This window comes from Bradyrhizobium sp. F1.13.3 (assembly GCF_040548265.1).
Classification (GTDB): domain Bacteria; phylum Pseudomonadota; class Alphaproteobacteria; order Rhizobiales; family Xanthobacteraceae; genus Bradyrhizobium.
Genome location: NZ_JBEPRI010000001.1, coordinates 340,752 through 397,430 on the forward strand (window position 1 = coordinate 340,752; position 56,679 = coordinate 397,430).

General features: G+C 64.4%; 49 protein-coding genes (2 of these 49 running past the window's edge). 28 read left to right on the plus strand and 21 right to left on the minus strand.

The genetic code is table 11. The features are described from left to right. Positions 1–564 carry the start of an amidase gene (locus tag ABIB66_RS01620; RefSeq protein ID WP_354254051.1) on the minus strand. It extends 855 nt beyond the left edge of the window, so 564 of the gene's 1,419 nt are visible here — the first part of the coding sequence; it begins with the start codon at positions 562–564; its stop codon lies beyond the left edge, outside the window. Positions 565–680: 116 nt separating this feature from the next. Further along, positions 681–1,457: an SDR family oxidoreductase gene (locus ABIB66_RS01625; protein WP_354207058.1), complete on the minus strand. Its 777-nt coding sequence runs from the start codon at positions 1,455–1,457 to the stop codon at positions 681–683. Positions 1,458–1,615: 158 nt separating this feature from the next. Here ABIB66_RS01625 and ABIB66_RS01630 point away from each other — a divergent pair, with 158 nt between their 5' ends. Further along, the gene (locus ABIB66_RS01630) at positions 1,616–2,689 is read left to right on the plus strand and encodes a tartrate dehydrogenase (RefSeq protein WP_354207056.1); all 1,074 of its coding nucleotides are present in this window, start codon (positions 1,616–1,618) and stop codon (positions 2,687–2,689) included. 186 nt (positions 2,690–2,875) lie between these two features. Here the strand turns inward: ABIB66_RS01630 and ABIB66_RS01635 are convergent, their stop codons facing one another. The 4 genes from ABIB66_RS01635 to ABIB66_RS01650 form a co-directional block, all read right to left on the minus strand. After that, a complete protein-coding gene (locus ABIB66_RS01635; RefSeq protein ID WP_354254053.1) occupies positions 2,876–3,949 on the minus strand; it encodes a malate/lactate/ureidoglycolate dehydrogenase in 1,074 nt (357 codons plus the stop codon). 11 nt (positions 3,950–3,960) lie between these two features. After that, positions 3,961–4,872: an NAD(P)-dependent oxidoreductase gene (locus tag ABIB66_RS01640; RefSeq protein WP_354207052.1), complete on the minus strand. Its 912-nt coding sequence runs from the start codon at positions 4,870–4,872 to the stop codon at positions 3,961–3,963. 12 nt (positions 4,873–4,884) lie between these two features. Beyond that, entirely contained in the window at positions 4,885–6,135 is a 1,251-nt protein-coding gene (locus ABIB66_RS01645; protein ID WP_354056442.1) for a Zn-dependent hydrolase, read from the minus strand. A 79-nt stretch (positions 6,136–6,214) separates the two neighbouring features. Continuing rightward, complete coding sequence (locus tag ABIB66_RS01650; RefSeq protein WP_275170535.1) at positions 6,215–7,132, minus strand: LysR family transcriptional regulator; 918 nt, start codon at positions 7,130–7,132, stop codon at positions 6,215–6,217. 119 nt (positions 7,133–7,251) lie between these two features. Here ABIB66_RS01650 and ABIB66_RS01655 point away from each other — a divergent pair, with 119 nt between their 5' ends. The 6 genes from ABIB66_RS01655 (at position 7,252) to ABIB66_RS01680 (ending at position 12,841) form a co-directional block, all read left to right on the plus strand. Further along, positions 7,252–8,067, plus strand: a complete 816-nt coding sequence (locus tag ABIB66_RS01655) for a putative hydro-lyase (protein WP_354207049.1) — start codon at positions 7,252–7,254, stop codon at positions 8,065–8,067. Positions 8,068–8,156: 89 nt separating this feature from the next. Beyond that, positions 8,157–9,401: an ABC transporter substrate-binding protein gene (locus ABIB66_RS01660; RefSeq protein WP_354056439.1), complete on the plus strand. Its 1,245-nt coding sequence runs from the start codon at positions 8,157–8,159 to the stop codon at positions 9,399–9,401. Between the two features lie 162 nt (positions 9,402–9,563). Next, entirely contained in the window at positions 9,564–10,442 is an 879-nt protein-coding gene (locus ABIB66_RS01665; protein WP_026233279.1) for a branched-chain amino acid ABC transporter permease, read from the plus strand. Beyond that, complete coding sequence (locus tag ABIB66_RS01670; protein WP_275170537.1) at positions 10,442–11,425, plus strand: branched-chain amino acid ABC transporter permease; 984 nt, start codon at positions 10,442–10,444, stop codon at positions 11,423–11,425. The genes ABIB66_RS01665 and ABIB66_RS01670 overlap by 1 nt, the downstream gene beginning before the upstream one ends. Beyond that, positions 11,422–12,153 carry an ABC transporter ATP-binding protein gene (locus tag ABIB66_RS01675; protein WP_007593737.1) on the plus strand — a complete coding sequence of 244 codons (732 nt, stop codon included), beginning with the start codon at positions 11,422–11,424 and terminating at the stop codon, positions 12,151–12,153. The genes ABIB66_RS01670 and ABIB66_RS01675 overlap by 4 nt, the downstream gene beginning before the upstream one ends. After that, positions 12,137–12,841: an ABC transporter ATP-binding protein gene (locus ABIB66_RS01680; protein ID WP_007607963.1), complete on the plus strand. Its 705-nt coding sequence runs from the start codon at positions 12,137–12,139 to the stop codon at positions 12,839–12,841. Before ABIB66_RS01675 ends, ABIB66_RS01680 begins: the two co-directional genes overlap by 17 nt. 159 nt (positions 12,842–13,000) lie before the next feature. Here ABIB66_RS01680 and otnC read toward each other — a convergent pair whose 3' ends face one another. After that, positions 13,001–13,669 carry a 3-oxo-tetronate 4-phosphate decarboxylase gene (otnC, locus tag ABIB66_RS01685; protein ID WP_354207045.1) on the minus strand — a complete coding sequence of 223 codons (669 nt, stop codon included), beginning with the start codon at positions 13,667–13,669 and terminating at the stop codon, positions 13,001–13,003. Positions 13,670–13,772: 103 nt separating this feature from the next. Here otnC and ltnD point away from each other — a divergent pair, with 103 nt between their 5' ends. From ltnD to ABIB66_RS01715, 6 genes are all read left to right on the plus strand, one after another. Continuing rightward, positions 13,773–14,690 carry an L-threonate dehydrogenase gene (gene ltnD, locus ABIB66_RS01690; protein ID WP_354207043.1) on the plus strand — a complete coding sequence of 306 codons (918 nt, stop codon included), beginning with the start codon at positions 13,773–13,775 and terminating at the stop codon, positions 14,688–14,690. Between the two features lie 14 nt (positions 14,691–14,704). Then, complete coding sequence (otnI, locus tag ABIB66_RS01695; RefSeq protein ID WP_275170541.1) at positions 14,705–15,487, plus strand: 2-oxo-tetronate isomerase; 783 nt, start codon at positions 14,705–14,707, stop codon at positions 15,485–15,487. Further along, positions 15,484–16,773, plus strand: a complete 1,290-nt coding sequence (otnK, locus tag ABIB66_RS01700) for a 3-oxo-tetronate kinase (RefSeq protein ID WP_354207040.1) — start codon at positions 15,484–15,486, stop codon at positions 16,771–16,773. The genes otnI and otnK overlap by 4 nt, the downstream gene beginning before the upstream one ends. A gap of 167 nt (positions 16,774–16,940) precedes the next feature. Then, positions 16,941–18,632: a methyl-accepting chemotaxis protein gene (locus ABIB66_RS01705; RefSeq protein ID WP_354207038.1), complete on the plus strand. Its 1,692-nt coding sequence runs from the start codon at positions 16,941–16,943 to the stop codon at positions 18,630–18,632. A 246-nt stretch (positions 18,633–18,878) separates the two neighbouring features. After that, on the plus strand, positions 18,879–22,058 hold the full coding sequence (locus ABIB66_RS01710) for an efflux RND transporter permease subunit (protein ID WP_354207036.1): 3,180 nt from the start codon (positions 18,879–18,881) through the stop codon (positions 22,056–22,058). Next, on the plus strand, positions 22,045–23,247 hold the full coding sequence (locus tag ABIB66_RS01715) for an efflux RND transporter periplasmic adaptor subunit (protein ID WP_354056421.1): 1,203 nt from the start codon (positions 22,045–22,047) through the stop codon (positions 23,245–23,247). Before ABIB66_RS01710 ends, ABIB66_RS01715 begins: the two co-directional genes overlap by 14 nt. A 103-nt stretch (positions 23,248–23,350) precedes the next feature. Here ABIB66_RS01715 and ABIB66_RS01720 read toward each other — a convergent pair whose 3' ends face one another. Next, the gene (locus ABIB66_RS01720) at positions 23,351–24,868 is read right to left on the minus strand and encodes an acetyl-CoA acetyltransferase (RefSeq protein WP_354207034.1); all 1,518 of its coding nucleotides are present in this window, start codon (positions 24,866–24,868) and stop codon (positions 23,351–23,353) included. Positions 24,869–24,985: 117 nt separating this feature from the next. Next, positions 24,986–26,119: a nitronate monooxygenase gene (locus ABIB66_RS01725; RefSeq protein WP_354207032.1), complete on the minus strand. Its 1,134-nt coding sequence runs from the start codon at positions 26,117–26,119 to the stop codon at positions 24,986–24,988. A gap of 305 nt (positions 26,120–26,424) precedes the next feature. Here ABIB66_RS01725 and yghU point away from each other — a divergent pair, with 305 nt between their 5' ends. Continuing rightward, a complete protein-coding gene (gene yghU, locus ABIB66_RS01730; RefSeq protein WP_354207030.1) occupies positions 26,425–27,306 on the plus strand; it encodes a glutathione-dependent disulfide-bond oxidoreductase in 882 nt (293 codons plus the stop codon). 136 nt (positions 27,307–27,442) lie between these two features. Here yghU and ABIB66_RS01735 read toward each other — a convergent pair whose 3' ends face one another. The 3 genes from ABIB66_RS01735 to ABIB66_RS01745 form a co-directional block, all read right to left on the minus strand. Next, entirely contained in the window at positions 27,443–28,720 is a 1,278-nt protein-coding gene (locus ABIB66_RS01735; RefSeq protein ID WP_275170548.1) for an acyl-CoA dehydrogenase family protein, read from the minus strand. Between the two features lie 303 nt (positions 28,721–29,023). Then, positions 29,024–29,404, minus strand: a complete 381-nt coding sequence (locus tag ABIB66_RS01740; RefSeq protein ID WP_354207028.1) for a VOC family protein — start codon at positions 29,402–29,404, stop codon at positions 29,024–29,026. 111 nt (positions 29,405–29,515) lie between these two features. After that, a complete protein-coding gene (locus ABIB66_RS01745; RefSeq protein ID WP_354207025.1) occupies positions 29,516–30,295 on the minus strand; it encodes an SDR family NAD(P)-dependent oxidoreductase in 780 nt (259 codons plus the stop codon). 165 nt (positions 30,296–30,460) lie between these two features. On the opposite strand from ABIB66_RS01745, the gene ABIB66_RS01750 reads away from it, so the two are divergent. From ABIB66_RS01750 to ABIB66_RS01760, 3 genes are read left to right on the plus strand one after another with little or no spacing between them, the layout of a single operon-like run. Then, positions 30,461–31,249, plus strand: coding sequence for an enoyl-CoA hydratase/isomerase (locus ABIB66_RS01750; protein WP_354207023.1), 789 nt, complete (start codon positions 30,461–30,463; stop codon positions 31,247–31,249). After that, on the plus strand, positions 31,246–32,232 hold the full coding sequence (locus ABIB66_RS01755) for a phosphotransferase family protein (protein ID WP_354207021.1): 987 nt from the start codon (positions 31,246–31,248) through the stop codon (positions 32,230–32,232). Before ABIB66_RS01750 ends, ABIB66_RS01755 begins: the two co-directional genes overlap by 4 nt. Positions 32,233–32,234: 2 nt before the next feature. Beyond that, a complete protein-coding gene (locus ABIB66_RS01760) occupies positions 32,235–32,612 on the plus strand; it encodes a DUF6285 domain-containing protein (protein WP_354254056.1) in 378 nt (125 codons plus the stop codon). Positions 32,613–32,833: 221 nt separating this feature from the next. On the opposite strand, the gene ABIB66_RS01765 is transcribed toward ABIB66_RS01760, so the two are convergent. Further along, positions 32,834–33,613, minus strand: coding sequence for an enoyl-CoA hydratase-related protein (locus tag ABIB66_RS01765; RefSeq protein WP_354207017.1), 780 nt, complete (start codon positions 33,611–33,613; stop codon positions 32,834–32,836). A gap of 209 nt (positions 33,614–33,822) precedes the next feature. Here ABIB66_RS01765 and ABIB66_RS01770 point away from each other — a divergent pair, with 209 nt between their 5' ends. Then, positions 33,823–35,097 carry an acyl-CoA dehydrogenase family protein gene (locus ABIB66_RS01770; RefSeq protein ID WP_354207015.1) on the plus strand — a complete coding sequence of 425 codons (1,275 nt, stop codon included), beginning with the start codon at positions 33,823–33,825 and terminating at the stop codon, positions 35,095–35,097. Positions 35,098–35,264: 167 nt separating this feature from the next. On the opposite strand, the gene ABIB66_RS01775 is transcribed toward ABIB66_RS01770, so the two are convergent. Both ABIB66_RS01775 and ABIB66_RS01780 read right to left on the minus strand, forming a co-directional pair. Next, positions 35,265–36,845 carry a fatty acid--CoA ligase gene (locus ABIB66_RS01775; protein ID WP_354207013.1) on the minus strand — a complete coding sequence of 527 codons (1,581 nt, stop codon included), beginning with the start codon at positions 36,843–36,845 and terminating at the stop codon, positions 35,265–35,267. A 236-nt stretch (positions 36,846–37,081) separates the two neighbouring features. Beyond that, complete coding sequence (locus ABIB66_RS01780; protein ID WP_275170557.1) at positions 37,082–37,954, minus strand: SDR family oxidoreductase; 873 nt, start codon at positions 37,952–37,954, stop codon at positions 37,082–37,084. Between the two features lie 116 nt (positions 37,955–38,070). Here ABIB66_RS01780 and ABIB66_RS01785 point away from each other — a divergent pair, with 116 nt between their 5' ends. Beyond that, positions 38,071–38,880 (plus strand): crotonase/enoyl-CoA hydratase family protein, encoded by an 810-nt coding sequence (locus tag ABIB66_RS01785; RefSeq protein ID WP_354207011.1) that lies wholly within the window; start codon positions 38,071–38,073, stop codon positions 38,878–38,880. Positions 38,881–39,021: 141 nt separating this feature from the next. Continuing rightward, the gene (locus ABIB66_RS01790; protein WP_354207009.1) at positions 39,022–40,566 is read left to right on the plus strand and encodes an acyl-CoA synthetase; all 1,545 of its coding nucleotides are present in this window, start codon (positions 39,022–39,024) and stop codon (positions 40,564–40,566) included. A 45-nt stretch (positions 40,567–40,611) separates the two neighbouring features. Here the strand turns inward: ABIB66_RS01790 and ABIB66_RS01795 are convergent, their stop codons facing one another. Then, a complete protein-coding gene (locus ABIB66_RS01795) occupies positions 40,612–41,175 on the minus strand; it encodes a MarR family transcriptional regulator (protein WP_275170560.1) in 564 nt (187 codons plus the stop codon). Positions 41,176–41,560: 385 nt separating this feature from the next. Between ABIB66_RS01795 and ABIB66_RS01800 the strand changes: the two genes are divergently transcribed. After that, positions 41,561–41,965, plus strand: a complete 405-nt coding sequence (locus ABIB66_RS01800) for a YccF domain-containing protein (RefSeq protein ID WP_354056395.1) — start codon at positions 41,561–41,563, stop codon at positions 41,963–41,965. Between the two features lie 146 nt (positions 41,966–42,111). Further along, complete coding sequence (locus ABIB66_RS01805; protein WP_354254058.1) at positions 42,112–42,726, plus strand: chemotaxis protein CheB; 615 nt, start codon at positions 42,112–42,114, stop codon at positions 42,724–42,726. 780 nt (positions 42,727–43,506) lie between these two features. Here the strand turns inward: ABIB66_RS01805 and ABIB66_RS01810 are convergent. After that, positions 43,507–44,424 carry an NADP-dependent oxidoreductase gene (locus ABIB66_RS01810; RefSeq protein ID WP_354207002.1) on the minus strand — a complete coding sequence of 306 codons (918 nt, stop codon included), beginning with the start codon at positions 44,422–44,424 and terminating at the stop codon, positions 43,507–43,509. Between the two features lie 1,239 nt (positions 44,425–45,663). Between ABIB66_RS01810 and ppc the strand changes: the two genes are divergently transcribed. Beyond that, positions 45,664–48,453 (plus strand): phosphoenolpyruvate carboxylase, encoded by a 2,790-nt coding sequence (gene ppc, locus ABIB66_RS01815; protein WP_354207000.1) that lies wholly within the window; start codon positions 45,664–45,666, stop codon positions 48,451–48,453. A gap of 60 nt (positions 48,454–48,513) precedes the next feature. On the opposite strand, the gene ABIB66_RS01820 is transcribed toward ppc, so the two are convergent. From ABIB66_RS01820 to ABIB66_RS01835, 4 genes are all read right to left on the minus strand, one after another. Further along, a complete protein-coding gene (locus tag ABIB66_RS01820) occupies positions 48,514–49,680 on the minus strand; it encodes an SMP-30/gluconolactonase/LRE family protein (protein ID WP_275170565.1) in 1,167 nt (388 codons plus the stop codon). A gap of 114 nt (positions 49,681–49,794) precedes the next feature. After that, on the minus strand, positions 49,795–50,709 hold the full coding sequence (locus ABIB66_RS01825; protein WP_247288650.1) for an SDR family oxidoreductase: 915 nt from the start codon (positions 50,707–50,709) through the stop codon (positions 49,795–49,797). Between the two features lie 105 nt (positions 50,710–50,814). Next, on the minus strand, positions 50,815–51,954 hold the full coding sequence (locus ABIB66_RS01830; protein ID WP_354206997.1) for a thiolase C-terminal domain-containing protein: 1,140 nt from the start codon (positions 51,952–51,954) through the stop codon (positions 50,815–50,817). 3 nt (positions 51,955–51,957) lie between these two features. Next, positions 51,958–52,371 (minus strand): Zn-ribbon domain-containing OB-fold protein, encoded by a 414-nt coding sequence (locus ABIB66_RS01835; protein WP_354206995.1) that lies wholly within the window; start codon positions 52,369–52,371, stop codon positions 51,958–51,960. Positions 52,372–52,543: 172 nt separating this feature from the next. Between ABIB66_RS01835 and ABIB66_RS01840 the strand changes: the two genes are divergently transcribed. The 5 genes from ABIB66_RS01840 to ABIB66_RS01860 all read left to right on the plus strand — a co-directional run. Further along, complete coding sequence (locus ABIB66_RS01840) at positions 52,544–53,893, plus strand: amidase (protein WP_354206993.1); 1,350 nt, start codon at positions 52,544–52,546, stop codon at positions 53,891–53,893. Continuing rightward, on the plus strand, positions 53,886–54,572 hold the full coding sequence (locus ABIB66_RS01845; protein ID WP_354206991.1) for a DUF2848 domain-containing protein: 687 nt from the start codon (positions 53,886–53,888) through the stop codon (positions 54,570–54,572). Before ABIB66_RS01840 ends, ABIB66_RS01845 begins: the two co-directional genes overlap by 8 nt. A 155-nt stretch (positions 54,573–54,727) precedes the next feature. Further along, a complete protein-coding gene (locus ABIB66_RS01850) occupies positions 54,728–55,474 on the plus strand; it encodes a 2OG-Fe(II) oxygenase (RefSeq protein ID WP_354206989.1) in 747 nt (248 codons plus the stop codon). A gap of 9 nt (positions 55,475–55,483) precedes the next feature. Then, positions 55,484–56,137, plus strand: coding sequence for a DNA oxidative demethylase AlkB (gene alkB / locus ABIB66_RS01855; protein ID WP_354206987.1), 654 nt, complete (start codon positions 55,484–55,486; stop codon positions 56,135–56,137). Between the two features lie 54 nt (positions 56,138–56,191). After that, positions 56,192–56,679, plus strand: the 5' end (the start) of a protein-coding gene (locus ABIB66_RS01860; protein WP_354206985.1) for an MFS transporter. Its footprint extends 754 nt past the window's final position; only the first 488 of its 1,242 coding nucleotides appear in the window; it begins with the start codon at positions 56,192–56,194; its stop codon lies off the right edge, out of view.

Genomic DNA, 56,679 nt, shown 5'->3' on the forward strand with positions numbered 1-56,679 from the left:
GACGCCGCAGAACGCCGCGGGACTGCGCAATGAGCCGCCCATGTCGGAGCCCTGCGCGAGCCAAGCCATGCCGGTCGCGAGCGCAACGGCCGCGCCGCCCGAGGAGCCGGCTGCGGATTTGGATGTATCCCAGGGATTGAGGGTCGCGCCGAACACCTCGTTGAACGTGTTAGCGCCCGCGCCGAACTCCGGCGTGTTGGATTTGGCGTAGACGACCGCGCCGTTACCTTCGAGGTTCTCCACCATGAGGTCGGACTGCTTGGGCACATTGTCCTTGAAGATCGGCGAGCCCTGCGTGTTCAGCACACCTGCAACATCGGTCAGGTCCTTGATCGGCACTGGCAGACCCGCGAGCAAGCCGCGCGCACCGGCCGGCTTCCGCATCAGCGCCTTTGCGCTCTCCCGCGCGCGGTCGAAGCACAGCGTCGGCAGCGCGTTGACCTTGCCATCGACTTCGCCGATGCGCTTCTCCAGCGCATCCAACAGTTCCAGCGGCGAGACGTCGCCGGACCGCAGCTTGTCGACGACGGCGCAAGCGGTTTCTCGGATCAACTCTTGAGACAACTATCTTACTCCTGTGCTTGTTCTGGGCTCCGTCATTGCGAGGAGTGAAGCGACTTGTCCGCCTTCGCTAAAGCTTCGGCGGACAAGTCGCTGCGCTCGCAACGACGTGGATAGAGTTAACCCCATCCTGCGCTGATGCCGCCGTCCACCGTGTAAATCACGCCGGACGTATAGCCTGCGCGATCCGACGCGAGGAACGCCATGAGATCGCCGATCTCGCGCGCATGTGCAGGCCTGCCGAGCGGCAGGCTTTTCTGGAATTCCTTGTAGCGGCTCTCGTCGCCGAACTGGTGCTTTGCCCGCGTCTTCAGCAGGGTGACGTGACGGTCGGTGCCGACGGGGCCGGGATTGATGCCGACCACGCGGATGTTGTCGGCGAGGCTCTTGCCGCCGAGCGCGCGGGTGAAGGCCATCAGCGCGGCATTGCCGGCGCTGCCGCAAATGTAATTGGCGTCGAATTTTTCGCCGGCGGCACCGATGTCGTTGACGATAACGCCGCCGCCCTTCGCCTTCATCTGCGCATAGATCATGCGCGTGAGGTTGATGTAGCCGAACACTTTCAATTCCCAGGCGTGGCGCCAGGTCGCCTCGTCGATCTTGTCGATGGAGCCGCCGGGAATGTCGCCGGCATTGTTGACGAGCACGTCGATGTCGGCGGCTTCCCTGGCGAGCCGCGTCAAATCCTCGCTCTTGCGCAAATCCACGATGCTGGTGGCGGCATCGATCTGCTGCGCCGAGCGCAAGCGCTCGGCCAGAGCCTTGAGCTGATCGCCGTTGCGGGCGGCGAGCAGGAGATGGCAGCCTTCCTCGGCAAAGGCCTCGGCGGCGGCTGCGCCGATGCCCTTGGACGCGCCCGTGATCAGGACGCGCTTGCCACGCAGATGCAGATCCATGGGAGTTACTCGCAGGAGAGGAACAGGAATGAAATCAGTAGGCGGTCGGCCGCGCCATGGTCAACATTGCAGTGCAGCGTTGCACTACCGCCGCGTTTGGTCCATTGCAGTGCGGTCAAAAAAGGCGGCGGCTGCCGGACCAATCAAGGACGTTCTCGATGAGCAAGAAACAATACCGGATCGCGGTCATTCCCGGCGACGGCATCGGCAAGGAAGTGATGCCGGAGGGTCTGCGCGTTCTGGAGACCGCGGCGAAGAAGCACGGGGTGTCGCTTCATTTCGATCATTTCGACTTCTCGTCCTGGGACTATTACGAGAAGCACGGCCAGATGATGCCGGACGATTGGAAGGAAAAGATCGGCAAGCACGATGCCATCTACTTCGGTGCGGTCGGTTGGCCGGCCAAGATTCCGGATCACGTCTCGCTCTGGGGCTCGTTGATCAAGTTCCGCCGCGAGTTCGATCAGTATGTGAATTTGCGCCCCGTGCGGCTGATGCCGGGCGTGCCGTCGCCACTGGCCAACCGCAAGCCCGGCGACATTGATTTCTGGGTGGTGCGCGAGAACACCGAAGGCGAATATTCCTCCGTCGGCGGCCGCATGTTCCCGGACACCGACCGTGAGTTCGTGACGCAGCAGACCGTGATGACCCGCATTGGCGTCGACCGCATCCTGAAGTTCGCATTCGAACTCGCGCAGTCGCGGCCGAAGAAGCACCTGACGTCGGCGACCAAGTCGAACGGCATCTCCATCACCATGCCCTATTGGGACGAGCGGGTGGAGGCGATGGCGAAAAAGTTTCCGGGCGTGAAGTGGGACAAGTACCACATCGACATCCTGACCGCGAACTTCGTGCTGCATCCGGACTGGTTCGACGTCGTGGTCGGCTCCAATCTGTTTGGTGACATCCTGTCCGATCTCGGCCCGGCCTGCACCGGCACCATCGGCATCGCGCCGTCAGGCAACATCAACCCCGAGGGCAATTTCCCGTCGGTGTTCGAGCCGGTGCACGGCTCGGCGCCCGATATCGCGGGACAGGGCATCGCCAATCCGATCGGCGCAATCTGGTCCGGCGCGATGATGCTCGAGCATCTCGGCGAGAAAGAAGCCGGCAAGTCGATCGTCGATGCGATCGAACGCACGCTGGCCGAGCGCACGCTCCGCACCAAGGACCTCGGCGGCAACGCCGACACGACCGTATGCGGCAAGGCGGTTGCGGAGATGGTGGATTAGAGCAAGCGATCAACCACGGTGTCGTCCCGGCCTTGTGCGCAATTGCGCACGGGAGCCGGGACCCATTACCCCAGGGAGGAGTTGCGGTACTCGCTGGTAACCGCGAGTCTTCGCAAAACATCTCCCTGGGGTTATGGGTCCCGGATCTTCGCTTCGCTTGTCCGGGACGACAGCAGTTGTGATGGCCTACCCCGCGATCTTTTCGATCGCCGCCTGATCCAACCCAAACTTCTTCCCGGCCTCCAGGATCTCCCGCCACGTGGTCGGATCGACCGGGATGCCTTCCGCGAGCCGCTTCTTCTTCGTCTCGCGTTCGGGCTCACCCGCGATCTTCACCTTGTCGACGCCGGGGGCCGGAGGTGAGCCGGTGTGCCATGCGACGAAGCTCTCGACTTCGCGTGCGAGATTCTCCGCGGTGCCGAGCTTGCCGGGGTCGATGATGATCGAGAGCATGCCGTTGAGGACGTTGTACTTGCCATCGGATGGGCCCTTGACCACTTGTCCGCCGGAGAGCGCGCCGCCGAGGATTTCGCACACCAGCGCGAGCCCCGAACCCTTGTGCTCGCCGAACGGCAGGATGGCGCCGTGCGGCGGGATCACGGTGTAGCGCGGGTTGGTGGTCGGCTTGCCCTCGTTGTCGATGATGGTGCCGGGCTCGAGCTCGACGCCCTTGTTGTGGGCGACGCGGGTCTTACCCTGCGCGATCCTGCTGGTGGCGAAGTCGAGCACGATGGGGTCCTTGCCCGCGCGCGGGATGCCGACGCAGAACGGGTTGGTGCCGTGGCGCCCATCGCTGCCGCCCCACGGCGCCACGATCGGACGCGAGATCACGTTGACGAAGTGGATCGAGACCAGCCCGTGGTCGATGCACTGCTCGGCCCAGTGGCCGATGCGCCCGATGTGGTGCGAGTTGGAGAGGCCGACGAGACACACGCCGTTGCGCTTGGCGCGCTCGGCCGCCAGCTCCATCGCTTCATGGCCGATGACCTGCCCATAGCCGGTGAGGCCGTCGAGCGTGAGAAGCGGACCGGTATCGAGCACGATCTTGACGTGCTGGTTCACGGCGAGGCCGCCCGTGGTGACGCTCTGGACATAGCGCGGGATCATGCCGACGCCGTGGGAGTCGTGTCCCTTGAGGTTGGCCTCGACCAGGTTGGTGGACACGAGCTCGGCCTCGCGGTCCGTGGAGCCGCCGGCCTTGACGATGGCACTGATGGCTTCGATGAGCGGCTGTGCCTTGATGGTGCGATAATCGGCCATTGTTGTTGCTCTTATCCCTTTACGATCCGGCGGCAGTGCTCCCACGCCGCGCCAATCAGGTTTTCGCTCGCCTCCGGGGTCCGGAACGCCGAATGCGCAGACAACGTCACGTTCGGCAGTTTTGTCAGCGGATGATCGCCGGGCAATGGCTCGATATTGAAGACGTCGAGGCCGGCATGGCGGATGTGGCCCGACTTCAGCCCGTCGATCATGGCGGCCTCGTCGATGACGGCGGCGCGGGCGGTGTTGATGAGGATGACGCCCGGCTTCATCTTCGCGATCATCTCGCGGGTGATCATGCCGCGCGTCCCATCGTTGAGCAGGAGATGCAGCGATACGACGTCTGCTCTCGCCAACACCGAATCGAGATCGACGAATTCCACGCCCGGATAGCTCTTCGGCGAGCGGTTCCAGGCGATCACCTTCATGCCGCTGCCCGAGGCAATGCGCGCGACTTCCCCGGCAATGCCGCCGAAGCCGATCAGGCCGAGCGTCTTGCCGGTGAGCTGCATGCCGTCTTCGCGCAACCAGTTTCCGCCGCGCATCTCGCGGTCCATCATCGCGATGACGCGGGCCGAAGCCCACATCAGCGCGATCGCGCATTCCGCCACCGCCGTGTCGCCATAGCCCTTGATCAGGTGCACGGAGATGCCGAGCTCGGCGAGCTCTTCCGGGTTCATGTAGCTGCGCGCGCCGGTGCCGAGGAACACGACGTGCTTCAGCCCTGTGCACTTCTTCGCGACATCGGTCGGCAGCGCGGTGTGGTCGACGATTGCGATTTCGGCGCCGTCGAGGATTTCAGGATATTGCTCGGGCTTGATGTCGGGATCCCTGTGGATCCGCACTTTGGGATCGCCGGGCTGCTCCAGCCGCTCCATGATTACGGCCAAGGCTTCATTGGCGTCGACGAAAACTCCGCGCATGGCTCTCTCCGGTCAGGATGCGACGCCGGCGATCGCCAGCACAGTGTGCATGAGGACGTTGGTGCCCGCGGCGCAATCGGGCTGCGTGGCGTCCTCCAGCTCGTTATGGCTGATGCCGTCCTTGCAGGGCACGAACACCATTGCGGCGGGCATGATTGTGTTGAGATTGCAGGCGTCGTGGCCGGCGCCGGAGGTGATGCGGCGAGAGGAGTAGCCGAGCGTCTTCGCCGCGTTCTCGACGGCAGCAATCAGCTTGGGATCGAAATGCGTTGGCGGCTTGCGCCAGACCAGGTCGATCTTCACCTCGACCTTGCGGCGCGCGGCGATCTCGCCAATCGCGGTGCGCAAATCGCGATCGAGCGCATCCATGATCGCGCCATCCGCACTGCGGCAATCCATCGTGAAGGCGATCTCGCCGGGAATGACGTTGCGGGAGGGGTTTGCGATCACGGCCTCGCCGATGGTGCCGACGGCCTTCGGCCCGTGCCTCTTCGCAATGGCCTCCATCGCCAGCACGATCTCGGACAGCGTCGCCAACGCATCGCGCCGCAGCGGCATCGGGGTCGATCCGGCATGGCTCTCGAAGCCGGAAATCTTGCCGTCGTACCAGAGCACGCCCTGGCCGGAATCGACCACGCCGATGGTCTTGCCTTCGGCTTCCAGGATCGGACCCTGCTCGATGTGCAACTCGACGAAACAGCCGAGCTTCTGGAAGCCGACCGGCTTGTCGCCGCGATAGCCGATGCCATCGAGCGCCTGGCCGACGGTGACGCCTTCGACGTCCTTGCGCGACAGGATGTCGTCGGTGGTGAAGTCGCCGACATAAGCGGCGGAGGCCATCATCGCAGGAGCGAAGCGCGAGCCCTCTTCGTTGGTCCAGTTGACGACGCAGATCGGCGCCTCGGTCTCGATGCCGGCGTCGTTCAGCGTGCGGATCACTTCGAGCGCACCGAGCGTTCCCAGGATGCCGTCATACTTGCCGCCGGTGGGCTGCGTATCGAGATGCGAGCCGATACCGACGGGCAGCTTCGACATGTCGCGTCCTTTGCGCAGGCCGAACTGCGAGCCGAGCGCGTCGGTGTGCACCTCTAAGCCGGCGTCCTCGCAGGCCTTGCGGAACCAGTCGCGCACCAGCTTGTCCTCTGCGCTCAGCGTCAGCCGCCGCACGCCGCCCTTGGCCGTCGCGCCGAACTGCGCGGTCTCGTGGATGGAGCCCCAGAGGCGGGCGGAATCGATTTGCAAATTGGTGGCGGCTCGGCTCATGCGGTCAGTCCATCTTAGCTGTCATTCCGGGTTCGCTCTTCGAGCGCCCCGAATGACGAAAGAAAATCCGGCGCCTGTTTCAATGACGCGCCGGCGCGGGCGCGTCAACTGCGAGGCTGCTCTGCGCGATCTGACATGCAAGCTCGGCGACCCGTTCCACCGCCACGACATCCGGCGAGGCGAGCCAGCTCGCGGTGAATGTCAGCGGCGCGATTTTGAGATCGGTGTCGAGCAGTTGCAACCGCCCGTCTGCGAGCTCGCTCTCGACGATGGCGTCGGGGATCACGGCGATGCCGAGGCCCTCCACCGCCATGTGGATGACGGTCGCAAGCGAGGCGGAGGCGTGCAGCCGGATCGGCGGCAGCTCCGGCCGATCGAACACTTCGCGCACGACCTCGTAAGGCTTGGTCTTGCGCGGGAAGGTGATGATCGGAAAGCGCGCGAGATCCGCCGGCGTCACTGGACCCTTGCCGAGCCCGAGCGAAGGACTTGCCAGAAAGCCGATCGGATAATCGGCGAGCACGCGGTTGTGGACGCCGGAGGCCGACAGCGGCCCGACCACGAACGCCAGCTCGATCTCCTGCGCGAGCAGGCGCGCGGTCAGGTTCGGCGTGATGTCGACCTCGATCTCCAGCGACAGGTTCGGGTAGACCTCGTTCATGCTCTTCACCAGCCGCGGCAGCCAGGTGTGCACGATGGTTTCGGCGACGCCGAGCCGCATCACGCCGCGCATCGCCGAGCGATCGCCGATCTCAGCGATCATCGCGGCCCGCAGGCCGATCAGCTTCTCCGCGTAGACCATCATCTGCCGGCCGCTCGGTGTCGGCGAGGCCACGCGATGGTCGCGATTCAGGAGCTTCACACCCATCTCGCGCTCGAGCTGGGCGATGCGCTGGGAGATCGCCGGCTGGGTCGTGTTGAGGCGTGCTGCGGCGCCGCGAAAGCTGCCGAGCTTCACAACCCAAAGAAACGTCTCGATCGATCTGAAGTCCAGCATTGGAAGGATTTCCCGTCCGATAAATGAAATTTATCGATATTGATTAGAAAGGAAGATTAGACTTTATAGCACGCGTGGTGTTGGCTTGTCTTTGTCGAGTTTATAGGCAGGTCGATCCCATGACTGTTTTGGTGGCAGTGCAGCAAACTGAAACGCCCGACACGCTCCCGAGCCGCAAGGCGCGGCTCGCCTACCGCGAGGGGCTGGTCGCCTCCACCGCCGGCGTTGCCCCCGGCTTCGTCCAGGGCAATCTGGCGATCCTGCCGGCCGAATATGCCGGTGCCTTTCACCGCTTCTGCCAGCTCAATCCGAAGCCGTGCCCGATCATCGGCATGTCCGACGTCGGCAGTCCGCACATCCCGGCGCTGGGCGCCGATCTCGACATCCGCACCGACGTGCCGCGTTATCGCGTCTGGCGCGACGGCGAGGTGGTGGACGAGCCGACCGACGTCACCCAATACTGGCGCGACGATCTCGTGACCTTCGTGCTCGGCTGCTCCTTCTCGTTTGAAGAGGCGCTGCTCGACGAGGGCATGCCGATCCGCCACATCGAGCACAATGTGCGTGTGTCGATGTATCGCACCAACATCGCCTGCGGCGAGTCCGGTCCCTTCGCCGGTCCCATGGTGGTGTCGATGCGTCCGTTCAAGCCGGCGGATGCGATCCGCGCGGTGCAGATCACCTCGCGCTATCCGGCTGTCCATGGCGCGCCCGTGCATCTCGGCCATCCGCATCTGATCGGCATCAAGGACATCGCCAAGCCCGATTATGGCGATCCGGTGCCGGTCGCCGACGACGAGATTCCGGTGTTCTGGGCGTGCGGCGTGACGCCGCAATCGGTCATCAACGCCGCAAAGCTGCCGTTCGCGATCACGCATTCGCCGGGCCTGATGCTGGTGACGGATCTCAAGAACAGGACCATGGCCGTGATTTAGTGGGCAGCATTTGCTGCTTCTTCGAGCTTTACCGCATCCATCAATCGCTTCATTCGATCAGCCGAAATTCAGTAACAGAGGACCTTGCCATGACGATCACTCGCCGCGACGTATTGTTGGGAGCCACCGCTACGGCCGCGCTGGTGCCGCTGGCAGCGCGCGCACAGACTTCGGAAGTCGTGATCGGCGTGATCTATCCGTTCTCCGGCGGCAGCGCGCAGCAGGGCGTCGACGCGCAGAAGGCGTATGAGACCGCGCTCGAGGTCATCAACAAGGCCACGGATTTCGACCTGCCGCTGGCCAAGGGCGAGGGCCTGCCGGGCCTCGGCGGCGCAAAAGTGCGCCTCGTGTTCGCCGACCATCAGGCCGATCCGCAGAAGGGCCGTGCCGAAGCCGAGCGCCTGATCACGCAGGAGAAGGTCTGCGCCATCATCGGCACCTATCAGAGCGCGGTCGCCGTCACGGTCAGCCAGATCTGCGAGCGTTATCAGATCCCGTTCGTCTCCGCCGACAACTCCTCGCCAAGCCTGCATCGCCGCGGCCTGAAATATTACTTCCGCGCCTCGCCGCACGACGAGATGTACTCGGCCGCGATGTTCGACTTCTTCGATGCCTTGAAGAAGAAGGGCACCAAGATCGAGACGCTGTCGCTGTTCCACGAGGACACCATCTTCGGCACCGATTCCGGCAACGCCCAGGCCAAGATCGCCGGCGAGCGCGGTTACAAGATCGTTTCCGACATCAAGTATCGCGCCAACTCGCCCTCGCTCTCGGCCGAGGTGCAGCAGCTCAAGAGCGCGAACGCCGACGTGCTGATGCCCTCGAGCTACACCACCGATGGCATCCTGCTGGTGAAGACCATGGGCGAGCTCGGTTACAAGCCGAACGCGATCGTGGCGCAGGACGCCGGCTTCTCCGAGAAGGCGCTCTACGACGCCGTCGGCGACAAGCTCGAAGGCGTGATCTCGCGCGGCACCTTCTCGCTCGATCTCGCGCAGAAGCGCCCGATGGTCGGCAAGATCAACGATATGTTCAAGACGCGGTCGGGCAAGGATTTCAACGATCTCACCTCGCGTCAGTTCATGGGCCTGATCATCCTCGCCGACGCCATCAGCCGCGCCAAGTCGACCGACGGCGAGAAGATCCGCGACGCGCTGGCCGCCACCGACATCCCGGGCGAGCAGACCATCATGCCCTGGAAACGCGTCAAGTTCGATGAGATGGGCCAGAACAACGACGCTGACCCGGTGCTCCTGCAATATGTCGGCGGCAAGTTCGTCACCATCTTCCCGCCGCAGGCCGCGATCGCCGAGGCGATCTGGCCGATGAAGTAAGCGGCGAAGCAGGCGAGCAATCGAGATCGTCGCAAGAGCCTCGTCATTGCGAGGAGCGAAGCGACGAAGCAATCCAGACTGTCTCCGCGACGAGATTCTGGATTGCTTCGCTTCGTTCGCAATGACGGAGCAGACGATGATATTTCGAGCAGGGGACCACCGGTGACAGCCCAAACTATTATCCAAAGTCTCGCGAGCGGCCTTCTCATGGGCCTGCTCTACGGACTGATCGCCGTCGGCCTCGCGCTGATCTTCGGCCTGATGGACGTCGTGAACTTCGCCCATGGCGAGTTCCTGATGATCGCGATGTATGTGAGCTTCTTCCTGTTCACGTTCTTCGCCATCGACCCCTTGCTGTCGGCGCCGCTGGTGGCCGCCGCGCTGTTCGTGTTCGGAGCGGTGGTCTATTTGTTGATCGTACGCTTCGCCATGCGGGCCAAGGCCAATGCCGGCATGGTGCAGATCTTCTCCACCTTCGGCCTCGCCATCGTGATGCGCGGCCTCGCCCAGTTCTTCTTCACGCCCGACTATCGCAGCGTTCCGCAGTCCTGGCTCGGCGGCAAGACGATCTCGATCGCCGGCGTCTTCCTGCCCGAGCCGCAGCTCATGGGTGCGCTGGTTTCGATCCTGGCCTTTGCCGGCCTCTACTTCTTCATCCATCGCACCGATTTCGGTCGCGCGCTGGAGGCCACACGTGAAGATCCCGGCGCGGTGGCCCTCGTCGGCATCGACAAGAACCGCGTGTTCGCGCTCGGCTGGGGGCTTGGTGCCGCGCTGGTCGGCCTCGCCGGAGCGATCATGGCAAGCTTCTTCTATATCTATCCCGACGTCGGCGCGTCCTTTGCGCTGATCGCCTACGTCACAGTCGCGCTCGGCGGCTTCGGCAGCGTGTTCGGCGCTTTCGCCGGCGGGATCATCGTCGGCCTCGTCGAGGCCACCACCGCGCTGGTGCTGCCGCCGTCGCTGAAATCGGTCGGCATTTACGCTGTCTACCTGCTGGTCGTCTTCATCCGGCCGCGCGGCCTGTTCGGATCGATGTGATGGACAAGGATTTCGCCACGCGGCGCCGCCGCGACCTCATCATCGCCGCGGTGCTGACCGCCCTGGCGGCGCTCGCTCCCCTGTTCATCAAGGACGTCTACGTCCAGAATATCCTGATCCTGACCTTGATGTATGCGGCGCTGTCGCAGAGCTGGAATATTCTCTCCGGCTATTGCGGGCAGATCTCGCTGGGACATGCGCTCTATTTCGGCATCGGCGCCTACACCACCGAGCTCCTGTTCACCAAGTTCGGCGTGCTGCCATGGTTCGGCATGCTCGCCGGCGGCGCAGTCGCGGCCGCGATCGCGATGGGGCTCGGCTATCCCTTCTTCCGCTTGCGCGGCCATTACTTCGTGATCGCGACCATCGTGATCGCCGAGATCGGGCTGCTGCTGTTCCAGAACTGGGAATGGGCGGGGGCCGCGATGGGAATCACCATTCCGGTGCGCGGCGACAGCTGGCTGAAATTCCAGTTCATGCGCAGCAAGCTGCCATACTTCTATTTCGCGCTGGTGCTGTGCAGCCTCGCCTGGTTCGTCACCTGGTGGCTGGAGGACTCCAAATGGGGCTTCTGGTGGCGCGCGGTGAAGGACAATCCGGAAGCGGCCGAGAGCCTCGGCGTCGTCGTGTTCAACTCCAAGATGGGCGCGGCTGCCGTCTCCGCTTTCCTCGTTGCCATCGGCGGCGCCTTCTATGCGCAGTTTCTTGCCTATATCGATCCTGAAAGCGTCATGGGCTTCCAGTTCTCGCTGCTGATGGCGTTGCCGGCCGTGCTCGGCGGCATCGGCACTCTCTGGGGGCCCGTGTTGGGGGCGGCCATCCTGATCCCGATGACGGAGCTGACGCGCTCCTATATCGGCGGCTCCGGCCGCGGCGTCGACCTGATCGTCTACGGCACGCTGATCGTGCTGATTTCGCTCGCTCTGCCGCAGGGTCTGGTGAGTCTGTTCTCTCGTGCGAAGCGGAAGGGAGCGACGCGATGACCCCGCTGCTTGAAACCCGCGGCGTCTGGCAGCGGTTCGGCGGCCTCGTCGCCAACAGCGACGTCTCGATCTCAGTCGGCCGCGGCGAGATCGTCGGCCTGATCGGCCCGAACGGCGCCGGCAAGTCGACGCTGTTCAATCTCATCGCCGGCGTGCTGCCGCCGACGCAAGGCTCGATCTGGTTCGACGGCGAGGATGTCACCAGCATGCCGGCCGCCGAGCGCTGCCAGCGCGGCGTCGGTCGCACCTTCCAGGTCGTCAAGAGCTTCGAGACCATGACTGTCATCGACAACGTCATCGTCGGTGCGCTCGTGCGCAACACCGTGATGCGCGAGGCCCGCCGCAAGGCGCATGAGGTGCTGGAGTTCACCGGCCTTGCCGCGCGCGCCAACGTGCTCGCGAGCGACCTCGTGCCGGCCGAAAAGCGCCGCCTCGAAGTCGCGCGCGCGCTTGCGACCGAACCAAAGCTGCTGCTGCTCGACGAAGTCCTCACTGGTCTTACGCCGACGGAGGCGCAGACCGGTGTGGCGCTGGTGCGCAAGGTGCGTGATGCCGGCATCACCGTGCTGATGGTCGAGCATGTCATGGAGATCGTGATGCCGCTGGTCGATCGCGCCATCGTGCTCGACCTCGGCAAGGTGCTGGTCGAGGGCAAGCCCACTGAAATCGTCCGCGATCCCAAGGTGATCAGCGCATATCTGGGAGATCGTCATGCTGTCGGTGCGTGAAGTCACGACCGCCTATCAGGGCCTGGTCGCGATCTCCGCGGTCAGCATCGAGGTCGCCAAGGGCGAGATCGTCTGCGTCGCCGGCGCCAACGGCGCGGGCAAGTCGACGCTACTGAAATCCATCGCCGGCGCCGAGCGACCGCGTTCGGGCACGGTAACGTTCGACGGCAAGCGCCTCGACGGCATGGCGCAGCATCATATCACCGCCACGGGCATCGCCTATGTGCCGGAGAATCGCCGCCTGTTTCCGCGCCTCTCCGTGCGCGACAATCTGCGCCTCGGCAGCTATCTCTATCGCGGCGAGGCCGACCGCGAGAGTCCGCTCGATCTCGTGTTCCAGCTGTTTCCGCGTCTCTCGGAACGCCTTGAGCAGCGCGCCGAGACGCTCTCCGGCGGCGAGCAGCAGATGCTCGCGATCGGCCGCGCACTGATGACGCGCCCGCGGCTATTGATGCTGGACGAGCCCTCGCAGGGCATCATGCCGAAGCTGGTCGACGAAATCTTCCAGGCCGTCAAGCGCATCCGCGATGCCGGTATGACCGTGCTGATCGTCGAGCAGCGCATGGCGGAATGTCTGGAGATAGCCGACCGCGCCTACATCCTGCAAACCGGCCGCGTGCTGATGCAGGGCGCAGCAAGCGAGATCAAGGGCAATCCGGACGTGCGCAAGGCGTATCTGGGGCTGTAACTAGACTGCCGCAGCAATCTTTACCGTCATCCTGAGGTGCGCGCCCTTCGCGCGCCTCGAAGGATGAGCCGCAAGCGCCTGTAGCCCATCCTTCGAGGCTCCCGGCACGATGCTTCGCATCGCGCCACTCGCACCTCAGGATGACGGCGGTACGTGTGGTTAGTGCCCATGCTCCGGCAGCGATACCCCGAACACCTTCACCAGATCCGTCACCTGCTCCGGAGACAAATACCGCGGATTCGTCCCGCGCAGCAACAGATACAGCTTCGCCGTCTCCTCCAGCTCCTCGGTGGCGAACACGGCGGCTTCCAACGTGTCGCCCGCGACGACCGGGCCGTGATTGGCGAGCAGCACGGATGAGTATTTTCCCGCCAGCCCCCTGATCGCATCGGCGACCGCGGGATCGCCGGGACGGTAATAAGGCACGAGCGCGGTGGCGCCGCATTTCATCAGATAATAGGCCGTCATCGGCGGCAGCGCGGCGCGCGGGTCGATCTCCGGGAGCATCGACAGCGCGACCGAATGGGTGGAATGCAGATGCACGATCGCCCTTGCGCTCCCGCGCGTGGCGTAGAGCGCGGTGTGCAGCGGAACTTCCTTGGTCGGCGCATCGCCCGAAACCAATCGGCCCTGATCGTCCAGCTGCGACAGTTTTGCGGGATCGAGAAAGCCCAGCGAGGCATTGGTCGGCGTCACCAGCCAGCCGCCACCGTCCAGCCTGACGCTGATATTGCCGGAGGAGCCGGGCGTCAGCCCACGCTCAAACAGGGACCGTCCGAAGCGGCAAATGTCTTCGCGCAGCCGCGTCTCGTTGCTCATGGCCGTCATGTCCGTTTGTCTCACGCTTTGGCAGCGCGGCCAAGCCGTGTTATTCGGTTGCCAAGCTGCCGCAAAGGGCGGCCCTCCGGGAAACGTCGCAAGGATCAGTTGTATGTCCGCCTCCACGTCACAGAATCAGCGCATCGCCGTCATCGGGCTCGGCTCGATGGGGTTTGGCATGGCGACCTCGCTGAAGCGCGCCGGTCATGTCGTCACCGGCTGCGACGTCTCGGCTGATGCGGTCGCGCGTTTCGTGACGGAGGGCGGCGCGGGCGCCAAGACGCCGGCTGAAGCCGCCAAGGGCGCCGACATCGTCGTCAGCGTCGTCGTCAATGCCGCGCAGACCGAGACGATCCTGTTCGGCAAGGATGGCGTCGCCGAAACCATGGCCAAGGACAGCGTCTTCCTGTCGTCGGCAACCATGGATCCCGACGTGGCGCAGCGTCTCGCCAAGCAGTTGGAGGCGACCGGCCGGCACTATCTGGATGCGCCGATCTCCGGCGGGGCGCAGCGCGCAGCGCAGGGCGAGCTGACGATCCTCGCCTCCGGCAGTCCGGCTGCGTTTGAGAAAGCGCGGCCCGCGCTCGATGCCATGGCCGCAAAGCTCTACGAGCTCGGCGATGCCGCAGGCCAGGGCGCCGCATTCAAGATGATCAACCAGTTGCTCGCGGGCGTGCATATCGCCGCGGCCAGCGAGGCGATCGCATTCGCGGCCAAGCAAGGTCTCGACATCCGCAAGGTCTATGAGGTGATCACGGCGTCCGCCGGAAACTCCTGGATGTTCGAAAACCGCATGCCGCACGTGCTCGACGGCGATTACACGCCGCGCAGTGCGGTCGAGATCTTCGTCAAGGACCTCGGCATCATCCAGGACATGGCGCGCAGTGCCAGATTCCCGGTTCCGGTCTCCGCCGCGGCGCTCCAGATGTTCTTGATGACATCAGCCGCCGGCATGGGCCGCGACGACGACGCCTCGGTGGCGCGAATGTATGCGCAGGTCACCGGCGTCAAGCTTCCCGGCGACAAGTAGAAAAGAGGATTCCCATGCCCCGTTTCGCCGCCAATCTCTCGATGATGTTCACCGAGGTGCCGTTCCTCGATCGCTTCGATGCCGCTGCGGCAGCCGGCTTCACCGCCGTCGAGTTTCTCTTTCCCTATGAGCATCCGGCCGAAGCGGTCGGCGAGCGGCTCAAGCGCAACGGCTTGACCCAGGCGCTGTTCAACCTGCCGCCGGGCGACTGGAATGCCGGCGAGAAGGGCTTTGCGGCACTCCCGTCGCGATTCCCCGAGCTGAAGGCGAGCCTGGAGACGGCGCTGCCCTACGCCAAGGCGACCGGCGTCAAGCGGCTGCATTTGATGGCGGGGATCGCCAACCGTGGCGAGCGCGTCGCGATCGAGGCGTTCTATAAATCGGTGGCGTGGGCCGCCGAGTTCTTTGCGCCGCACGGCATCGACATCGTGCTCGAGCCGATCAATGCGCGCAACGTGCCCGGCTATTTCCTCAACGATTTCGGATTCGCGCGCGACCTGATCCAGGAGCTGCGGCTTCCGAACCTCAAGCTCCAGTTCGACATCTATCACTGCCAGATCATCCATGGCGACGTCACGATGCGGCTGCGCGAGATGATGCCGCTCATCGGCCACATCCAGATCGCTAGCATCCCCTCGCGCAACGAGCCTGACGGCGAGGAGCTGAACTATCCGTTCCTGTTCGACGAACTCGACCGGCTCGGCTATGCCGGCTTCGTCGGCTGCGAATATAATCCGCGCGGCAAGACCACCGACGGCCTTGCCTGGTTCAGGCCTTATGCGGGAGTGAAGCCGTGACATTTGCAGCGAAAATATCTCTTGGCTGCATTGCCGACGACTACACCGGCGCCTCCGACCTCGCCAACACGCTGACGCGCGCGGGCCTGCGCACCGTGCAGACCATCGGCGTGCCCGCGGACGATCTTGCGCTGCCCGAGGTCGACGCCGTCGTGGTGTCGCTGAAGAGCCGTTCGATCGAGGCCGGCCTCGCCGTGTCGCGCTCGCGCGCGGCCGAGACATGGCTGCGCGGCCGCGGTGCGAGCCACGTACTCTTCAAGATCTGCTCGACCTTCGATTCCACCGATGCCGGCAACATCGGCCCGGTGATGGACGCGCTGCGCGCCGATTGCGGCGAGGCGACCGTGCTGGTGACGCCGGCCTTTCCGGAGACCGGCCGCACCGTCTACCAGGGCAATCTGTTCGTCGGCGCCGTGCCGCTGAACGAGAGCCCGCTGAAGGACCATCCGCTCAACCCGATGCGCGATTCCGATCTGGTGCGCGTGCTGGCGCGCCAGAGCAGGACACAAATCGGCCTCGTCGACCTCGCAACCGTCACGCGCGGCGCGGATGCCGTGCGGGCGCGGCTGGCCGAACTCGCCAGCAAGGGTGTCGGCGCGGCGATCATCGACGCCGTGTTCGACCGCGACCTTGAGACCATCGGCCTCGTCGCTGTCCAGCATCGGGTGTCGGTCGGCGCCTCCGGCATGGGTCTTGGGCTGGCGCGAGCGCTGGTGTCGACAGGCAAGGTCACATCGACCGCGGCGAGCAGCGAGGCGGGGGCAGCGGTCGGCGGACCGGCGGCGTGCCTTGCCGGAAGCTGCTCGCAGGCGACGCTTCAGCAGATTGCCAATGCGGAGCGTGTCATGCCGGTGCTGCATCTCGATCCGGACCGTATAACTACGGGCGAGGACGAGGCGCAGCGCGCGCTGGCCTGGGCGAAGCCGCGACTGGCGGACGGTCCGGTTCTGATCGCATCGAGCTCGACGCCCGATCAGGTCGCCGCGCTCCAGGCGCGCCATGGTCGCGACGCGGCCGGTCATGCCATCGAGCAGGCGATGGCCGACATCGCCGAGGGTCTGGTGCAAGCCGGCGTCAAGCGCCTGGTCGTTGCCGGCGGAGAGACATCCGGCGCCGTGGTCGATCGGTTGAGGATTCCCGGCTTTCTCGTGGGAGCGGAGATCGCGGCGGGCGTTCCGGTGCTGCGCGCGGTCGGTGCTGAAAAAAGCGACATGTTGCTCGCCTTGAAGTCCGGAAACTTCGGCGGCGCGGAGTTTTTCTCCGACGCGCTTGGGCTCATGCGCTAGGCGCAGGGCATTTTTAGCGCCCTGTTCATTTGTTTCGGGCTTCGTACTCGTACGGAGTCGTCGTTAACATCTGCTCAGGTGCTCTCGTGTTGGATGTCGGTGCTGCTCCCTTAGGTTGATTCGTAAAATTTCCGGACGCGCCGCCGCGCCAGCACAAGAGACTCCATATGCTCGCCACCATTTCCATTCGCGCCAAGATCATCAGTGTCGTGGCGTTCCTGCTGGTCGCGATGGCCGGCATGGGTCTGCTCGCCGTCATGAAGATGCGGTCGATGAATGCCAACACCGTCGACATCACCACGAGCTGGATGCCCAGCGTGCGCGTGCTCGGCGACCTGCGTGCCGGCGTGATCACTTACCGCAACGTCATCCGAGAGCATATGCTATCGGAAACGCTGGACGAGAAGCTCGCGATGGAAAAGACGCTCGCGACCGTGATTGAGGCCAACATGAAGTTTCGCAAAACTTATGAAGGCATGATCACCTCGCCTGAAGAGCGGGCGCTCTACGGAGAATGGTCGAAGCTCTGGGAGGAGTACAAGAAGGGCACCCAGGAGGTCATGGCGCTGTCGCGCAAGGACGCCGGCAAGGTCCCGCACGAAGCGCATGAGCTGAACACGAAGACGGTCAACAAGATCGGGCTTCAGGCCGACGAGGTCCTGAGGAAGGACATCGAGCTGAACACCAAGGGTGGAGACCAGGCGGCTCAGGACGCTGCAGATAGCTACAATTATGCCTTCATGCTGGTCTCGATCATTCTCGGCGCGGCCGTCATCATCGGGATTGGCGTCGGCTTCTACCTCGTCCAGGACGTCTCGAACGGCATCAACTCGATTACCGAGCCGATGCAGGCGCTCGGCAAGGGCGACCTTTCCGCCGAAGTCCCGCACCGCGGTGAGAAGACCGAGATCGGCGCCATGGCCGACGTGCTCCAGATCTTCAAGGAAGCGCTGATCGCCAAGAAGGCCGCCGACGAGGCTGCCGCCGCCGATGCCGAAGCCAAGATCGAGCGCGGTCGCCGCGTCGACAACATCACCCGCGAATTCGAAACCATGATCGGCGAGATCGTCCAAACCGTGTCTTCGGCCTCGATCCAGCTCGAGGCCTCCGCCTCGACGCTGACCTCCACTGCCGATCGCTCGCAGCGGCTGGCGACCACGGTTGCCGGAGCGTCGGAGGAAGCCTCGACCAACGTGCAGTCGGTGGCCTCGGCGACCGAGGAGATGGCTTCATCGGTGAGCGAGATCAGCCGCCAGGTGCAGGAATCGGCGCGGATGGCGGGCGATGCCGTCGGCCAGGCGCGCTCCACCACCGAACGCGTCAGCGAGCTCTCGAAGGCGGCCTCGCGCATCGGCGACGTCGTCGAGCTCATCAACACCATCGCCGGCCAGACCAACCTGCTGGCGCTGAACGCGACCATCGAAGCCGCACGTGCCGGCGAAGCCGGCCGCGGCTTTGCAGTGGTGGCCTCCGAGGTGAAGGCGCTCGCCGAGCAGACCGCGAAGGCCACCGGTGAGATCGGCCAGCAGATCTCCGGCATCCAGGCGGCGACCAATGACTCGGTCGGCGCCATCAAGGAGATCTCGTCGACCATCGAGCGTCTGTCGGAGATCTCGTCAGCGATCGCGGCGGCCGTGGAAGAGCAGGGCGCGGCGACCCAGGAGATCGCCCGCAACGTCCAGCAGGCGGCGCAGGGCACCCAGCAGGTCTCATCCAACATCACCGACGTGCAGCGCGGCGCAACCGAGACCGGCACGGCTTCCTCACAGGTGCTGTCGGCGGCGCAGATGCTGTCCAACGACTCCGGCCGGCTCAAGACCGAGGTCAGCAAGTTCCTGACCAACGTCCGCGCCGCTTAGGCCGGCGGGCACGAAATTCCTGAAAGCGGCGTCCTTCGGGCGCCGCTTTTTTTACGCGGGGGACAGCGGCTTCTGTCATCTTTCGGGCATGAGCTGCATATCTGGAATGCGATTTCGCAGTGCGATAGCAGGGAAGTTACCGCACGTGACGCGGCGTCGTTGGCCATTTGGGCGGTCTTCAGGTAAATCAGCCGAGGAACCCGCGGGGGCGGTGTTTCCTGTCCCTGATCTGGAATTGCCCAACGAATGATTGCTCTGGTCCGTATTGCCCTGAGCCGGCCCTACACGTTTGTCGTGCTCGCGCTCCTGCTTCTGATCATCGGACCGCTGGCGGCGCTGCGGACGCCGACCGACATCTTCCCGGACATCCGCATCCCCGTGATCGGCGTGGTCTGGCAATACACCGGCCTGCCGCCCGACCAGATGTCGGGCCGCATCACCACGCCGTTCCAGCGCGCGCTGACGACGACGGTCAACGACATCGAGCACATCACCGCCAATTCCTATAACGGCTTTGGCATTATCAAGATATTCTTCCAGCCGAACGTCGACATCCGCACCGCCAATGCGCAGGTCACCGCGATCTCGCAGACGCTGATCAAGCAGATGCCGCCGGGCGCGACGCCGCCCCTGATCCTGAACTACTCCGCCTCCACCGTGCCGATCGTCCAGGTGGCGCTGTCGGGTGACGGGCTGACAGAGCAGAACCTCGCCGATATCGGCATCAACCAGCTCCGTACGCCGCTGGTCACCGTGCCTGGCGCAGCTATCCCCTATCCGTTCGGCGGCAAGCAGCGCCAGGTCCAGATCGACCTCGACCCCACCGCGCTCCAGGCCCGGGGCCTGTCCGGCCAGGACGTCGCCAATGCGCTTGCGGCCCAGAACCTGATCACGCCTGTCGGCACCCAGAAGATCGGGCAGTTCGAATACATCATTCAGCTCAACAACTCGCCGCTGAAGCTCGAGGAGCTCGGCAATCTCCCGATCAAGACCGTCAACGGCGCGATGGTCTATGTGCGCGACGTCGCGACCGTCAGGGACGGCAACCCGCCGCAGACCAACATCGTCCATGTCGACGGCAACCGCTCGGTGCTGATGATGGTGCTGAAGGCGGGCGCGACCTCGACGCTCGACATCATCGCGGGCATCAAGCAGAAGGTGATCGACGTCAAGGACCAGCTTCCGGACGCGCTCAAGATCGGCTTCATCGGCGATCAGTCGGTGTTCGTCCGCGGCGCCATCGAAGGCGTCGCGGTCGAAGGCGTGATCGCGGCGCTGCTCACCAGCATCATGATCCTGCTGTTCCTCGGCAGCTGGCGCTCGACCGTCATCATCGCGGTCTCGATCCCGCTCTCCGTGCTCGGCGCCATCATCATGCTGTCGGCGATCGGCGAGACGCTCAACATCATGACACTCGGCGGCCTCGCGCTCGCGGTCGGCATTCTCGTCGACGACGCCACCGTCACGATCGAAAACATCAACTACCATCTGGAACAGGGCAAGCCGGTCGAGCAGTCGATCCTCGACGGCGCCAACCAGATCGTGACGCCGGCTTTTGTTTCGCTGCTCTGCATTTGCATCGTGTTCGTACCGATGTTCTTCCTCACCGGCGTGGCGCGCTTCCTGTTCGTGCCGATGGCGGAAGCGGTGATGTTCGCGATGATCTGGTCGTTCCTGCTGTCGCGTACGCTGGTGCCGACCATGGCGAACTATTTGTTGCAGGCACATGTCCATCACGAGGACGGCCCGCCGAAGTCGCGCAATCCCCTGGTGTGGTTCCAGCGCGGCTTCGAGGCTCGCTTCGAGCGCATTCGCGGCGGCTATCACAATTTCCTCGGGCTCGCGCTTGCGCACCGTCCACTGTTCGTGATCGGCTTCCTCTGCGTGGTCGGCGCGTCCTTCGCGCTGGTGCCGTTCCTCGGACGCAACTTCTTCCCGGCGGTCGATGCCGGCAACATCCTGATGCATGTCCGCACCCAGGTCGGCACCCGCGTCGAGGAGACCGCGAACCAGCTCGCCGACGTGCAGAAGGCGATCCGCAAGCTGATCCCGGGCGAGATCGAAACGCTGACCGACAACATCGGCATGCCGATCTCCGGCATCAACATGACCTACAACAACACCGGCGTGATCGGCCCGCAGGATGGCGACATCCAGATCAAGCTGAAGGAAGGCCACAAGCCGACCGATGAGCATGTGCGCGTGCTGCGTGAGCAACTTCCGCGGCTGTTCCCCGGCGTCAGCTTCGCCTTCCTGCCGGCCGACATCGTCAGCCAGATCCTGAACTTCGGCGCGCCGGCGCCGATCGACCTGCAGATCCGCGGTGCCAATCTCAGCGCCAACTTCGCTTATGCCAACAATCTGCTGGCCAAGGTCCGCAGGATTCCCGGCGTCGCGGATGCGCGCATCCAGCAGTCGCCGAACAATCCGACCTTCAACATCGATGTCGACCGCACCCGCGCGCAATATGTCGGCCTGACCGAGCGCGACGTCACCAACAGTCTCGTGGTTAACCTTGCCGGCTCCTCGCAGGTGGCGCCGACCTACTACCTCAATCCGGATAACGGCGTGTCCTATTCGATCGTGATGCAGACGCCGCAATACCAGATGGATTCGCTCAGCGCGCTTCAGACGCTGCCGATCACGGCCGCCGGCAATTCGCAGTCGCCGATCCTCGGCGGCATCGCCGACATCAGGCGCTCGACCTCGAGCGCGGTGGTCTCGCAATACGACATCCAGTCGATGGTGCAGATCTTCGCCACGACCTCGGGCCGCGATCTCGGTGCGGTCGCGACCGACATCCGCCAGGTGATTGCCGACACCGCCAAGGAGGTGCCGAAAGGCTCTTCCGTGGTGCTGCTTGGCCAGGTGCAGACCATGAACAGCGCCTTCACCGGCCTGTTGTTCGGCCTGCTCGGGGCGGTCGTCCTGATCTATTTCCTGATCGTCGTGAACTTCCAGTCCTGGTCCGATCCCTTCGTGATCATCACGGCGCTGCCCGCCGCACTCGCCGGCATCGTCTGGATGTTGTTCGCCACCGAGACGACGCTGTCGGTCCCGGCGCTGACCGGCGCCATCATGTGCATGGGCGTTGCCACCGCCAACAGCGTGCTCGTGATCTCGTTCGCCCGCGAGCGCTACGAAGAGCTCGGCGATCCCATCGCCGCGGCGCTCGAGGCCGGCTTCGTCCGGTTCCGCCCGGTGCTGATGACCGCGCTCGCCATGATCATCGGCATGGCGCCCATGGCCCTCGGACTCGGCGAGGGCGGCGAGCAGAATGCGCCGCTCGGCCGCGCCGTGATCGGCGGCCTGATCTTTGCAACTTTCGCCACGTTGATGTTTGTTCCCGTGGTGTTCAGCATGGTCCACAAGAAGCAAGGCGCCAAAGCCGCCGCCTCATCGGAGTCTCCGCATGTCGCCCACTGAACCCCGCTCCCCGGTGTCGCACCGGAAACTGGGCATTTTCGGCGTGGTGGCGCTGATCGCGGCAGGCTTGGTCGTGGGCACCGGCATCCGCGCCCGCGAGGAGCAGGGCTCCAGACTGAAGGCATGGACCGATGACCAGGCTGTTCCCAGCGTCGCGGTGACGCTGCCCAACGCCAAGGCCCTCAATTCCACCATCGATTTACCGGGCCGCCTCGAAGCCTATTATCGCGCGCCGATCTTTGCCCGCGTTCCCGGCTATCTCAAAAGCTGGAGCGCCGACATCGGTGCACGGGTGAAGGCCGGTCAGGTGATCGCCGAGATCGAGGCGCCCGACCTCGACCAGCAACTGCTTCAGGCCCGCGCCGACCTCGCTAGCCAGCAGTCCAGTGCCAGGCTGTCGGAAGCCACCCTCAACCGCCGCAAGACGCTGGTTGCCTCCAACTTCGTCTCCGCGCAGGAGATCGACGAGCGTACCGCCGATCTCTCCAACAAGAACGCGGCGGTTCGCTCGGGCCAGGCCAATGTCGAGCGCCTTGAAGCGCTGGCCGGTTACAAGAAGATCACCGCTCCGTTCGACGGTGTGGTCACGGCGCGCGACACCGACGTCGGTGCGCTGATCAATTCGGGCGGGGGCTCGGGCCCGGCGATGTTCGTGGTCTCCGACATCACCAAGCTGCGCGTCTACATCAACGTTCCCCAGAACTACGTGCCCGCGATCAAGATCGGCGCCAAGGCCGCCATCGTGCTGCCGGAGTATCCGAACCGGACTTTCCAGGCGACGGTGGAGGCTTCCTCGCAGGCGGTTGATGTCGCCTCCGGCACGACGCGCATGCAACTTGGTCTCGACAATTCCGCAGGTGAGCTGATGCCCGGCGGCTACGCCAGCGTGAAGCTCAGCCTGCAGCGCGACACCGCGCCGCTCAGCATTCCCGCCAGCGCGCTGATCTTCAACGGCAGCGGCCTGCGCGTTGCGACCGTCGGTGCGGACGACAAGGTGCTGTTCAAGCCGGTGACCATCGCGCGCGATCTTGGCAAGGAGATCGAGCTCGCCTCGGGTATCGCGCCCGACGACCGCGTCATCACCGCACCACCGGACGGCCTCTCCGACGGCGACCAGGTCCGCGTGACCGGCGCCGGCGCCAAGGGCAAGCCGGCGACGGCGTCGGAGAAGCAGGCGCCGAAGGGGTAGGGCGGTCCTGTAGGGTGGGTTAGCGAAGCGTAACCCACCACTGTTCGTCTCCGAGCAAGCAAAAGAGGTGGGTTACGCCTTCGGCTAACCCACCCTACGAGGCCTACACCACCCGCCACTCCGGTACGCCATCCGCGGCCATCGTGATCTCTCCAAGCGAACCCACCGGCGTCCTGTTCATGTCGAGCAGATGCGCCAGCGTCGCGGTATCGCCCGCCGGAATCCGCGCCAGCGTGCGTCTGTCGTTTTCCGTCCGCAACATCACCACGCCGTGCTCGACATCGCCACCACGGCCGTAGAGCACCGTAAAGCTCTCCACCTTGCCCTTGCCTGAGACATCCGTGACGAACTCCGGCACCGCGCGCTTGTTGCTGTCCGCCGCCGCCTGCACGTTCGTCTCCTGTGCCAATGCTTCACGCGGCGGGGCCTTCGACACCACCAGCGCATGATGCTTGGTGACGAAGCCGCCCTGGCCGTAGAGCAGGCCGAGCTTTGCGCCGTCGCGAACACGCCGCACCATCGCGCAGGCCGCATGGGTCATGTAGGTGTTGAGCGGCGCGCCGAAGAAGGTGAGGCCGCCGGTCACGGTCGGCTGCACGTCCCCATCCAGCCCCAGGGTCCGCCGCGCCATCTTGGGCACGCACGGGAAGCAGCTATAGAGCTCGATCGCGTCGAACTTCTTGCCGTCGCCGCCGGCGAAATCCATCACGGCCTTCAAGACTGCGTTCTGCGGATGGCTTTCATAAAACTGGTCGCGCAGGAGATAGTCGCGCGGCTCTTCCGCCGAGGCGCCGCCGAGCGGGTAGACGAGCTTGTCCTCGGCAATGCCGGCCGCACGCGCCTTGGCGAGGCTGGTGAGCAGTAGCGCACCGCCCATGTTGACGCTGGGGTTGGCGACCATGAGCTTGTTGTAGGGCCAGGCAATCAGCCGGTTGTCGGCGGTCGGCGTCGTGATCTCGTCCGGCGCATAGCGTCGCTTCAACCAGGCATTTGGATTTTGCGCAGCGGCTTCCGAATAGCGCGACCATAGCGTCCCCGACTCAGCCATCGCCTCGCGCGGCGTCTGGCCCCAATGGGCGGACGATGCCGCTTCGTAGAACGGATAGACGGTCACGGGCCGGAACACGCCGAGCTTCACGGCCAGCGGCTTCTGGAATGCCGCGCCGCGCTTCGGCTCCTCGACATCATGCGCGAACAGCGTCCATGGCAGCTTTGCGCCGGCACGCTCCGCCTTGGTCGCCGTCGACTGTGCCTCCGCGCCGCAAACTGCGGCAACACTGCATTCACTGCGCGCGATGCGCTTTGCGGCTTCGTGGATGTAGCGGATCGGGCTCTCGCCGCCGACCGGGCCGTAATAGCAATGCGAAGGCGCGATGCCGAGCCGCTGCGCCAGTAGCTTCTCCGGATCGCGATAGCGCCAGCTCAGGAAGTTGACGACGTCGAGCGATTGCACCTCGCCGAGCAGCATCGCGCCGGCATCAGCTTCCGCGCGCCGCAGCGCCTGTTCGAGCAGGTCGAGCGGCTCGAGACCCTTGGTGATCTCCTTGGGGCGGTCGACGATCTCGCCGACGCCGACAATGACGGGGATGCGGTCTTCGGGGATATGCTTCTTATCTGTCATGCTTCAATTCACGATGTCAGTTGTTTCGTCATTGCGAGCGCTGCGAAGCAATCCAGGGTCTTTCCGCGGTGATAGTCTGGATTGCTTCGCTGCGCTCGCAATGACGGTGTGTGGCAATCACTCCGCCACCAGCGCATTCATGTGCTCGACGGCCTCGGCGAACTCTTCCTTGAACTCCTGCACCACCGCGCCGGCCGACTTCACGCTGTCGATCAGCCCGACGCCCTGGCCGACGAAGTAACTCACGAGATCGCGCGCCTTCGCGTTGCCGCCCGCCGCGGCGCGGTCGATCGAGTTGAAGGCGTCGCGGCTGACGATGCTTTGCAGCGGCATGGGCAGTGCGCCGGGGCTCTCGGGTGCGCGGTCCCAGGCGTCGGTCCAGACCGAGCGAAGCTGCCGTGCCGGCTTTCCGGTGCGGCCCTTCGAGCGAACCGCATCGCGCGACGATGCCGCGATCATCTTCTCGCGAAAGATCTCCGTGGTCTCGGCCTCGACAGTGGCGAGCCACACCGAGCCAGTCCAGGCGCCCGCGGCACCCATCGCCATGCAGGCTGCCATCTGCCGTCCCGTCATGATGCCGCCGGCCGCCAGCACCGGCACGTCGCGGATAGCCTTGATCGCCTTGATCACCTCCGGCACCAGCACCATGGTCGAGACCTCGCCGCAATGGCCGCCGGCTTCGGTGCCCTGCACCACGAGAATGTCGACTCCCGCCGCGACCTGGCGCAGCGCATGTTCCTTGGCGCCGACCAGGGCAGCAACCGGCACGCCGTGTTTCCTGCCCATCTCGATCATCGCCTTCGGCGGCACGCCCAGGGCATTGGCGATCAGGCGGATCGGGTGGTTGAACGAGACCTCCAGGAGTTGCAGCGCCGTCTTCGCATCGAACGGCTGCGGCTGGTTGTCGGCCACGTTGGTCGCGGTCAGCTCGATGTCGTATTTCTTCAGGAGATCGCGTGTGTAGTCGCGGTGCTCCTGCGGCACGCGCGCCTCCAGGCTCTTCCAGGTGACGTCCTTCTCGCCTGCGGTCGACATGTTTTCGGGGATCAGCACGTCGACGCCGTAGGGCTTTCCGTCGACGTGCTCGTCGATCCATTTCAGCTCGCGCTCGAGCGTAGCAGGCGTGTGCACAGTCGCGCCGAGCACGCCAAAGCCGCCGGCGCGGCTGACAGCGGCGACGACATCGCGGCAATGGCTGAAGGCGAGCAGGGGGAAATCGATGCCCAGCATGTCGCAGATCGGCGATTTCATCGTTCTCTCCCGGCGGCCTTCGCGTTGCTGTCGTTGCAATCTTGAGCGAAGGCTCATCGACGCTAGACCATCGTCTTGCGCAATGCCAATCCGGATTTGGCGGCGCACCTTGCGTGCACACGCCGTGTTGCGTGAAGCCGTACGCCTGGCTCGACAGAAGCGGATTCTCGTGATGGCCGTCCTCGGCAACGTCGGATGCATGACGCGGCCTCGAGGCCCGCGCCGGACGCAGGGCCGGCGGGGCTTGCCATCGGCCGTCCGTGGGCTAATTAATGCAGGCGCATCTTTTTCGCCGGAGCCCTCCCATGACCGACACCCCCGCCTACGTGCCGCCGAAAGTCTGGACCTGGAACAAGGAGAACGGCGGGCAGTTCGCCAGCATCAACCGGCCGATTGCCGGTCCCACCCATGACAAGGAGCTGCCGGTCGGCAAGCATCCCTTCCAGCTCTATTCGCTGGCGACGCCGAACGGCGTCAAGGTCACCGTGATGCTGGAGGAGCTTCTGGCGCTCGGCCACAAGGGCGCGGAATACGACGCCTGGCTGATCAAGATCGGCAATGGCGACCAGTTCGGCAGCGGCTTTGTCGACATCAATCCGAATTCCAAGATTCCGGCGCTGATGGACCGCTCCGGCCCGGAGCCGATCCGGGTGTTCGAGTCCGGGTCGATCCTGTTCTACCTCGCGGAAAAGTTCGGCGCCTTCCTGCCGAAGGACATCAAGAGCCGCACCGAGGCGATGTCGTGGCTGTTCTGGCAGATGGGCAGCGCGCCCTATCTCGGCGGTGGCTTCGGCCATTTCTACGCCTACGCGCCGACCAAGATCGAATATGCCATCGACCGTTTCGCGATGGAGACCAAGCGCCAGCTCGACGTGCTCGATCGCCGGCTCGCCGACAACGAATATCTCGCCGGCAGCGAATACACCATCGCCGATATGGCAGTGTGGCCCTGGTACGGCGCGCTCGCCAAGGGGCTGGTCTATGGCGCCGGCGAATTCCTGTCCGTGCAGGACTACAAGCACGTGCAGCGCTGGACCGACCAGATTGCCAAGCGCCCGGCCGTCAAGCGCGGCCGCATGGTCAACCGCGTCTCCGGCGATCCCGCCAGCCAGCTCCACGAGCGGCATGACGCGAGCGATTTCGAGACCAAGACGCAGGACAAGGTCGGCGAGGTGGCCGCGTCGTAGCGCGGTGTTGAACATCGCAGTATTGTAGGGTGGGTTAGCGCTAGCGTAACCCACCTCTTTCGCTTCCCCGGAGACGAACAGTGGTGGGTTACGCTTCGCTAACCCACCCTACGGCAGGGCCGCGCTTGGCGAGACCTCAAGCCATGCTTAGCTCATGGCGTCCCACCACCATCCAGTGCACCTCGTCCGGACCATCCGCGAAGCGCAGATGGCGGACGTCCTGGTACATTTCGGCGAGCGGGGTCCAGTGCGAGATGCCGGTGGCGCCGTGCATCTGGATCGACTGGTCGATGATCTTGCAGGCGCGCTCCGGCACCATGGCCTTGACCATGGACACCCAGACGCGAGCCTCCTTGTTGCCGAGCACGTCCATGGCCTTGGCGGCCTTCAACACCATCAGCCGCATCGCCTCGATCTCGCAGCGCGCCTGCGCGATGATCTGCATGTTGCCGCCGAGATGGGCGATCTTCTTGCCAAAGGCTTCGCGGGTGAGGCCACGCTGCACCATCAAATCGAGCGCCTTCTCGGCCTTGCCGATGGTGCGCATGCAGTGATGGATGCGGCCCGGGCCTAGCCGAAGCTGCGAGATCTCGAAGCCGCGGCCTTCGCCGAGCAGAATGTTCTCCTTGGGCACGCGCACGTTGTTGAAGCGCATGTGCATATGGCCGCGCGGCGCGTGGTCCTGGCCGAACACGTACATGGGACCGAGCACCTCGACGCCGGGGGTGTCGCGCGGCACCAGGATCTGCGACTGCTGCTTGCTCGGCGCCGCATCCGGATTGGTCTTCACCATCACGATGAGGATCTTGCAGCGGGGATCGCCGACACCCGAGATGTAATACTTCTCGCCGTTGATGACCCATTCGTCGCCGACGAGCTTCGCGGTGGTCGAGATGTTTTTGGCATCGGAGGAGGCGACGTTCGGCTCGGTCATCACATAGGCCGAGCGGATCTCGCCGTTCATCAGCGGCTTCAGCCACTTCTCCTTCTGCTCCTTGGTGCCGACGCGCTCCAGCACCTCCATGTTGCCGGTGTCGGGCGCCGAGCAGTTCATGCTCTCCGAGGCCAGCGGACTCTTGCCGAGCTCGGATGCGATGTAGGCGTAGTCAAGATTTTTCAGGCCCTGGCCGGTCTCGTCGTCGGGCAGGAAGAAATTCCAGAGGCCTTCCTGCTTGGCCTTGTTCTTGGCCTTCTCCAGCACCTCGAGCTGCTTCGGCGTGAAGCTCCAGCGGTCTTCCTTGCCTTCGCCGGCCTTGGCGAACTCGATCGACATCGGCTCGACGGTGTCGCGGATGAACTTCCTGACGTGATCATAGAGCGGCCGGACCTGGTCCGACATCCTGAGGTCGTTGAGCTCGTCGCCGGGATTGAGGGTGTAGTTGGTGGTGCGGGGAATATAGGTGTGTTTTGTCATTGTTCCTCCCGGGGGCGCTGAGATCGTGCTGCAGGCGAGAATAGTCGCAGCGTCGCCAAAGTGCGAGCGCGCATTTTTCCAACGCGAGCCATGCCACGCGATGGAATATCGCGAGCGTTTGAAATGTTGTTTGAATGGGGGCGAACACTCTCCAGCGTCGTCCCGGACAAGCGCAGCGCAGATCCGGGACCCATAACCACAGGGAGGAGTTTGACGAAGACTCGGAGTTACGAGTTTGCGCTACAACCACTCCCCGTGGTTATGGGTCCCGGCGTTCGCCGGGACGACACTGAATATGCCGATCTAGCTCGCCATCCGATGCATCGCGCAGATCTTGTTGCCGTCGAGGTCACGCAAATACGCAATATAGAGGTTGACGCCCGGGCCCTGGCGGATGCCGGGAGGATCTTCGCAGGGAACGCCGCCGGCGGCGACGCCGGCCGTATGCCATGCATTGACCTGCTCCGGCGAGTTGGCGGCAAAGCCGATGGTGCCGCCATTCGCGCACGTCGCTGCCTCGCCGTTGATCGGCTTCGTCACCGAGAACACGCCGGTCTTGGTGATGTAGAAGATGCGATGGCCGTCGACGCGCGCCGGCCGCACCTCGAGCGTGGACAGCAAAATGTCGTAGAACGCCTTGGCCTTGTCGAGGTCGTTGGTGCCGATCATCACGTGTGAAAACATTCTGCCGTTCCCCTCATTATGATTTGTAGCCCGGATGGAGCGCAGCGTAATCCGGGTCTTGTTTGCTTTGGCGGTCCCGGATTGCGCTGCGCTCCATCCGGGCTACAAGAATCAAAACGCCGTATAGCCGCCGTCGATCACGAACGTATCCGCGGTGTGATACGACGAGGCCTTGCTCATCAGATACACCGCGATGCCGCCGAAATCGCTGGCCTTGCCGAAGCGTCGCACCGGAATGCGCGGCATCACGTTGGCCACGAACTTCTCGTTGGCCATCAGGCCCGAGGTCATGTCGCTCTTGATCCAGCCGGGCAGGATCGCATTCGCGGTGACGCCGTGGCGCGCCAGCTCGACGCCGAGCGCGCGCACCAGGGCGTTGATCGCAGCCTTGGTCGCCGCGTAGTGCTCGTTGCGTGCGGTGCCGAAGATCGAGGCGAGGCTCGAAGTCGCCACCAGCCGGCCGAAGGGATCGCCGGCCTCGGCGCGTTGGGTCATGTGTTTTGCGGCCGCCTGGAACGCGTGGAACACGCCGTCGAGGTTGGTCGCAAACATCGTGCGCCATTCCTCCTCGGTGCGTTCGATGAAGGAGCGCCGGCCGCCGCCGCCGATACCGGCATTGGCGAAGCAGCCGTCGACCCGGCCGAATAGGTCGAGCGTGGCCTTCATCGTGGCGTTGACCGACGCCGGGTCGGTGACGTCGCAGACCCGCGTATCGACCTTGCCCGGTAGACCCGCCAGGCTCGCGGCAGCGCTGCTGTTCTTGTCAGGATTGCGACCCCAGATCGAGACGTTGCAGCCCTGGCCGGCGAGCGCCTGCGCGATGCCGAGTCCGATCCCGCCATTGCCGCCGGTGATCACGGCGACCCGTCCTGAAAGGTCGAAAAGGTTCATGGCGCGTTTCCTTTTTTTGGCATTCGCGCATCAGCCGCTGCGCGCAAGATTGCTTGCTATGCTCCGATCACCATGGACAAGACCGCGCCAAAAATCAAATATGCGCTCCGGCAAAAGCAATTCCGGTCTGCGAAACTGGCGCAGGCCGCAACTCACGAGGAAACCATGCAGTTCAAACACGTCACGCTCGATCTCGACGGTGCGGTCGCGATCCTCAAGCTCGACCACCAGGAGGTGATGAACGCGGTCTCCGTGGACATGCTGGGCGGTCTCTCAGAAGCGCTCGACGCGATCGAGGAGAAGAAGGACGAGGTGCGCTGCGTGGTGCTGACGGGCGCGGGGCGAGCGTTCTGCACCGGCGCGAATCTCCAGGGCCGCAACAACCAGTCGAAGAAGACCAAGGCCGGCCTGACGCTCGAGACTGGCTTCCATCCCTTCCTGCGCCGCATCCGCAACCTGCATTGCCCGATCGTGACCGCGGTCAACGGCCCGGCGGCCGGCGCCGGCATGAGCTTCGCGCTGCTCGGAGACATGATTTTATGCGCGCGGTCCTCTTACTTTCTTCAAGCCTTCCGCCGTATCGGCCTCGTGCCGGATTGCGGCTCGACCTGGCTCTTGCCGCGGCTGATCGGCAAGGCACGCTCGATCGAATTGTCGCTGATGGGCGAGCGGCTCCCGGCCGAGAAGGCGCTGGAATGGGGCCTCGTCAACCGCGTCTATGATGACGGCGTGCTGATGGAGGAGGCGATGAAGCTCGCGCACGACCTCGCCAGCGGCCCGACGGTCGCGCTGTCGCTGATCCGCAAGCTCTACTGGGACAGCCCGGAAAACTCCTTCGAGGATCAGCTCAATCTCGAATTCCGGTGCCAGCTCCGCGCCGGCGACACGGATGATTTCCGCGAAGGCGTCGGTGCGTTCCTTGAGAAGCGCCCGGCACAGTTCAAAGGCAAATGATCGAGGCCGAACTCTCCCGCAGCGTCGCGCGCTGGTGCGAGGGGGCGACCGGCGCGACGGGCGTGGCCAAGCTGTCCGGCGGCGCCAGCCAGGAAACCTGGCGCTTCGACATTGCGCATCCCGATGGCGTGATCGGCGCAATCCTGCGCCGCTCGCCGAAGGGCTATGGCGCGGCGCCGACGCGCGCGGCGGGTCTTGCCGCAGAAGCGCAGCTGATGCAGCTCGCCTATGAGGCCGACGTGCCGTCGCCGCGTGTGATGCATGTGCTCACGCCGGACGACGATCTCGGCACCGGCTTCATCATGCAGCGGGTCGAGGGCGAGACCATCGCGCGCAAGATTCTTCGCGATGACGAGTTCGCGGCGGCGCGGCCGCTTCTCGCACGGCAGATCGGCGGCGTGCTTGCGGGCCTGCACAGGCTGCCGCAGAACAAATTGCCCGAGCTGCGCAGTCGCGATGCGAGCCAGGAGATCGCCGAGTTCGAGCGCGATTATCGCAGCCTGGACTGGCCAAAGCCGGTGTTCGAGCTGGCGCTGCGCTGGCTGCGCGACCACGATCCGGGCCCTGCCGCCGAGACGACGCTGGTGCATGGCGATTTCCGCAACGGCAATCTCATCATTGGTGCCGATGGCGTGCGCGCGGTGCTGGACTGGGAGCTCGCTCATCTCGGCGACCCCATGGAGGATCTCGGCTGGGTCTGCGTCAACTCCTGGCGCTTTGGCGAGATCGACAAGCCGGTCGGCGGGTTTGGTTCGCGTGAGGAGCTGTTCGCCGGCTATGAGTCCGCGGGACGCAAGGTCGACCCATCGCGTGTCAAATTCTGGGAAGTGATGGGCACGCTGCGCTGGGGCATCATGTGCGGCGGCATGATGCAGCGGTTTCGCGAAGGCCCGGACCATTCGATGGAACGCGCCATGATCGGCCGTCGCGCTTCCGAGACCGAGATCGATCTGTTGCGGCTGCTGGCGCCGCGGGGGAGTTGACCATGCAGGACGAGCCGACCCCGATCGAGCTGGCGAAGTCGGTCGCCGATTTCCTCCGCAACGAGATCACGCCGCTGATCTCCGGCCATCAGGCCTTCAAGCTGCGCGTCGCCGTCAACATCCTCGACCTCGTGACGCGGCAGCTGACGCGGGAGGAGGGGAGCGATGCCGCGGAGGTGGAGCGGCTGCGTGTTCTGCTCGGCATGGACGGCTCGGTCACCGACCTCAACCGCGCACTCGCCGAGCGCATCGCCAAGGGCGAGCTCGATCTCGCAACGCCAGGCCTTGCCGAGCACCTCTGGCAGACGACGATGGACAAGCTCGCAGTCGACCAGCCGAATTACGCATCGTACAAGCGCGAGCTGTCGCGAGGCGAGTAGACCTCTCCTCGTCATTGCGAGGAGCGTAGCGACGAAGCAATCCAGACCGTCTCCGCGGAGACAGTCTGGATTGCTTCGCTGCGCTCGCAATGACGGCGTTGATGCAGGCGCGCTACTCTCTCCGCATCGTCATGCCCGGGCTCGTCCCGGGCATCCACGTTCTTCGCGCCGTGCGGTGAGGCGTGGATGGCCGGGACAAGCCCGGCCATGACGGAAACAGTTTACTTCCCGATCCATTTCGGCGGCCGCTTCTCCGCAAACGCCTTCGGTCCTTCGACGTAATCCTGCGAGGCCACCATCGCCTTCACCGCCGGATACTCCCGCTGCTCCTCGATCGCCTGCTCCAGCGACACGCCAAGCCCCTTCTGAATTGCCTGCTTCGAGGCGCGGATCGACATCGGCGAATTCTTGGTGATCATGTCGGCCCAGCGCAGCGCGGCCGTGAGCGCCTCGCCCTGCGGCACCACCTCGTTGACGAAGCCGAGTTCGAGACCTTCCTTGGCGCTGACATGGCGCGCGGTGAGGATCATGCCCATGGCGCGCTTCAGCCCGATCTGGCGTGGCAGCCGGTGCAGGCCTCCGGCGAGTGCGGCCAGCCCAACCCGCGGCTCGGGCAGGGCGAAGGTCGCGTTCTCCGAGGCAATGATGAGGTCGCAGGCCAGCGCGATCTCGAAACCGCCGCCCATGGCGACGCCATTGACCGCGGCGATGATCGGCTTGTCGCAGTCGAAGCGCGCGGTGAGGCCGGCGAAGCCACCCTTGTCCCAGCCGCGCTTGCCGCCGGCCGCCTGCCATTTCAGATCATTGCCGGCGCAGAACGCCTTGTCGCCGGCGCCGGTGACGATCGCAACCCACTGCTCGGGATCGGCGGAGAAATCGTCGAACACCTTTTGCAGCTCGAAATGCGCGTCGGTGTGCAGCGCGTTGTAGACCTCGGGCCGCGACAGCGTGACGATCGTGATCGGCCCCTTGCGTTCCACCTTTGAGAACTTCAGCTCCATGGTCGCTCCCGCATTTTCTCGTGAAGGTATATTGCGGCCATACTAGCGCGCAGGCGCGTTTCAACACCATCGAATTGCGCGGGCGCGCCTTGCGCCTCTCACACGTCTCGCATTGCTTGACTTGGCGGCGCTCTTCTCACCTTAATCGTGAGAAGTAAAAGTGCGTATAGCGCCTTAACGCAAAACGAAAAATCATCCGGGAGAGAACCGTGGATTTCTCACTGCCTGCCGATCTCGTCGCCTATCTCGCAGAGCTCGACCGTTTCATCGAACGCGAGATCAAGCCGCTGGAGGAGGCCGACGATAACATCCGCTTCTTCGATCATCGTCGCGAATGGGCGCGCACCGATTTCGAGAATGGCGGCCTGCCGCGTCACGAATGGGAAGCGCTGCTGCGCAAGGCCAAGGATCTCGCGGACGCTGCCGGTCATTTGCGGTTTCCGGTGCCGAAGCAGTATGGCGGCAAGGATGGCTCCAACCTCTGGATGGCCGTGATCCGCGAGCATTTTGCCGCCAAGGGGCTCGGCCTGCACAACGACCTCCAGAACGAGCATTCCATCGTCGGCAACTTCCCCGTCGCCACCATGCTCGACCGCTATGGCCGCGACGACCAGAAGGCGATGATCGACGGTTCGATCAAGGGCAAGTACCGCATCACCTTCGGCCTGACTGAGCCCAATCACGGCTCGGATGCGACCCACATGGAAACGCGCGCAGTGCCCGCGACCCGCGACAACGTCAAGGGCTGGATCATCAACGGCGAGAAGATGTGGACCACCGGCATGCACGTCGCCACCCACTGCGCGCTGTTCGCGCGCACGAGCGGCAATGACGGCGATGCGCGCGGCATCACCTGTTTCCTGGTGCCGGCCGAGAGCCACGGCGTGAAGATCGAAGAGTACATGTGGACCTTCAACATGCCGACCGATCATCCCCGCGTCAGTTTCACGGACGTATTCGTGCCGGAGGACGCGCTGTTCGGTGAGGTCGGCCGCGGCCTGTCGCTGGCGCAATGTTTTGTCCATCAGAACCGCATCCGGCAGGCGGCGAGTTCGTTGGGAGCAGCGGTCTACTGCATCAACGAGAGCGTGAAATATGCGCGCGAGCGAAAACCGTTCGGCAAGGCGCTGGCCGAGAACCAGGCGATCCAGTTCCCGCTGGTCGAGCTGGCGACGCAAGCCGAGATGCTGCGGCTGCTGATCCGCAAGACCGCCTGGGAGATGGACAAGCTCACCGAGGAGCAGATCGAGCGCACGCTGTCCGACCGCGTCTCGATGTGCAACTACTGGGCAAACCGCCTCTGCTGCGAATCCGCCGACCGCGCCATGCAGGTCCATGGCGGCATGGGTTACTCACGCCACAAGCCGTTCGAGCACATCTACCGCCACCACCGCCGCTATCGCATTACCGAGGGCAGCGAGGAGATCCAGATGCGGAAAGTGGCGGGATTTCTGTTCGGGTATATGGGGCCGGGGAAGCATTGAGGGATTGTTGCGAGCTATCTCTCCACGTCGTCCTGGCGAAAGCCAGGACCCATTACCCCAGGGAGAAGGTGTTGAGGCAGGCTGGCAACCACGAGTCTTCGCCAAACCGCTCCCTGTGGTTATGGGTCCCGGGCTCGCGCTGCGCGCGCCCCGGGACGACGGCCTAGCTAATTCACCCTTCTATCCTTCCCCGCCCAATACGGCTCCCTCAACTGCCGCCGCAAAATCTTGCCGCTTGGATTCCTCGGCAGCGCCGGCAAAAACTCCACGCTCTTCGGCGTCTTGAACCCGGCGATACGCTCGCGGGTGAAGTTGATGATGTCAGTGGCGGTTGCCTCTTTGCCCGGCTTCATCACCACGACGGCTTTCACTGCCTCGCCCCATTTGTCGTCGGGAATGCCGATCACGGCGGCCTCGGCGACGTCAGGATGATCGCACAGCGCGCTCTCGACCTCGGCCGGGTAGATGTTCTCGCCGCCGGAGATGATCATGTCCTTGATGCGGTCGTGGATGTAGAGATAGCCGTCCTCGTCCATGTAACCGGCGTCACCGGTGCGCAGCCAGCCGTCGCCGCGCAGCGTCGCGGCGGTCGCTTCCGGCAAATTCCAGTAGCCTGCCATGTTGGAGCCCGAGCGCGTCGCGATCTCGCCGACCTCGCGCGGCGGCAGCGGCTTGCCGTCGACATCAAGGATCGCGATCTCGACGCCCGGCAGCGCCTTGCCCGCCGAGCGCATCCGTTCCAGGCCCTCGACGTGATCCTCCGGCGGCAGCGCGACGATGGTGCCGGTGGTCTCGGTCATGCCGTACATCTGCACGAAGCCGCATTTGAAGATCTCGATGCATTCCTTCAGCAGCGCCGCCGGGATCGGCGAGGCGCCATAGAGCATGTATTTCAGCCGCGAGAAATCGACCGTCCTGGCGCGCGGCTGCCGAACCACGAACTGCATCGCCGCGGGCACCATGAACAGCTTTGTGATGCCGGACTGCTCGAAGAAATCCAGCACCTTGGTCGGATCGAACTCGCGCGCGATCACGCCGCGGGCGCCGTGATAGAGCCCCATCACGCCCCAGCCGGAGCCGCCGATGTGGAAGATCGGCATCGCGACCAGCGACACGTCGTCGGTCGACCACCGGTTCCACTCGGGCTTGTCCTCGGCATTTCCGGTCTGCACGAGGTTGAGGAAGTTCGCATGCGACAGCATCGCGCCCTTCGGCTTGCCTGTCGTACCTGACGTGTAGAGCTGGATCGCAATGTCCCGGGTGTCGATCGGCACCTTGGGATCGTCGCCACTCTGTGCATCGCGCCAGGCCGTGAAATCCTGCCACTCCGGTGCGCCGCCTTCGGTGGTGATGACGCTGCGCACGCCCGGCAATTGGTCCTTGATCTGGCGGACCTGGGTGATGAATTCGGGCCCGACGAACAGCACCGGCGCCTTGCAGTCGCTCACGATGAAGGCGACCTCGGGGCCGGCGAGCCGCCAGTTCACCGGCGCCATTACCACGCCGGCCTTCATGGCACCCATCAGCAGCTCGAAATAGATGTCGCTGTTCTTGCCGAGATAGGCGATGCGCTCGCCCTTGTTCACACCCATCGCGATCAGCGCATTGGCGACGCGATTGGTCTTGATGTCGAACTCGGCGAAACTGGTGACGTGGCCTTCGAAGTCGAAGGCGATGGCGTTGCCGCGGCTCTTGGCGCGCTCGCGCACCATGTCGGCGAGGTCAGCCAATGGCTGTGTGGTGGACATGTCTCTCCCGTGACGTCTTGTTTTTACGGTGGGGAGTGTGGCGTCATCCGCGGGCGATGACAAGATGGGAGAAGTTCAATGGCGGTTTCGTGTCCCGGACGCGCTGCAGCGCTCTCGCGCTGCTGCGCAGAGCCGGGACCCATTCTATCGACGTGCAAGAAACGTGGGCCCCGGCTCAGCAGCGCACCACGCCGAAGGCGGCGCGCTGCGCTGCGTCCGGGGCACGAGAGAGCGAACTACCCCCGCTTGGCCCGGTCCTTCTCGTTCTGCGCCATGATGCTCTCGCGCGCGGTTTTCCAATCGTCGTCGCTCCAGTCGCGGAGCTGGTAGAAATTGCCGCCCATGGCGAGCGCCTGCGCGCCGTCCATGGCGATGGTCTCGCCGCTGATCCAATCGCAGCCGCCGGAGATCAGGAACACGGCGACGTTCTGCAATTCCTCCATGGTGCCGACGCGGCCCATGGGGTTCATCGCCTTGGTGCGCGCGCCGGCTTCGTCGCCGGGCTTGATGCGCTTGCTCATGCCCTCGGTCGGGATCTCGCCCGGCGCGATCGTGTTCAGCCGGATGCCATAGCGGCCCCATTCGGCCGCGAGCGACATCGTCATGGCATGGATCGCCGACTTGCTCATCGCCGACGGCACCACGTAAGGCGACCCGTTGCGCACCCAGGTCGTGGTGATCGAGACGACGTTGCCGGGCTGCTTCAACGCGATCCAGCGCTTGCCGACCGCTTGCGTCACGTAAAACGTGCCGTGCATGACGATGTTGGCGACTGCGTCGAAGCCGCGCGGCGACAGTTCTTCGCTGCGCGAGATGAAATTGCCGGCGGCGTTGTTGATGAGATCGGTGAGGGGGCCGTCGCGAAAGATGGTCTCGATCATCTCCTCGACGGCGAGCGCGTTGCGGATGTCGACGCCGTGGCTGCTCACGCGGCCGCCATACTCGGCCATCAGCTCGGTCGCGGTCTCGTCGCAAACGATCTTGCGCCGGCCGCAGATGTGCACCTCCGCTCCGAGCTGGAGGAATCGCGCCGCCATCGACTTGCCAAGCCCGGTGCCGCCGCCGGTCACGAGGATGCGTCGTCCCGCCAGAAGATTTTCCTTGAACATGGCTGTTTCCCCTGTCGCGATTGTCGGTTAATTGATCAATTGACTAAATCCGGCCGCCGGCTTCCTGTAAAGCGGCACCGAACAAGAACAGCAGGGAACCAGGGGAGAATTCATCCATGGAAGAGCGCGTCTCGATCTCGATTTCGGAAGGCGTCGCCGACGTGCGCCTGGTGCGCGCGGACAAGATGAATGCGCTGGATCAGGCCATGTTCGAGGCGCTTGTGGCCGCAACCGACCGGCTTTCAAAGGACAAGAGCGTGCGCGTCGTCGTGCTGTCCGGCGAGGGCCGCGCCTTCTGCGCCGGTCTCGACATGGGGCGTTTTGCCGCCATGAAGGAAAAGGGCGGCAACGGAATTCCGGGTGGCGAAAATCGCGACCTCACCGCGCGCACGCACGGTCAGGCGAACTTTGCGCAACAAGCCGTGTGGGGCTGGCGCCAACTTCCGGTGCCGGTGATCGCGGCGATCCAGGGCGTCGCCTTCGGCGGCGGCTTCCAGCTCGCGCTCGGCGCCGACATGCGCTTCCTCACCCCCGATGCGCGGATGTCGGTGATGGAAATCAAATGGGGTCTGGTGCCCGACATGGCCGGCACGCCGATCCTGGCTTCACTGGTGCGCGATGACATCTTGCGCGATCTCACCTACACCGGCCGCATCTTCTCCGCGCAGGAGGCGATGGCTTACGGTCTCGCCACGCGCATCTGCGACGATCCGCGCGCTGCCGCGTTCGACGTCGCGCGCGAGATCGCCGGCAAGAGCCCCGATGCGATCCGCGCCGCCAAACGCCTGCTCAACAATCTCTCGGTCGATCCGGGCCCCGCGCTGCTCGCCGAGTCCGTCGAGCAGCAGAAGCTCATCGGCAGCGCCAATCAGACCGAGGCGGTGCGTGCCAACCTGGAGAAGCGCGCGCCGAAGTTTGCGGATTGACTCTTGTCTCCGTCATGGCCGGGCTTGTCCCGGCCATCCACGTTCTTTGGCAAGGCGACGAAGCAGAATGTGGATCACCGGGACAAGCCCGGTGATGACGACCAACTGGCACCGCTACTAATTAACGAAGAAAAATCAACAATGAGCGAAACCTCAAATTTCCTCGGCATCGTCTCCGGCGAGCGCAGCCGCTCCCATGTCGACGTCGCCAACCGTGCCGACCGCATCGCCGCCGGCCTCAGCAAGATCGGCGTCAGGCAGGGCGATTGCGTCTGCATGCTGATGCGCAACGACATCGCCTTCATCGAGGCCGCTTATGCAGCGATGCGGCTGGGCGCCTATGGCGTGCCGATCAACTGGCACTTCAAGCCGGAAGAGATCAACTACATCCTGAACGACACCGGCACCTCCGTGCTGATCGGCCATGCCGACATGCTACATGCCTTGCGCGATGCGATCCCGAAAGGCGTCACCGTGCTCAGCGTGCCGACGCCGCCGGAGATCCTGTCCAGCTACAAGATCGATCCCGATCATCTGAAGACGCCGGACTTCGCGATCGATTTCGAATCCTGGCTCGCGCAGCATCAGCCCTATGACGGACCGATCGTGCCGCAGCCCATGAACATGATTTACACCTCGGGCACGACAGGCCATCCCAAGGGCGTACGGCGCAATGCGCCGACGCCGGAACAGGCAGCCGCCGGCGAGCGCATGCGCGCGATGATCTACGGATTGAAGCCCGGCGCTCGCACGATCCTGCCGGGCCCGCTCTATCATTCCGCGCCGAACTCGTTCGGCATCCGCGCCGGCAAGCTCGGCGGCGCGCTGGTGCTGATGCCGCGCTTCGAGCCCGAGGAATTTCTCGAGCTGATCGAAAGCTACAAAATCGACACCATCTTCATGGTGCCGACCATGTTCATCCGCCTGATGAAGCTGCCGGAGGAAGTGCGCAAGAAATACGACGTCTCCTCGCTGCGCCACATCATTCACGCCGCAGCACCCTGTCCGGCGGACGTCAAGCGCGCCATGATCGAGTGGTGGGGGCCGGTGATCTACGAATTCTACGGCTCGACCGAATCCAGCGCCGTCACCTTCGCGACCTCCGAGGATGCGCTGAGGAAGCCCGGCACCGTCGGCAAAATATCACCCGGCGCCGAGCTGCGTTTCATCGGCGAGGACGGGCGCGTGCTGGGCGTCGGCGAGATCGGCGAGATCTACTCGCGCATGGCCGGGATGGCCGATTTCACCTATCACAACAAGCCGGAGAAGCGCGCCGAGATCGATCGCGACGGCTTCATCACCTCCGGCGACGTCGGCTACATCGACGAAGACGGCTACGTCTTCATCTGCGACCGCAAGCGCGACATGGTGATCTCGGGCGGCGTCAACATCTACCCGGCCGAGATCGAGTCCGTGCTGCACGCCGTGCCCGGCGTGCATGATTGCGCGGTGTTCGGCATCCCCGATGCCGAGTTCGGCGAAGCGCTGATGGCCGTTGTCGAGCCGCAGCCGGGCATCGCGCTCGACGCCGGCGATATCCGCGCGCGGTTGAAGGCCTCACTCGCCGACTACAAGGTGCCAAAGCACATCGAGATCCGCACCGGGCTGCCGCGCGAAGATTCCGGCAAGATCTTCAAGCGCCGCCTGCGCGATCCCTATTGGGAGCAGGCGGGGCGGAAGATCTGACCGAAGACAGACGAAAAGCCTCCGCCAGGAAAGGCTGCCAAACGCTCAGGTGCGCCTCTCGAAATGGGTGCAGAGCAATTCTGTTTCTTTGAGGGCCAGTTCTTTTCGAAACAAACGGCATTCGAAGTGACTGCCCTTCTGCTTGCTTCTTTCTGCCAAGAACATGCACTCGCTGCAAACGTCTGTATGATGCCGCCTTAGCGCAGTATCGAGACGGAGAAGGGCCTGCCGGAGTGCATCGCGTAGTCGCGTTCTGTCGGCAAGCTCGAGTATCACAACCTGATCCCGAAGGGCACTGATCGGATCGCGATCGAGAAACTTCGTGCCCTGTGGCGTCACGGACAGCGCGATCGAGCGCTTGTCTTCCGTCGACGCCTTGCGCGTCAGCAGTCCTTTTTCTGCAAGTACGGCGGCGATCTGGGATGCGCTCGTCCGAGTCGTGCCTAGATAGGTTGCCAGGGCGCTCGGAGTTTTCGAGAATCTGTTTGCGCGCGCCAGGAAGCGAAGTGCCATCCATTCGCGGTCGGTCAAGCCGGAGCGGTGGCCCTCAAAAAGCCATGTGCCCGCAGACTGCACCAACAGCTCGATGACCTCGTTTGCCACTTTCATGAAAGCCCCATCGTCGACCGCGCGCAGGACACCCCCCGCAGACTCAGCCTCCTCGTTTTGCGAAACTCAATTCCAACACACGGGGGACTGCTTGTTTCCGGTATAAAAATACCGACAGACGTTCTGAAGCGGCCGCTTCCGCAGCTGCGCTCTATGCCATTTTTTCCCGATTGCCGATTTCCGATAGCGCGTCCGTTCCTGCAAGGGAACACCGTAGTTACCCGGTAACGATCACTTTCGAGGGAGGGTCGGCGATGCCCGCTGCGCTCGACCTCGCGCAAAGCGACGACGACATCGATAGCAATCGTGCGCCAACTTGCGGTCGTGAACCATGATCTCGGCGATCATGTTATATGAACGGGATCATCGACCTTCGGATCATCCCATGGCTCCCGTTTCCATCCTGCTGAACCTGCTCTGGATCCTCATCGGCGGCGCCTGGATGGCGCTCGGCTGGCTGGTCGCCGCGGTCATCATGGCGATCACGATCATCGGCCTGCCCTGGGCGCGGGCGGCTTTCAACATCGCGGTCTACACGCTGATGCCGTTCGGCTCGCGGGCGGTCAGCCGCTATGAGGTCACCGGCATGAGCGATATCGGCACCGGCCCGCTCGGGGTGATCGGCAACATCATCTGGTTCGTGCTGGCCGGCTGGTGGCTGGCGCTCGGCCATCTCCTCACCGCTCTGGCCCTCGCGATCACCATCATCGGCATTCCCTTCGCCTGGGCCCACCTCAAGCTCGCGGGCATCGCGCTCTGGCCGATCGGCAAGGTGATCGTGCCGGCTTGAAGCAAACTCGTGGGATGGGTTTCGCTGTGCTCAACCCATGCTACGCGCTTTCTAGTGAAGTCGCGAGACTAGCCCGATCCAACCTCATTCGGACCAAACTTGAGGCAGATCAATCCTGTCGCAGTGCAGCCTGCCATTTTGGCGACATGCAGCCAAATCGAGCGGATGAGTTCGGGCCTTGTTTTGTCGCAATCGGCGCTTCCGGTGCTGAGGGCTTGCGCGATTTGGGGGACTTACTCGGAGCGCTTCCTGCCAATCTGGCCGCCGTCGTGCTTGTGGTCCTGCATCGCCCCAGCGACCGCATCAGTTATCTGCGTGAGGTGCTGGCGCGCCGGTCGATGCTGCCCGTGATGATACCGGACGAGGACGAGGAGTTCGAGGTTGGCGTCTGCTACGTCGGCGAACCTGCAGCGCACCTTTCTCTGGCGGCGCGAAGCCGCGTCCACCTGATTGAGGGCCCGCAAGACCAGTATCGCAATCGGACGGTTGACCTGTTGTTCACGTCTGTCGCAGCTCACGGCAGAAGGCGCGCGATCGGAGTTGTATTGCGCGGTGAGCTAAACGACGGATCGCGTGGCTTGGAGGCGATACATTTCGCCGGCGGCGTCACGATGGTGCTGGGGACGCACGGCGCCGCAACGCGCGGTATGCCTTTGAATGCGACGGAATATGATGGGCCTGTCGACTTCATCGGCTCGATCAGCGACATCGCTGCGGAAATCGTCCGCCGGATCGCGATCAGGGCCGTCAAGGCAGCCTAGAACTCGTAAGACGGGTAGAGCGCGAGCAACCCATCAAACCGTCCGCGATGACGAAGCATGATGGCTTCCCAAGGGCCCAACCCATCCGAGGTGTGCTGCGCCCGTTGCCGACCTAACGGAGCGGGAGTGCGTGAAGGCAGCTTCTGATTCGAAGTGGACCACGACTGCCTTCAACCGGGCATAGGTATCCTACGCCTCCGCAATGCGTCAGATTTCATTGCAACTTTTTCCCGGCTTCATTGTTGACGAGCGGGAGCGAACGCGGCCGCAATGTGCCGCGGCCGGCTGGCCCTTGGTTTCATTCTTATTGGGAGGCGATTGCATGAAGTGGCTTTGCTTGGTCGGCTTTGTGGCGGGGACCGTTGCTTTAATACCCTCACCTTCAGCTTCGGCGATGCCCGTTGCCAAGCCGGACGCACTGGGCGGGTCTCAGACTGACACCATCGAGGTCAAGGGCGGCCACGGACATGGCGGTGGCCACGGCTGGGGTCATCGCGGCGGCCGTGGTCATCATTACGGCTGGGGCAGAGGCCGAGGCCATCATTATGGCTGGCGGCACCATCACCGCTGGTAACCGTCACGATTGCCCCAAACCGGAGTTGGGTGACCTACGTTTAATATGGACCGCGAAGCACATCCGGGAGCTTGAGGACCTAAGCTCGTGGGATGGGGTAGAGCTTGAGCGAAACCCATCAAACCGTCCGCCGATGACGAAATATGATGGGTTTCGCAAGGGCTCAGCCCATCCTGCACGCTGCGTGCATCGATGGGCATGCTCCCTCAGGGACGAACGCGAATGATCGTATTCCCCTTGCGTCGCCTGGTCGGGTTTAAGGCGGTGATCGCATCGTCGAAGATCGAGATGTTGCCGATGTTTGTCCGCAATCGTCCGTCCCGCACCCGCTGGACGATCTCACTCAGTTGGGCACGATCGGCCTCGACGACAAAGTCGACCGCCAGGCTGTCGGAGGGTCGCGCCTCTGCGGGCCCGACGATGGTGACCAGTGTTCCTCCGACTCGAATCAATCCTGCGGACCGCTTCTGGATGTCACCGCCGATGACATCGAACACCAAGTCGACTTTGCCGATGTCTTCCAGGGCATCGTTGTCGAGGTCGACGAACTCCTTCGCGCCGAAGTCGAGCACTGTCTGACGGTCGGCGGCGCGTCCAGAGCCGATGACGTAGGCGCCGGCCTCTCCTGCGAGTTGCGTTACCATCGACCCGACTGCGCCGGCCGCGCCGTGTGCGAGGACGCTCTGCCCCGCCTGGAGACGGCCATGCTGGAACAGCCCTTGCCACGCGGTTAGGCCCGAGACCGGCAGGCTTGCGCCCACCGTGAAGTCGACGTCGCCCGGGAGCGGCGCGAGATTGCGTGCCTCGATCGCCACATACTCGGCGAGCGTGCCGTCGCGATACCAGTCCGCGAGGCCAAACACCCGCTGTCCTACCGACAACCCCGTAGTGCCATATCCGAGAGCGGTGACCACTCCAGCCAACTCATGCCCAGGGATCGACGGCGTTCGGTCACGCTCGAGGCGATCGGTCCAGGTCGAGGGCCACGTCAGCTCGGTCGGAACAAATCCCGACGCATGAACCCGAACAACGACGTCGTTTATCGATGCCTGCGGCTCGGGCCGGTCCACCAGCTTCATCCCGGCCGTTCCCGCGGCCCGTTCCGTTACAACGATCGCCTTCATGGGATTATCTCCTCGGTCATTGTCTCTTGATGCAACTGTTGCGGGCAGCTTAAGCACAACGGCTATCCACAAACTGCCGGGCAGTGTGGAAGTGTCCGCGATCTGCGCTGTCTGCATTGACCGGCTTGTACTGAGACTGCCGATCGGGTTCGCTTCGGTCGCGGTACTAGCGGCTAGATGCGTCCTGCCTGGTCACGAAACCAGTACCAAGATTGCAAATTTTGGCTGTACCAGCGCATCAGGCGGCGCTCAGATTGAGCTCGTAGGATGGGAGAGAGCGTGAGCGGCACCCATCGATCCGTCCGCCGATGACGAACATATGAACGCTTTCGCAATCCTACGCGCTCTGCACTGCGATGCGAGCCCGCACAGTCAGTGCTGCGCCCCCAATCCCTCGCGTTGCCTGACAGGCAAAACACGCCACATACAGGTCAAGCACACGTCCCGCAGATATTCTGATTGACCGAATTTCCCTCTTCGGGTAAACCGCAGGCATTCCTGGCCCGTTAAAAAGGGCGTTTCGCGATCGTCACGATACGTGAGCCGGGATGCGATGGACGCGGCAGCGCCGGCGCGTGACGAGGTGGCAGGGCGGGCTACGCCTGTGAGCCATCGCGATCTGCGCGAACGACCCGGAGCTGTTACAGCGTTTCTTTTCGGCTTCGGGAGCGAGCACGCGCAAGCTTCCGGATGTCCGGGGAGGGGCGTCCGCGGACGGCAAAAGCGTGTGGTCCTGACGCCCGGGGTCTGTGCGTCAAGGCTTGCGGTGATGTGCGGCCCGACCGGGTGCGTGCATCGATCATCCGCGAGGCGACGGGGGCAATAGTGCATCGCTCCCCGGGGAGAGCGCGCCATAAGCCGTAAAACCATTGCGCAGGGAAGGCCGGATGTTCCGGCATCACCTGTGGTCACCCCCGCGTGTTTTTTTCGCGTGCGGACCCTGGGTGCCAGCCGGCGCCCGGCCTTCCCTGCGCCCTTTCTTCTCGACGAGGGCGAAACGGATAGCAAAGCTCGGGCGCCCGCGCCGCGAGACCGCGGACGTGTGCAGCGATGAGTTACAGGCAAATCTCTCGTGCCCCGGCTCTGCGCAGCAACGCTTAAGGGCGCTGCAGCGCGTCCGGGACACGACGGCGCCGGCGGTGTGCGCCGCCACCAAGTTCACCTTGCACTGCGGTAGAAAAATATCGCACACTCGGCTGAGCCGGGCAGTCAAGCGAGCTCGAACCAGGGGAGCGAGCCATGTCCCTCCAGACATTACCATCCGACGCCGCCGATCAGCGCCCCAACCGCCCCGAGGACGTCCAGGCGCTGGAGGCAGATGCGCGGATGCGCGACGACATCCGCCTGCTCGGGCGCATCCTCGGCGACACCGTGCGCGACCAGGAGGGCGCCGATGTGTTCGACCTGGTCGAGCGCATCCGGCAGACCTCGATCCGATTCCACCGCGACGAGGACCGGCTCGCCCGCCGCGAGCTCGAGCAGATCCTCGACAGCATGTCGACCTCGGAGACAGTGCGGATCGTCCGCGCCTTCAGCTATTTCTCCCACCTTGCCAACATCGCCGAAGACCAGAACAACATCCGGCAGATGCGCGCCAACAAGGGCGGCGGCTCCGGCGTCCTGGCCGAGACGCTCGCCCACGCGAGGGCGGCGGGTATCGGTGCCGATGCCCTGCGCAACTTCTTCAAGAGCGCGCTGGTCAGCCCGGTCCTGACCGCACATCCGACCGAGGTCCGCCGCAAGAGCACCATGGACCGCGAGATGGAGGTCGCTAGCCTGCTCGATCGTCGCGAGCGCGTCGCGCTGACGGCGGAGGAGGCCGCCGCCAGCGACGAGCAGCTCCGCCGCGAGGTGCTGACGCTGTGGCAGACCAATCTGCTGCGCCGGACCAAGCTCACCGTGCTCGACGAGGTCGCTAACGGCCTGTCGTTCTACGATTACACGTTTCTCCGCGAGGTGCCGCGGCTGGTCAACGGGCTGGAGGACCGGCTGGAGGAGGGCGGCCAGCAGGCGTCGGGCGAGCTCGCCTCGTTCCTGCGCATGGGCAGCTGGATCGGCGGCGATCGCGACGGCAATCCCTTCGTCACCGCCGACGTGATGCGCGGCACGCTGCGGCTGCAGTCGAGCCGGGTGATGCAGTTCTATCTCAATGAGCTGCATGTGCTCGGCTCAGAGCTGTCGATCGCGGCGCATCTCGCCGACGTCTCCGAGGAGCTGCGCACGCTCGCGGAGCGCTCGCCCGATACCTCGCCGCATCGGAGCGGCGAGCCCTATCGCCTCGCGGTCTCCGGCATCTATGCGCGCCTCACCGCCACGGCCGAAATGCTTCAGGTCGAGATCACGCGCCGGCCCGTCGGCAAGGGCGCTCCCTATGACAGCGTCGGGGAGCTCAAGGCCGATCTCGACGTGCTGCACCGCTCGCTGATCTCCAACAACGCCGGCGTCATCGCCCGCGGCCGGCTGCGGCTGCTGCGGCGTGCGGTGGACTGCTTTGGATTCCATCTGGCCCGGCTCGACATCCGCCAGAACTCGGCCGTGCACGAGCGCACCATCGCCGAGCTGATGGACGCCGCCAACCCCGGCATGTCCTATCTCGCGCTCGGCGAGGACGCGCGCATCTCGCTGCTCACCAACGAGCTGCGCTCGACGCGCTCGCTGGTGTCGCCGTTCGTCAAATACAGCGACGAGACGATGGGCGAGCTCAACGTCTTCCATGCCGCAGCAGAAGCGCATGCGAAGTTCGGCTCGGACGCCATCCCCCAGTGCATCATCTCGATGTGCAAGGGCATGTCTGACATGCTCGAGGTCGCGGTGCTCTTGAAGGAGGTCGGCCTCGTCCATCCCTCCGGGCGCAGCGCCATCAACATCGTGCCGCTGTTCGAGACCATCGAGGATCTGCAGGCGTCCTCCACCATCATGGACCGCATGCTCTCGCTGCACGATTACCGCCGCCTGGTCGACAGCCGCGGCAGCGTGCAGGAGGTCATGCTGGGGTATTCCGACTCGAACAAGGATGGCGGCTTCGTCACCTCGGGCTGGGAGCTCTACAAGGCCGAGATCGGGCTCGTCGACGTGTTCGAGCGCCATGGCGTGCGCCTGCGCCTGTTCCATGGCCGCGGTGGCTCGGTCGGCCGCGGCGGCGGCCCGAGCTATGACGCCATCATCGCGCAGCCCGGCGGCGCGGTGAACGGCCAGATTCGCATCACCGAGCAGGGCGAGATCATCTCGTCGAAATATTCCAACGCCGAAGTCGGCCGCAACAATCTGGAGATCCTGGCAGCCGCGACGCTGGAGGCGAGCCTGCTGCATCCGCGCCAGAGCGCGCCGCGCCGCGAATATCTGACCGCGATGGACGAGCTTTCAAACCTCGCCTTCAAGGCCTATCGCGGCCTCGTCTACGAGACCGACGGCTTCGTCGATTATTTCTGGGCGTCTACCGTGATCAACGAGATCGCGACACTCAACATCGGCAGCCGCCCGGCCTCGCGCAAGAAGACGCGGGCGATCGAGGACCTTCGCGCCATTCCCTGGGTGTTCTCCTGGGCACAATGCCGCCTGATGCTGCCCGGCTGGTACGGATTCGGCAGCGCGGTCGAGCAGTGGATCGCGGAGCATCCCGACAAGGGCATGCCGTTCCTCAAAGAGCTCTACAAGGAATGGCCGTTCTTCCGCATGCTGTTGTCGAACATGGACATGGTGCTGGCCAAGAGCTCGATCGCGATCGCCTCGCGCTATGCCGAGCTCGTGCCGGATGAGGCGCTCCGCGAAAAAATCTTCGGCCGTATCCGCCGCGAATGGCATTCCTGCATCGAGACGCTGCTGGACATCATGGGCCAGGACCGTCTGCTGCAGGGCAACCCGCTGCTGGAGCGCTCGGTGCGTCACCGCTTCCCCTATCTCGACCCGCTCAACCACGTGCAGGTCGAACTCTTGAAGGAGCATCGCGCGCAGAACCCGGACGAGCAGGTGCTGCGCGGGATTCAGCTGACGATCAACGGCATATCGGCGGGCTTGAGGAATACGGGTTGAGAAGCGAGTAGCGAACCGGCGCGCGTCCAAATTATTCGCTACTCGCCACTCTATTATTCTCTACGGCTTCATTGCGCCCTGTACGCTCGTGTAGACGGCGTAGAGCGACGTCGAGCCGCAAATATAGAGCCGGTTTCGCTGCTGACCTCCGAAGCACAAATTAGCGACCGTTTCCGGAATATGAATCTTGCCCAGCAAGTCGCCCGAGGGCGTATAGCAGCGTACGCCGTCTTCGTTTGCGTCCCCCCAGCCCACCGAGCACCAGACGCGTCCTTCGGTGTCGCAGCGGACGCCATCGGTGATGCTCGGTTTCGGCATCTCAGCGAACACCTTGCTGTTCGACACCTTTGCCCCGGCGACGTCGAGATCGAACACGCGGATATGGGATGGATTGTCCGGTCCGTCGGTGAAACCGGTGTCGCAGATGTAGAGCTTCTTCTCGTCCGGCGAAATAGCGAGTCCGTTCGGCTCGACAAAGTCGTCGACGACGACCTTGACGTCACCGGACTTGGGATCGACCCGGTAGACGTTCTTCTTCTCCTGCTCGGGCTCCGCTTTGATCCCCTCGTAGAAGCCGCCGATGCCGTAGGCCGGGTCAGTGAACCAGATCGCGCCATCGGCCGTCACGACCGCATCGTTGGGCGAGTTCAGTCGCTTGCCGTTGAATTTGTCGGCAATGATGGTGATCGAGCCGTCGAGTTCAGTTCGCGTCACGCGCCGACCGCTGTGCTCGCACGTGATCAGGCGTCCTTCGCGATCGATCGTGTTGCCGTTCGAGTTCATCGAGGGCTGGCGATAGACGCTGACGTGACCGTCGTCCTCCGAGAAGCGCATGATGCGATTGTTCGGAATGTCGCTGAACAGCAGGTATCGCCCGGCCGCGAAATATACGGGCCCCTCGGCCCAGCGGAAGCCCGTTGCGACGCGCTCGACCGCCATGGTGCCGGCAAAGGCGGGAAAGCCGGGGGGCCCAAACGATGGCGGCCCCTTCTTGGCGGATTCCAAATGGGCGTCCGGATAACGGCTGCCCGGCAGGGGTCCCAACGGTAGTGGCGCGGTCGATCTTGTCGGTGCACCCGTCTGGCCCAAGGGCGTCACGGACGCCCCCAGCGCTGCGGTCATGGTGACGCCCGTCGCCGCAACTGCCGCTGCCGCGCCCTTCAGCAGGGTGCGGCGCGCGAGAACAGGCTCATTGACGTCGGTGGAGATGGTCAGTGGGTTTGTCATAGTCGCCTCCCATTTTTTTGTTTGGGAGAAAACTGTCCGCCTGCAATCGGGCGTAAAGCGGGCGATCCCCGGCTGGACAACCGGAGATCGCAATGCAGCAAAAGTGGAATTCGCTTACACGGGATCCCAGGGGAAGATGTCGGCGGAGCGGTCGAGCTTGTAGAACGAACCCTTCAGCGCCGGCATGCCGTGTTCCGCGATCGATTGCGGCGTCCAGCCTTCGCTCCGATGCACCGAGCGCAGCGGGCGGTTCTGGCTGAACAGGAACAGCTCATTCATGCGTGCGCCGAAGATCTGCCCGGAGACGTCCTTGGCGGCATCGGAGAGCAGATAGGCGCAGACCGGCGCGATCTTCTCCGGTCCCATCTGCTTGATCTTCTCGACGCGCGCCTTCTCGGCTTCGGTCTCGGTCGGGATGGTGCCGATCATCCGGGTCCAGGCGAACGGCGAGACGCAGTTGGAACGGACGTTGAAGCGGCCCATGTCGAGCGCAATCGACTTCGACAGGCCGACGATGCCGAGCTTGGCGGCGGCGTAATTGGCTTGTCCGAAGTTGCCGATCAGGCCGGAGGTCGAGGTGAAGTGCACGAACGAGCCGCTCTCCTGCTCGCGAAAGATCCGCGCCGCGGCGTGGCTGACGTAGAACGAGCCCATCAAATGCACCTTGATGACGGCCTCGAACGCTTCCACGCTCATCTTGTGGAAGATCATGTCGCGCAGGATGCCGGCATTGTTGACCACGCCGTCGAGCCGGCCGAAATGATCGGTCGCGGTCTTCACGATCTTGCTGGCAGGGATGGCTTCGGCCACCGACTCGAAATTGGCAACCGCGGTGCCGCCGCGCTTCTTGATCTCCTCGACCACCTCCTCGGCGGGCGCGGCGCTCGTGCCGGCGCCGTCAGCGGCGACGCCGGGATCGTTGACGACGACCTTGGCGCCCTCGCCAGCGCAGAGCAGCGCGATCTCCCGCCCGATGCCGCGGCCTGCGCCGGTGACGATGATGACCTTGTCTTGCAGTGATTTGCTCATGTGGATGTCTCCTGTTTTGCCCGTCATTCCGGGATGGTGCGAAGCACCAGACCCGGAATCTCGAGATTCCGGGTGCGCGCTGCGCGCGCCCGGAATGACGGTGCGTTACCTCTCGTTCGTAAACACGATCGTGCCCGACGCGGCGAACATGCCGCCGACGCCGTGGCACACCGAGATCTTCGCGTTGGCGACCTGCGCCGGCGCAATGCCGCGCATCTGGCGGACGCTCTCCTGGAGCGCGTACATGCCGTACATGCCGGAATGCATGTAGCTCAGGCCACCGCCATTGGTGTTGAGCGGCAGCTTGCCGCCCGGGCGCGTGTTGCCGTCGGCGATGAACTTGCCGGTCTCCTCGTGCGGCATGAAGCCGAGATCGCCGAGGCCGAACAGCGGCAGATGCGCAAACGCGTCGTAGATCATGAGATGATCGACGTCCTTGTGCGCGATGCCGGCCTCTCTGAACGCCAGCGGCCCCGCGGTCTTGAACGCGCGCGAGGAGTTGAAAGTCTCCATCTGGCTGACCATCGGCGTCTCCACGCTCTCGCCGGTGCCCCTGATGTAGACCGGTTTGCGCGGAAAATCCTTGGCACGGTCGGCGGAGGTCAGGATCAGCGCGCCGCCGCCGTCGGTGACGAGGCAGCACTGCAGCAGACGGAACGGATAGGCGATCATGCGCGAGTTGAGGACGTCTGCGACCGTGATCGGATCCTTCATCATCGCGCGCGGATTCTTCGCCGCCCATTCCCGCTGCATCACCGCGACCGAGGCGAGCTGCTCGTGCGTGATGCCATAGGTCTTCATGAAGCGCAGCACCGGGATCGGGAACATGCTGGGCGGGCCGTAGACGCCGAACGGCGCCTCGAACTGGCCTTGCAGGCTGTCGGCGGGGATCGAGCGCGGTGCCTTGCCGATCATCGACTTGCCGCTCTCGGCATGGGTGATCAGCACCGTCTTGCACAGGCCAGCCTCGATCGCCGCGGCGGCATGGCGGACGTGCAGCATGAACGAGCAGCCGCCGACCGAGGTGCCGTCCACCCAGGTCGGCTTGATGCCGAGATAGTGGCAGACTTGCTGCGGCGTTTCGACCGCCGTGGCGAAGCCGTCGATGTCCGACAGCTTCAGTCCGGCATCGGCAATAGCATTGAGCGCCGCGTCCGCGTGAAGCTGGAGCTGCGAGGCGTTGGGGATGACACCGAGCTCGGTGGTCTCGGCCGCGCCGACGACGGCAACCTGGTTGCTGCGCATGGTCTATCCCTTCGCCGGACGGAATACGGGGAGGGTGATCTTGTCGTCGAGCGCCTCGAAGGCAACCTCGAGCTTCATATCGAGCTCGAGCGCCTCCGGCGTCTGCGGGCAGTCGATGATGTTGCTCATCATCCGCGGCCCCTCGTCGAGCTCGACCACCGCGATCGCGTAAGGCGCCGTGAAGCCGGGCGCGGCGGGACGGTGGTTGATCACGTAGCTGTAGAGAAAGCCCTTGCCGCTCGCCTTGAAGATGCTGACCTTGCGCGAGGCGCAGGACGGGCAGAACGGGCGTGGCGGGAAATAGACATGTGCGCAGGCGTCGCAGCGCTGCAGGCGCAACTCGCCCGCCTTGGTGCCGTCCCAGAAATGCTGGGTCTCGGGCGTCGGTTTCGGTCGCGCGCGCTGCGGTTCGGCCATGCGGCAGGTCCTCCCAAGGCCAAGCGAAGCCCGGCTGTTGCGATCTTGATGCGACAATCGACCATGGCGCGTCAACGGTCCAGCAATGCGCATGCATGCCATCATGCGCACAATGCTTGTGTCGAAGTGAGGCAGCGCTATACATTGCGCGCAAATATTCCGTGAGACAGACATGCCCGATTTTCCGACACTGACGAAGCTCGCCGAAGACCTCGAAAGCGGCCGTACCACCTCCCGCAAGCTGGTCGAGGCTTGCATCGCCAAGATCGCCGATCCGGCTGGCGAGGGGCAGCGTGCCTTCATCCACGTCGACAAGGACGCCGCGCTTGTGGCGGCGGATGCGATGGATGGTTTGCGCAAGGTGAAGGCGGCGCCGTCGCGCTACGCCGGTATCCCGATCTCAATCAAGGATCTCTTCGACATCAAGGGCCAGGTGACGCGCGCCGGCTCCCGCGCGCTCGACGATTCCTCGCCGGCCGAACAGGATGCCCCCACGGTGGCGCGGCTGCGCAAGGCCGGCTTCGTCGTGATCGGGCGCACCAACATGACCGAGTTTGCCTATTCCGGCATCGGCATCAATCCGCATTACGGTACGCCAAAAGGCGTCTGGAACCGGGCCGAGGGCCACGTGCCCGGCGGTTCGTCCTCGGGCGCAGCGGTGTCCGTGCTCGACGGCATGGCGCATGGCGCGCTCGGCACCGACACCGGCGGCTCCTGCCGGATTCCGGCGGCCTATAACGGCATCGTCGGCTACAAGCCGACGCAGCGGCGCGTACCGCTCGACGGGGCTGTGCCGCTGTCGTTCTCGCTCGACAGCATCGGGCCGCTGGCACGATCGGTCAGTTGCTGTGCCATTCTCGATGCCGTGCTCGCCAACGAGCCGATCGCCCCACTGAAGCCGCGGCCTGTCAAGGGCATGCGGCTTGCGGTGCCGACCACGATCGCGCTCGACGACCTCGACGCGGCTGTGGCCGGGACGTTCGAGCGGGCGCTCAAGAGTCTCGCCGATCACGGTGCGATCATCGAGCGCATCGAGATGGCCGAATTCCACGACATCGGACCGATGAACGCCAAGGGTGGCTTTGCGGCTTCCGAAAGCTTCGCCTGGCATCGCTACCTGCTCACATCCAAGGGCGACGTCTACGATCCCAGAGTCTCCGTGCGTATCATGCGCGGCGAAGCGCAGAGCGCGGCGGACTACATCGATCTTCTCAACGAGCGCCGCTCACTGATCGCCCGCGTCAATGCGCGGATCGCGCCCTACGACGCGCTGGTGCTGCCGACCACCGCCAACACGCCGCCGAAAATTTCGGATCTTGCCGACGACAAGGCGTTCACCAGGGAAAACCTGCGGGCGCTCCGCAACTGCACCCTGATCAACATGATCGACGGCTGCGCCATCTCGCTCCCGGCGCATCGCGAGGGTGAGATTCCCGTCGGCCTGATGCTGGCGGGCGCGGGCGGATCGGACCGCCGTATCTTCGAGCTTGCTGCCGGCATGGAGGCCCTAATTCGTGTTTGACCTGACTTTCACCGTTGACGCCCAGGACACCACCACGCCGCTGACGCTGGCGATCGACCAGATGGTCATCGCCGGCTGGACCGGCCGCGATCCGGTCGCGCGCGACAAGCACATTGCCGAGCTGCAGGAGATGGGTATCGCCCCGCCGGCCTCGACGCCGATCTACTATCGCGCCTCGGCGCGGCGCTTGACCATAGAAGATAGCATCGAGTGCACCGGCGGCGATTCCTCCGGCGAAGTCGAGTTCGTGCTGATCGGCTGGCAGGGCCGCATCTTCGTCGGCTGCGGCTCCGACCACACCGACCGCAAGGTCGAGGCCTACAACGTCACGGTGTCCAAGCAGATGTGCGACAAGCCGATCGCATCCACGCTGTGGGAGCTTGAGGACGTCATCGGCCATTGGGACAGGATGATCCTGCGCTCCTGGGCCACGATCAAGGGCGAGCGAGTGCTTTACCAAGAAGGCGCGCTCGACGCGATGCTCCCGGTCGCTGACTTGATCGCGCGTGGCTTCGAGGGAGGCAAATTCCCCGACGGCTGCGCCATGTTCGGCGGTACGTTCGCGGCGAAGGGCGGTATCCGCCCCGCCGACCGTTTCGATTTCGAGCTGGAAGACCCCGTTCTGAAGCGCACGATCAAGCACGGCTATGACGTGGTGACGCTGCCGGTGCGAGGCTGAAGTCTCTCCACCGTCATTGCGAGGAGCTCTTGCGACGAAGCAATCCAGACTGGTTCCGCGGAGGAATTCTGGATTGCTTCGCTGCGCTCGCAATGACGAGGAGAGAGTCGGGAATCGGGTGGCAGAGGGCGGGTGGCCTTGCGAAAGTCCGAGCCATGACAGCAACAGCACGCAAATCGTCTCAATCTCCGAAAGCCGACCCCGCTGCCCACGTCGATGCCCTCGACTGGCCCCAGATCACCGGCGAACTCGACACCCATGGCAGCGCCGTCCTGAAGGGCCTGCTCGCGCCGGATCAATGCCGCGCCGTCGCCGCGCTCTATCCCGACGACGCCAACTTCCGCAGCCGCATCGTCATGGGCCGCCACGGCTTTGGCCGCGGCGAGTACAAATATTTCTCCTATCCGCTGCCCGACCTGATCGCGCAGCTGCGCCCGGCGCTCTACGGGCATCTCCAGGGCGTCGCCAATCGCTGGAACGAGGCGATGGGAATCGACATCCGCTACCCCGCCGAACACGCGGCATTTCTGAAACGCTGCCACGAGGCCGGGCAGGCGCGGCCGACGCCGCTGCTGCTGCAATACGAGACGGGCGATTTCAACTGCCTGCATCAGGATCTCTATGGCGAGCACGTGTTCCCGCTCCAGGTCGCGATCCTCTTGTCCGAGCCCGGCCGCGATTTCACCGGCGGCGAGTTCGTGCTGACCGAGCAGCGACCGCGCATGCAGTCCCGCGCCGAGGTGGTTCCGCTTGCGCAGGGCGACGCGGTCGCCTTCGCTGTGCATCATCGCCCGGTGCAGGGGACACGCGGCACCTACCGCGTTAATCTCCGCCATGGCGTCAGCCGGATTCGCTCTGGCCAGCGCCACACGCTGGGTGTGATCTTTCACGATGCCAAATGAGCGCTGCGATTGACGGCTGATCTGTTCGACAATGTTGCCGAGGCGCAGCCGTCACGCGAGGAGATCGCCGACGGCGCTGTGCTGTTGCGCGGCTTCGTCAAGCCGATCGAGAGCGAGCTGATCGAAGCCGTGCGCGCCATCGTGGCGCAGTCGCCGTTCCGTCGCATGACCACGCCCGGCGGGCATCTGATGTCGGTGGCCATGACCAATTGCGGCGAGCGCGGCTGGATCACCGATCATACCGGCTATCGCTATGATCCCATCGACCCGCGGACCGGCGCGCCGTGGCCGGCGATGCCGCCCGTGCTCCGCGATCTCGCCCGCCGTGCGGCGGAGCAGGGCGGCTTTGCCGGCTTCGCGCCCGATGCCTGCCTCGTCAACCGCTACGAGCCCGGCACGCGACTGTCACTGCATCAGGACAAGGACGAGCTGGATTATTCAGCGCCGATCGTCTCGGTCTCGCTCGGCCTACCTGCGACCTTCCTGTTCGGCGGCATGGCGCGCAGCGACAAGCCGCGGCGCTTCCGGCTAGTGCATGGTGACGTCGTGGTCTGGGGCGGGCCCAGCAGGCTCGCCTATCACGGCGTGGCGCCGCTCTCCGACGGCGAGCACGCGCTGCTCGGGCGCAAGCGGATCAATTTGACGTTCCGAAAGGTCCGCTGACGCGTTTCCTCGCAGCCCCCGCTCGTCTAAGCTTCCGGCGGGGGAGACGGCGATATGGCGACCACACAGCTCTCGGCCGGCACTGGCGCGGCCAACCGCACCGGCCTGTATCTGGCCGTGCTGCAACTGGCGTTCACGCTTGGCTGGACCACCTACGTCGTCTATCTGCCAAAGCTCGCGGCTGAGGTCGGCATCGCGCCGTCAGCCGTCATCTTCATCCTGATGCTGGACCAGGCGATCTTCACCATCGCCGATACCGTGATGGGGATCGCCGCCGACAAGATCGCTCCCCATCTCGGCAGGCTTGGCCTGTTCGTCGGGCTCCTGGCCGCGATCTCCTGCGGCGCGTTCGTCGCGCTGCCTTTCGTCGCAGGGCGCGGCGTGGCCGCGCAGGGGTGGTTCATTGCCCTGATCGTGGTCTGGTCGATCACCTCGTCCGCGTTGCGCGCGCCACCGCTGACCCTGCTCGGCAGATACCGCGCCCGGCCGCAGGTGCCGTTCCTCGCCGCGCTCGCGATGCTCGGCTATGGCGTCGCTGGCGC

Bases quoted from the DNA above. Each gene is read 5' to 3' on its own strand.
- ABIB66_RS01625 (WP_354207058.1), bottom strand. From the start codon at position 1,457: ATGGATCTGCATCTGCGTGGCAAGCGCGTCCTGATCACGGGCGCGTCC.
- ABIB66_RS01630 (WP_354207056.1), top strand. From the start codon at position 1,616: ATGAGCAAGAAACAATACCGGATCGCGGTCATTCCCGGCGACGGCATC.
- ABIB66_RS01635 (WP_354254053.1), bottom strand. From the start codon at position 3,949: ATGGCCGATTATCGCACCATCAAGGCACAGCCGCTCATCGAAGCCATC.
- ABIB66_RS01640 (WP_354207052.1), bottom strand. From the start codon at position 4,872: ATGCGCGGAGTTTTCGTCGACGCCAATGAAGCCTTGGCCGTAATCATG.
- ABIB66_RS01645 (WP_354056442.1), bottom strand. From the start codon at position 6,135: ATGAGCCGAGCCGCCACCAATTTGCAAATCGATTCCGCCCGCCTCTGG.
- ABIB66_RS01650 (WP_275170535.1), bottom strand. From the start codon at position 7,132: ATGCTGGACTTCAGATCGATCGAGACGTTTCTTTGGGTTGTGAAGCTC.
- ABIB66_RS01655 (WP_354207049.1), top strand. From the start codon at position 7,252: ATGACTGTTTTGGTGGCAGTGCAGCAAACTGAAACGCCCGACACGCTC.
- ABIB66_RS01660 (WP_354056439.1), top strand. From the start codon at position 8,157: ATGACGATCACTCGCCGCGACGTATTGTTGGGAGCCACCGCTACGGCC.
- ABIB66_RS01670 (WP_275170537.1), top strand. From the start codon at position 10,442: ATGGACAAGGATTTCGCCACGCGGCGCCGCCGCGACCTCATCATCGCC.
- ABIB66_RS01675 (WP_007593737.1), top strand. From the start codon at position 11,422: ATGACCCCGCTGCTTGAAACCCGCGGCGTCTGGCAGCGGTTCGGCGGC.
- ABIB66_RS01680 (WP_007607963.1), top strand. From the start codon at position 12,137: ATGCTGTCGGTGCGTGAAGTCACGACCGCCTATCAGGGCCTGGTCGCG.
- otnC (WP_354207045.1), bottom strand. From the start codon at position 13,669: ATGACGGCCATGAGCAACGAGACGCGGCTGCGCGAAGACATTTGCCGC.
- ltnD (WP_354207043.1), top strand. From the start codon at position 13,773: ATGTCCGCCTCCACGTCACAGAATCAGCGCATCGCCGTCATCGGGCTC.
- otnI (WP_275170541.1), top strand. From the start codon at position 14,705: ATGCCCCGTTTCGCCGCCAATCTCTCGATGATGTTCACCGAGGTGCCG.
- ABIB66_RS01705 (WP_354207038.1), top strand. From the start codon at position 16,941: ATGCTCGCCACCATTTCCATTCGCGCCAAGATCATCAGTGTCGTGGCG.
- ABIB66_RS01710 (WP_354207036.1), top strand. From the start codon at position 18,879: ATGATTGCTCTGGTCCGTATTGCCCTGAGCCGGCCCTACACGTTTGTC.
- ABIB66_RS01715 (WP_354056421.1), top strand. From the start codon at position 22,045: ATGTCGCCCACTGAACCCCGCTCCCCGGTGTCGCACCGGAAACTGGGC.
- ABIB66_RS01720 (WP_354207034.1), bottom strand. From the start codon at position 24,868: ATGACAGATAAGAAGCATATCCCCGAAGACCGCATCCCCGTCATTGTC.
- ABIB66_RS01725 (WP_354207032.1), bottom strand. From the start codon at position 26,119: ATGAAATCGCCGATCTGCGACATGCTGGGCATCGATTTCCCCCTGCTC.
- yghU (WP_354207030.1), top strand. From the start codon at position 26,425: ATGACCGACACCCCCGCCTACGTGCCGCCGAAAGTCTGGACCTGGAAC.
- ABIB66_RS01735 (WP_275170548.1), bottom strand. From the start codon at position 28,720: ATGACAAAACACACCTATATTCCCCGCACCACCAACTACACCCTCAAT.
- ABIB66_RS01740 (WP_354207028.1), bottom strand. From the start codon at position 29,404: ATGTTTTCACACGTGATGATCGGCACCAACGACCTCGACAAGGCCAAG.
- ABIB66_RS01745 (WP_354207025.1), bottom strand. From the start codon at position 30,295: ATGAACCTTTTCGACCTTTCAGGACGGGTCGCCGTGATCACCGGCGGC.
- ABIB66_RS01750 (WP_354207023.1), top strand. From the start codon at position 30,461: ATGCAGTTCAAACACGTCACGCTCGATCTCGACGGTGCGGTCGCGATC.
- ABIB66_RS01755 (WP_354207021.1), top strand. From the start codon at position 31,246: ATGATCGAGGCCGAACTCTCCCGCAGCGTCGCGCGCTGGTGCGAGGGG.
- ABIB66_RS01760 (WP_354254056.1), top strand. From the start codon at position 32,235: ATGCAGGACGAGCCGACCCCGATCGAGCTGGCGAAGTCGGTCGCCGAT.
- ABIB66_RS01765 (WP_354207017.1), bottom strand. From the start codon at position 33,613: ATGGAGCTGAAGTTCTCAAAGGTGGAACGCAAGGGGCCGATCACGATC.
- ABIB66_RS01775 (WP_354207013.1), bottom strand. From the start codon at position 36,845: ATGTCCACCACACAGCCATTGGCTGACCTCGCCGACATGGTGCGCGAG.
- ABIB66_RS01780 (WP_275170557.1), bottom strand. From the start codon at position 37,954: ATGTTCAAGGAAAATCTTCTGGCGGGACGACGCATCCTCGTGACCGGC.
- ABIB66_RS01785 (WP_354207011.1), top strand. From the start codon at position 38,071: ATGGAAGAGCGCGTCTCGATCTCGATTTCGGAAGGCGTCGCCGACGTG.
- ABIB66_RS01790 (WP_354207009.1), top strand. From the start codon at position 39,022: ATGAGCGAAACCTCAAATTTCCTCGGCATCGTCTCCGGCGAGCGCAGC.
- ABIB66_RS01795 (WP_275170560.1), bottom strand. From the start codon at position 41,175: ATGAAAGTGGCAAACGAGGTCATCGAGCTGTTGGTGCAGTCTGCGGGC.
- ABIB66_RS01800 (WP_354056395.1), top strand. From the start codon at position 41,561: ATGGCTCCCGTTTCCATCCTGCTGAACCTGCTCTGGATCCTCATCGGC.
- ABIB66_RS01805 (WP_354254058.1), top strand. From the start codon at position 42,112: ATGCAGCCAAATCGAGCGGATGAGTTCGGGCCTTGTTTTGTCGCAATC.
- ABIB66_RS01810 (WP_354207002.1), bottom strand. From the start codon at position 44,424: ATGAAGGCGATCGTTGTAACGGAACGGGCCGCGGGAACGGCCGGGATG.
- ppc (WP_354207000.1), top strand. From the start codon at position 45,664: ATGTCCCTCCAGACATTACCATCCGACGCCGCCGATCAGCGCCCCAAC.
- ABIB66_RS01820 (WP_275170565.1), bottom strand. From the start codon at position 49,680: ATGACAAACCCACTGACCATCTCCACCGACGTCAATGAGCCTGTTCTC.
- ABIB66_RS01825 (WP_247288650.1), bottom strand. From the start codon at position 50,709: ATGAGCAAATCACTGCAAGACAAGGTCATCATCGTCACCGGCGCAGGC.
- ABIB66_RS01830 (WP_354206997.1), bottom strand. From the start codon at position 51,954: ATGCGCAGCAACCAGGTTGCCGTCGTCGGCGCGGCCGAGACCACCGAG.
- ABIB66_RS01835 (WP_354206995.1), bottom strand. From the start codon at position 52,371: ATGGCCGAACCGCAGCGCGCGCGACCGAAACCGACGCCCGAGACCCAG.
- ABIB66_RS01840 (WP_354206993.1), top strand. From the start codon at position 52,544: ATGCCCGATTTTCCGACACTGACGAAGCTCGCCGAAGACCTCGAAAGC.
- ABIB66_RS01850 (WP_354206989.1), top strand. From the start codon at position 54,728: ATGACAGCAACAGCACGCAAATCGTCTCAATCTCCGAAAGCCGACCCC.